We start from the raw sequence: 57,671 nt of genomic DNA, 5'->3' as shown, positions 1-57,671 counted from the left end.
TGAGATAAAATTAAATAGATAGCAACAAAAACTGCAACAAATGTTGACCCAATAACAAATAATAAATCTCTGACTCTTTTTGTGCTACCATCTGTTTTAATAGCAGACATATATTGAGTCATACTCCATTGATTTACAACTATTCCAAATTATCGTATTAATCTCATAAAAAATATATTACGCAAATAACGATTGGAATAAAAAAGTAGTAAATTAGATACTAAAACCTATAAAGTATAGTTAAAGTTATATATATTACCGCAAATTTAAAAAAATAAAAATAAATATAAATATAAATATAAATATAAATATAAATTATTTTTCTCTTATATATGAGATCGATAGTGGTTGTTCTATTATGTAAATTAATTATTTTTGTACATACAGAAGTTTCGCTATATTTTATATTAATAACCAAACATTTCTCAAAGTAATTAAAATTATCAAAAAATATCAAAATAGTTTTGTATTTTCTATACTCTAGAAAGAATAATTTTATTACAAGTCATATTTAGGGAATATGTAGAGATATTTACGATACATACAATTTAATTGTTATTGAGTTTTAGTTATTCAAATGTCATAACTAGAAAGCTCTATTAAATTTAGATCTGGATCGCGAATATAAATAGATACTATGACTCCCGTTGCTCCAGTCCTCTTCACTGGACCTTCAATAATTTCTACTTTGTTATTTTGCAGATGATTAATGACATCTGACATAGAATTGCTGACTATTAAACATAAATCTACTGAACCTGGAGTTGGTTTTATTGCGTGTGGTTTAAATTCTTGATTTAATTGGTGTAAATTTAGTTTTTGATTGCCAAATTTTAGTGCGAATCTCCCACTGGCAAATTTTTCAACTTCCATTCCTAATACTTGAGTGTAAAAATCACAAGTTATTTGAATATTTGCCACTGTTAAGACAAGATGGTCTATCCTATCGATTTTCATTTATTGTTTTACTACTGTCAAATAACTATTGCACATACAGTGACTGACTTTTACCAAGAAATATCGCAAATTATCAAAAGCTAGAAACTGTTAGGCTACTTCATTTAGGTTAACAGCAAAAAACAGATCCTCGCTGAGGATATATCACACTTATGAACCCATTTTTAATGTTAAGATTTTGTAAAATTTTTGCAAAAAGTACGAGTGACTTCATCGCTGAATCACTTGAAAACTATGATATTACTTACTTCCAAGTCCCCTAATATTTTCAATTTAATGGTATTAAGTGAAATAAAACTTTATTAATATTTGTAATTGTTTACAGTTAACTAATTTTTCTATGTAAGTTTGTAAATATATTTTGAAGTTAAAAATCTTGGTAATATACACTGATTTTTAATAGAAAACATTGGGATAATCAAAAATGTGTTTGGCAAGTCCTATCATTCATGAATTTTTTGTTGCTATTTCCTTTGTTGCTTGTATCGTAGGTTTATTAATACTTTGGGAAAATAAATCAGAAGCAGAAAGTTCTGAAGACACAGAAGTTATTCTGTTTAGAATGAGTTTTTCTTATTGGCTTGTCTACTGTTTTGCTTTTGGAATTGAAAAATTATTTTTACCCGAATCAGAAATAATTATCACAACTTTAAGAATTACAACCGCTTTGTCATACTTCTTAACTTTTTCTTGTATTGTCAGTTTACCCCTACATAGATTCGCAGTACATCATCAAGTAGAAGAATAGACGAACAAAAAACTCCCCATCAGAAAATGTAGTATTACACATAAGTCATAAGCTTACAACTCATAGCTTTTGACTTTTGATTTATGTCCTACGGACACGCTCCGCTAATGACTTTTTACTTGCGCATAGCGCCATACCAATTACCAATTATCAATGTCGCATAGCGATCGCAATAGCATTTTCTAGTTCACCTTTATCTAAAGTTGTAACTATAAACACCTCTTGCACAGTTCTTCCTTGCCGCGCGATCGCTTTAAAGCCACCCCGGATGGGAACAGATACTCGTAAGAGCATTTTAGGAGCATGACCCTTAACACGCCTAATTTCTCCAGGAGTCACAGTTTGAATTCCATCATGTTTACATAATCTTTCGAGGATGGGAATAAGACCGTGGAGATGGGTGGAATGATTCCAGACAAGTCTACCATCCGTGGGTTTGCTCATAGGATTCTAAGCGGCTTCTAAAGGTGCCATAGTTAAACCAGCTCTGCGTAGTTGTTGATGATAAAGTTCCGCCGGTTCTTGCGGTCCTATCCATACAATTGCTTGTCCTTCATAATGCACCTGATTAGTCAGTTCCCAAGCCCGATCGCTAGTCATAGCTGGAATATACTTCATTAAACATTGAGCCACATGGTCGAATGTATTGAAGTCATCATTCAAAACAATAACCTTATAATTGGGGTAAGGCTTCTGGGTGACTTGACCAGATCTTTCAGGAGCAATCGTTGGAGCCGTCCCCATTCCATAAACCATTGCAGAAAGTCTTTTCACCATAAAACAGTTAGCCAACAAATCTAATACAACACAAGTAAATAGTTTAGTCTAAAGTCCACTATATATTTGATGGCTGATGTCATCTTTTTGTGGACTTAAATTGTCGGTTGAGTTTAACAAGTTTTCCAAAGTATAACAACTTTCGTTTCAATGTCATAAGTCTATTTTTTTATGGAGAAAATACAAACTATTGAATTCTGCTGATTTTGAGTTAATTAAATCAGTTAGTTCAAGAATTTGTACCACACCAAAGAAAAAAATAATTTTGGAAAAAACCATCGACTAACAGTCAACAGTCACCTATTAAATTCAACTTCAACCGACAATCGACAACCATTACTACCGCCAATCATCCCATTTTTCGTTAAAAATTGAAGTATCCGGGAACGCAGTCGGATTATTATTTTGATTTAAAAGACGTTGTAGTTCAATCAGTTTCGGTTCAATTTTTGGTAATTCATCTACTAATTGATAAGGCGCAATATTGTTTTTGAGTGCGAAAGCAGCAGTAGTACCTGCAGCAGCACCAGCAGACCATTCAAAGGAATGAACCCTATAAGCTGCGGCTGCGATATGACTAGTAGCGATACTTTTACCAGCTACTAACAGATTGTCAACTTTTTGGGGAATCATTGCTCGCAAAGCAATTTGGAATGGGTAAGCTTGTCCTGCACCCCGACGTTCACCCTTACGTTCGGTATTTCCTGGTGCTTCAGGGGGACTTTTGGTCATGCAAGGATGAAAGTCAATTGCATAGTGACCAATACCAATAGCATCAGGAAAAATAGTAGAACGGGTTCTTCTCGCGACACTACTTGGATCTTTTCTTCCAAGAATCACAGAAGTAGTTTCCAATCCTGCTAATGCAGTTCTAAGGCTGCGATAGGTAGTAGGTGAAAGGGTTTTACGGTAATATTCATCGTTGTAATCACGGCGAGAAATATCAATTTCCCAAATCATAAAACCTTTGGAATGTCCCCAAGTCGGGCGTCCAATAATTCGTCTTCCTTCCCGCATATAAGGATATTTAGACAAACCATGAGCAGTTCCCATGGGAGAATTTAAACCAGAAAGAAAACGATGGTTGGGATAAGGTTTCTTCACACCTTCACCAAGTTGGGAGTCTGTAGTTCCCGCTACTAACCAATAGAAATAACCTAAAGAAATTTCCTCAGCTTTACGTAGTGCTTCAGTTCTTAATCCTCCTTTCCAACCACCAGGAACCAATTGTCCGGAGCTTTGAAGTTGTTGGCGAGTATAAATTAAGTTATCTTGGGAAGTCCCTGGACGATAATCGTTACCCCAAGTCCAGTTTTGCATTGAGATATCGCCGGGTGTGGGAGTACTAAAATTAATTCCTCCAAATGTCATTGGCGCTCCTTGTTGGGGGCTCCAAATGCGACGATAGGTAAATACTAGGGGAAAACTGGCGAGTCGGTTTAATTCATAACTGTAATAAGGGGAATACTGCATGTAAAATGGGGGCATCTCATGCTTCTGAGCATTTTGAGTCGCCTCCATTGCAAAAGTATAAGTAAAACCTTGGGTGCAGTAAGGATCGTTCTTGATGCTAGAAGAAGAAGGTTCTAAATAAGAACGTTCATCAATTCCCAAACGATAAGGAACATCCGCTAAACCAACTATCTCCCCAGTTTCACTTGCATCAACAATGTACCAGTTGGGGGAATTGCTTTGTTTTCGTTTTGGAGTGAAGCGAATTATTGTTTTGGCAAACTTAGAAGAATCATCGTAGTTATAAGCATCTTCAATAGTTTGGGACAACGGTAAAGTATTCAGAGGTGCTGCACCTTTTGCTGCTTTATGTTGAATTGCGATCGCAGCATTAATAATTTTTCCATCTGAAGTGGTTTCTAAGTCTTTAATAACCGTATTTGGGAACCACCTTAATTTACCCCGACCTTCCCTAGCGGCGTCTTTGAGCATCCGATTTAAAACTTTATGACCGTCGCGGGGTAAAAAACAAGAATCGCTTACCCAGCAATCACCAGGGTTGAGCTCGCCATATTTATCTTTGATTCGTTTGCGTAACTCTAAGTAACCCCGCGAGTAAAATAATCTTCGTCGCTGAGTAGGACGTTCGTCCAACGCAGAAGTACCTTGAGCCGAAATTTGTCCTCCTACCCAGTCAGTAATTTCAGTGAGACAAACCCTTTTCCCTGCTAGTAATCCTTCGTAAGCTGTTGCAACCCCAGAAAGTCCGCCACCAACAACAAGAACATCACAGTCAACAGTTTTATCTGGCGTCCTTGGTGCTGCCGCGATTGTTTGGTAAGGTGCAATAAAAGAAGGTGCAATCAAAGATAGTAAAGTTGAGCTAACAGTCAATAAAGACAGCGACCGTTTCATCTTCATTCAATTCCGTTCATCTCCAACAATAGTCTTTGAAGCTACCATTGTATGAACGCCGAAAGCAAGTTATTTGAGATAGAGAAATAGTAGGTTAAATAACATTCCCAATGTCAACCCTACATGGAAAATCTGGCGGATTAGACGTATATCCTTCAAAACCAATGGGACAGACCACTGTGCATCTAAATCAATTAGGGAAACTTTGAATAAGTTGGGGAAAAAATTAAAAACCGAGTGTATTTATAACCAGCAACTCACATTATTATTTAAATAATAATTATTTAAATTTTAAAAATTTTGCTTTTATGTCTTTAGATTACTCTGGTCGAAACCTACGGGGAAAATCATTTAAAGGACAAAACCTGACGAACGCTGATTTTAGCCATGCAGATATTCGCGGCGCAAACTTTACCAATGCCGTTTTAAAAGGTGCAAACTTTAGCCACGCTAAGGCTGGGTTACAAAAACGTCAAGCGATTTTCTTGGTGTTTGTTTCGTTATTGCTCGCAGGTCTGTCGGGATTTTTATTTGCCTTTAATGGTTTCTTGGCATCGTTCATGTTTAATAATAAAAGTTTAGAGAATCAAGTAATTAGCTGGCTTACGATAATAATAACAATAATCTTCTTTGTAGCTGCAGTTCGCCGAGGAATACAATTTGCTTTCGGAGCGGGAGCCCTCACCGGAGCCGGAGCCGGAGCGGGAACCGTCGTCGGAGCCCTCGCTCTCGCCGGAGCCCTCGCTCTCGCCGGAGCCCTCGCCGTCGCCCTCACCGGAGCGGGAGCGGGAACTCTCACCGGAGCCGGAGCCGGAGTGGGAACCGGAGTTGTCGCCCTCGCCGTCGCCCTCGCTCTCGCCGTCGCCGGAGCCCTCACCGGAGCCCTCGCTCTCACCGGAGCCCTTGCCGTCGCCGGAGTCATCGCCGGAGCCCTCGCCCTCACCGGATCCCTCGCCGGAGCCCTCACCCTCGCCCTCACCGGAGCCGGAGCCCTCGCCGTCGCCCTCACACTCGCTCTCGCCGTCGCCGTCGCCGGAGCCCTCGTTAGTGCTTACATTGGTTGGCGAGCAATGAAAGGGGATGAAAAGTATGCTTTTATCCGTAATATTGCTATTGCTTTTGCGGCATTTGGGGGTACAAGTTTTCGCAATGCCGATTTAACTAATGCTAATTTTACTTCCGCTACACTAAAAAATACTGATTTTAGAAATGCTACTTTGACTCGTACTTGTTTAAGAAATGTTAAAAAACTTGACTATGCGCGTCCAGGTAACACTTATTTGAAATATCCTCAACTCCGTCAGGTACTAATTACGGGAAATGGACGTCAGAAAAATTTCGAGCGTCAAAACTTGCGAGGAATTAATCTGCAAGGAGCAGATTTAATAGATGTTAGTTTGATCGGTGCTGATTTAAGTAAAGCTAATTTGCAGGATAGCGATTTATCGAGAGCAAAGCTAGTCCAAACCCAATTAAACGCAACGGATTTTACAGGCGCTACACTTACCGGGGCGTATATTGAAGATTGGAATATTACTACTGACACAAATTTCCGTGGTGTCAGGTGTGAGTACGTTTATATGCGTCTCCCCACCGATGATAACCCGGAACCTTGGCGCAAACCTGATAACAGGGAAGAAGTATTTGGGGATGGAGAATTTGGGGATTTTATTAAACCAATAGTTGACACCCTCGACCTTTATCATAATCAAGGTGTTGACCCCAGAGCGATCGCAATTTCCTTTAAAGAGTTAGCAGAAAATAACCCCGATGCAGATTTAGAACTCGTAGCAATGGAAAAACGGGGAGCAGACAAATTTTTAATCCGCACCAAAGTCGCACCGGAAGCAGATAAATCTGAATTAAACCAGCAATATTTTGAAACTTATAATTATCTTAAAACTTTGTCTCCAGCAGAGCAGAAACAACATTATTTAAATCAGCTATCAGAAAAAGATAAAGAAATTGAACTACAACAAAAACAGCTTGCTAGTTTTGAAAATATGGTAGGAACTGCATTAGGTCATCCTCATTCTATTGCTACTGATATCAAAACAATTTTAGTATTAGCCGCCAATCCCAAAACTACCTCACATTTACGATTAGATGAAGAAGTACGAGAAATTGATGCTGGCTTGCAAAGAGCAAAAAAGCGAGAAAAATTTGATTTACAACAACGTTGGGCGGTGGGAGTTCGAGATATTTCCCAAGCTTTATTAGACTTTAAACCACATATTGTTCATTTTTGCGGTCATGGTGGTGGCGATGATGGTTTAGCCTTTGAAGACCAAACTGGAAAATTACAGTACGTATCTACAGCAGCACTAGCAGGATTATTTGAGTTATTTAGCCCAAAATTTAACCAGAAAGTTGAATGCGTGATTCTTAATGCTTGTTATTCCGAAGTACAAGCAACAGCAATTTCCCAACATATTCCCTACGTAATTGGGATGACTCAAGCTATTGGAGATCGAGCCGCGATTGAATTTGCAGTGGGTTTCTATAGCGCCTTAGGCGCTGGAGAATCAATTGATTTTGCTTACAAACTCGGATGTAATGCGATCGCCATAGCTGGAATCTCGGAAAATTTAACTCCCGTAATTCATCCAAAATAATATAGCGCTAGGCGCTAGTGACTTATGTCCTACGGACACGCATTAACGCAGTGTGAAGCGAAACGACAGCGTCATAAACTATGATACGCTACGCTAGCCGCTAAACGGTAATGACTTTTAACTTTTGACTTATGTCCTACGGACACGCTCCGCTAATGAATTTTGAATTATGTCCTAGGGACACACTGCGCTAATGATTTTTGACTTTTGACTTATGTCCTACGGACACGCTCCGCTAATGAATTTTGACTTATGTCCTACGGACACCGGGGATGAAGACCACCCTGGGTGCAAATATAAGCCAATTGCCTGGAACTCAAACTATTTTTAACTTGACTAAAGTCAACTCCCTTAACAACTGCTGACTCAGAACCCGTAACCGGTGTTTGAACAAAGTCATCAGATGGATTTTGCCTCTGGGGGTACAAAATTGCTCCTTGAAAATCTGCTCCCGCCACATTTGCTCCTCGCAAATCCACATTTTGCAAATTCGCATTGCGCAAATTCGCATTTTGTAGATTAACATTTCGCAACCTTGCTCCAGTTAAACGAGTTGCGCTTAGATTAGCATTACTGAGATTTGCTCCCTGGAAATCTGTGGATGATAAATCCGCCCCTTGCCAATCAGTTTTGGTTAAATTGGCGAAGGAAAAGTTTGCTCCTGTGGCAATTACTCTACCTAAACGTGCTGAAAATAAATCCGCATCGTTGAGTTTTGCATCTCCTAAATCCGCCCCAGTAAGACTGGCATTTTCTAGCACTGCGCGTCTTAAATCTGCACCTGGTAATCTTGCACTGCTTAGATTTGCTTCTACCAAACGAGCGCTAGATAAATTAGCCCCTTGGAGATTAGCACGACTAAGATCCGTACGATTCATTAATACGCGACTGAGGTTGGCGTTACTGAGATCTGCTTTTGTCAATTCAGCTTCGCTAAAATTAGCGATCCAATCATCAAAAGTATTCCAACGACGATCTTCCCCAGGACCGCGAAAACGACTACCTCGGAAACTAGCTTGACTTAAATTTGCGTATTTAAAGTTAATTCCCCATAGATCTGCTCGATCTAAAACGAGATTAAAGAAAGAAGTTTGTCCCGAACCACTTTGACCTAAATTAACTCGATTGAGATCAATTCCATTTGTTTGACCGTTATAAACGGCTAAGATTCTGTTAATAGCTTGTTGATTGTCGTGCAAGCTAACTTTTGGCGATTCTTGATTGCTTAAATTATTCCCATTTCCTGAATCTAATTCTTTAACAAGAGATCTATTTTGACGCAATAAATGGGGTATGGCTTTCGGCCCAATTAATTCCAGAGAACGTTTAATATTGTTTAATAATATGGGTTCGTTTTCTTCAACCAGTAAGTTAACTAAATATTTAGTTGCTTGTTCGTCATTAAGACTTCCCAGTGCTAAAATTGCCTGCTGGCGTTCTCTTAAAGAAGTATTTGATTCTGGATTTAATTTCTCTCTTAATATATCTAACTGGCGTGCATTTACATTGAGATGTGCGCGACGATTTTTTTGAGCTTGGATATAAACTTGAGTTAATATAAGTGTTGTTAATACGGCAGATATACTTATAAGTGACACTAAAAATAAGGTCAAGCTTGGATTTTGCCGCATCCGTCGCCAGAGGCTAATTTTTTTTCTCGGTTCTGGTGTAATCACAATTGACTCGATTGCTGCTTCTTCATCTTCTTCCAACAACTGAGACTTAGTAGTAGTGTCATCATCTAACAGCCCAGGTGTGAATGATTGATGCGCGTCTATAGTATATGTACCTGCAATGTTGTCATGTAGCGCCCGTTGTCGTTGTTTGCGCCAAGGAAAGCCACTACTTTCCCCCAGTATCATTACACTTACCAAAATTGTAAAAACACCTAGGTTTGGGAAAAGCAAGCTGTTTCGCCACAATAAGTAAGCAACAGATACCGGTAAACACCATTTACCAATACATTCTCGCACGAATACAGCTTGAAAACCTGGGATGTCACCATCTTGTTTGACGACCTTGACAGCAAACCAACGCTTCGGAGTAGTGCTACCAGTTTTGGCTAATAAATATAATTGCCAACCAGAAACAACCAGAGGCGCGATTAAACTTAAGGTCCATAAAACATTTGTCCCCCAAGCGACATTAGTAACCCCCAGACTCACAGGAAGAGCCAATGGACGTGCTACTTCTCTGCGCGCGATCGTCACCAGGGGATTGAGCGGTACTCGGTTCATATCACTTTTAGTATTGATGTACGTACCAATACCAAAAGGTATTAAACCACTGACAACTACTATGGTAATTTCTGCTGTCCAAGCCAAAAAGCGTCTTGTTTTTAGGGGGAAAATACCTATACTGTTCTGCTCAATTCTGTGACTTGAACGATTACCAGTTCTCCTTGTAGCTGGAGTTGCCATCAAACGATTCCCTTTCAATAATATCTTAGTGTGTTATTGCCTACGTTCAATATTGTTCGGCACAACAAATTTGTATCCTAGGTATGCTAGCACCGCCAATAGTGTAAAGGCGATTGCGGAAGCCACTAACTTTAAAGCTGCTTCTAAGATTGCAAAGCCAAATACTACTAAAACACTTACAACTCCTATTTTCTTAATTCTGGATAGAGAACCAAACCAAACAAAGAATTTTTTCACGGGCGATCTATGATCTGAAGAATCAGTTGAAACTATTTTTGGCAATGGGGAAGGGTTAATTGATGAAGAATTAACTTCTGCTTCTAGCTTTTCCAAGCGATATTGTAAATCGTTTTCATGTTTGGAATTCATTAATACCAGTCACCTCACATAAAACATTTGTGACATCAAATACCAGGATTCTGACCACAATTAATAGTAATAGTTTGTGCGATTTTATTTAAACTATTTGTTTTATATACAACTTTGTCTTGAAAAGTTGGTTATTTTTACAATTATTTTCCGATCTATACGATCAAAATATCAAAACACTGCTATTATTTAGTTTTCAAATTTACTATAGCTATTTTCCCAGTTATTCCCCGCAAAATATAAAACTTTATACATTCTTTTTTGGAACGACAAAATATTCATCTCGTCTGCAAATTATGATTACTCATCCAGACATAGTTCAATATAAATTTAAAAGTATGAAAACATGAATAAATCTATCAATTCAGCAGTTATAATCGCAATCATATCTACTATTTTAAATCTTATCAGCGGAAATTCATCAAGTGCACAAGTTATCCGAGTTGATTCTCAACTGCAACCAGATCCGCTAATATTCAATGGTAAATCAGGCGGAAATCATCACAGCAACTGTGGTTTCATCGCTGAAAAACCCAATAAAATTATTCAAATCGCAGAATCACTACCTTACTTAAGATTTACTGTTGAAGGTACAGGAAAACCAACTCTACTAATTGAAGGTCCTGGAGGGCGCTTCTGCGTGTTAGCAGATAATTATTCCGGGGATAAGCCAGAAATATCTGGTTACTGGAATCCCGGTCGATACTCACTTCACGTCGGCGATATATCTCAAGGAGAGTATAACTATACACTATCAATTTCGCAACAAAAAACACCCAAACGATAAAATATGAATGATGAATAGATCTTACTAAGCTTTCTCATCATTCATAACTGTTCATTCTTCGGATGGGGTGGAAACTTCTACTGCTTTGACATCAATGGTACCTTCCGGCGTTAAACGTTGAAAATGTCCTTGTTCTACAATAAGTTGTTCGCCACAGTTGGGACATTGTAGCTCTGTTTGCTTCAAGCTAGTCAGTTCGTAGGAACAAACAGGACAATTATCCGTTACTAAACTGCGTTGTAACCACCAACGCAGACCAAAAAAAGCCAGGACGGGTGCTAGCAATAAAAATCCAAATAAAATTAACAAAGAATTTACTAACCAACCTAAGCCCAAAGCACTCAATAACCAAATAATGACTAGAAGAGTTATCCAGGGTCGGATGCTCTGAAAATTCAACTGTGAGGTTTTAAAGCTCATTTTTTAAGTATCTTTCTGTTCTCCTTCTAGGATAACGATTTTATGAGTTAGTCATAACCATTTGCTCGCCGTTAGTACATTTTTTGATGATTTTTAATCATTTCAAATTATAAAAAAAATCAGAATATCTAAGTAATTTACACTAGGACCAGATAACAAATGTTTACTTAACTTCGAGTGAAGATTGAGGGAAAAGCTGCAATTGCAGAGACTTTTGAAAAGCAGCAATACCAAAATTTGTGATCACTTCTTCCCGTAACCATTGACCTTGAGAGCGTCGATCTTTTCCTTGTAAAAGTTCTATACAAGCTGCAGCAACTGCATTGGGGTCACGATGGGGAACTTGCCATCCCAGTCTACCATTTTGCAATGGATCGGCAGAACCATCAGCATCGCCAGAAATTACCGGTATTCCACAAGCCATTGCTTCTAGATAAACAATACCAAAACCTTCTTGGGAAGGCATAACATAAGCATCTGCGAGTCGATAATGCTCTATTAATTCTTCCGTGGCAACAAAACCTGCAAATACTACTTTATCTGCAACACCCAAGTCTTGAGCGAGCTTAGCTAGTCTTTCTTGATCGTCACCACGACCAATGACTAAATATTTTACTTCTGGAAATACCTTTAATATTCGGGGTAAAGCTCTAATGGTGATATCCACACCTTTGTAAATATCTCCAGACCATAGCCGCGCAACAGTAGTTAATACTTTGTTATTGTGCAAACCATATTTATCAAGTAGTTTTGGATCCTTGACACCGGGGGTAAATTTTTCTGGGTCAATTGCGCAAGGAACCATTTGTATTTTTGACGGTTCGATATTATTTGCACTACAGATGTTGTCACGACTATAGCGACTAATCGTCCAAATTTTTGCAGCGTTTGCTAAAGCAGATTGCGATCGCTTAGGGAGTGGTTCCCATACTTCTTTACCATAGGTCAAAACTGTATAGGGAATACCCAATGGCTGACAAAGGCTTTGAATTAATACTGCTAAATTAATATGGCCGCAAAAAACATGTTGGGGTCGCTGTTTTAATAGATATTGGAGCAAAGCAGTAGTAATTCTTAATCTGCCAATCTGAGGATATCGACTTTTGAAATAATAAAATTTTAAATTTTCAGATTCATAAGGATTGGCACATGTGGAATTATCTCTTAGTAAAAATACATCTGCATGATGCTCAATATTTATACTAGTATAAACTCTGAATATATCTTTAATATAAGATTGAATACCACCTTCGCGCTGGAAAATTTCTAAAAATATAAATAAATGTTTGGGGTCGGAGTTAGTAAATTTAGCGGTTTGCTTTTGATGATTTCTTAAAATTTTTTCTACTTTACTAGCTGACATATTTTTTAATACTCTCTACGCTGGTGTCATTACGGTTTTTGTTTTAATTTCCCACTTCGTTTCATGATTTATTTATGAACTTAATTTGTATTAAATATAATTCAGGCTCCTCCTTGTAGTAGTTATGACCGGAATGCACCATATTCCATTAGAGTAATAGAGCTAGATATTTGTTATCATAATCGGCTTAATAAATATATAGCGTAGCGGTTTCTACTTGAATAAACACATCTTGTGTTTCCAAACTTAGAGACGCATTCATCGTTATAAAAGCATTTCCGTCGGACATAAATGCTTCTCAATCTTGGCGGTTACGCGTTTCTATAAAGCATATTGCACTCAACCGATAACCGCTATAATTTTGGGCATATTGAAATTTATTATCTTTCAAATAACTGCAAACAAATAACTTTAAATCATGGAAGCATTTAATAGCTAATGCCAAATTTTAACAAGAAAAAATATTGAACTCGAATGATGACTTCACTGGATGAAGTATTTTTTTTAATACACTTAAGTGATAGTATTATTGCGGTTTCACACTAATTGTCTTTAAGGTCGCCACACTTCATTTATCAAATGGGACTATTTACGGGAAACTTACTACTCTCACAGGAATTGCACGTCACAAAATAACCCGGTATTCCTTAGAATACCGGGAAAAGCCTAGAAAGTAATGAACTAGTTATGAAGAAGTATGGCTAGTAAAAAGCTTTCCATCTCTATCATATTTCATTAAGCTTGGGTAGTATGCCTTAGCGATTTCCACTATCCTACGTTGTTAAATGGTAGTGAACCAGACTAACAATGGCGCTAAAATGCTCACAGAGGAGTTGGAGAAAGTTAAAAATATTCCGATTTACTCTGATTTATTGGCTACTCAGTTTTGAGTTTATAGGTTTAATAATTTAGTAAGTTTAATCTTCGTTTCTCGTCATTTACTTTGGGTAAGTTTTGGGCAATATCATCATTCATGTTAGGCGATGATAAATTAACTTATTGACTCCGACTAATTCTAATTGCACGGTTATTTGGCATCGTAATTTAGACAAAATATCATTCTGCTAAACCGTACTTGACGATTAGCAAGCAATTTCTGCCATCTGTACCACGCTCGTATGCAACGCGATCTACTAAGCGTCTAAGAAGAAACCAACCATACCCACCGACCTGTAAAGTACCAGGTTCTGGTTCGGCAATAGCATCTGGATTAAAAGGTTTTCCATAATCCCATATTTTTATCTCCAACCGATCTGCCCATAAACAAAGATCGATATCAATTTTTGTTTCCGGTGGTAAGGCATGATGAGCATGACGAACCGCATTAGTAAAGCCTTCTGCTAAAGCAAGATTAAGGCGATACAATTGGCTTTCTGACCAACCAAGCTTTAATAGATTTTGCAAACAAAAATCTTCAAACCATTTTTGTACTTGGTTGAGATACTTGAGTTCACTTCTTACAGTTAAATGGTCTTGCTGCACTATGCTAAGCATTGACCGCAATTAAAATATAAATGGTAAAAAAAGGTTTGATTCTGTTTTAACCTATCGATCTCATATTTTGGAAAGTTATTTAAATCCAAAATCTAAATTTAGAATAAATGCATCCTAGATTATTAAAATTGACGCCTGTTAAGAAGTTTCAAAAGCATACGTATATTTTGTATATGCTTTTGAAACTTACAGACGTCAAACTTTTATACCATAAAGACTGGATTTAGAACAGCCCAAAGGTAAAAGATTTATCAATTGGGAATGTTGCACCAATACCTAACCACAAAGTAACTAGGGTTCCAAATAAGAACACTGTGGTTGCTACTGGGCGACGGAATGGATTTTGGAACTTATTCACGCCCTCAATAAATGGAACGAGAATTAAACCTAGGGGTACTGCAGCCATCAACAGTACTCCTAAAAGTTTGTTGGGAACGGAGCGCAAAATTTGGAATACCGGGTATAAATACCATTCCGGTAAAATTTCCAGAGGTGTAGCGAAAGGATTTGCTGGCTCTCCTGTCATTGCTGGGTCTAGTACAGCCAAAGCTACTACACAAGCAAAAGAACCCATAATTACTATGGGAAACACATATAGTAAATCGTTAGGCCATGCAGGTTCGCCATAATAATTATGGCCCATGCCTTTCGCCAGTTTGGCTCTTAAACTAGGATCGCTCAGATCGGGTTTTTTTACAGTTGCCATCTTTAGTAACGTGCTCTCCTACTAAGGTTTAGTCACAGAAGTCTCGGTTCGTTAGCTTTCACCTCAGCCTTGGCGTAAAGAAGCATCCGGATAAAGTTATTTTCCTCATCAATGACGTGGGGGAGAAACTTCATTCGCAAACTTAGTTAATATTTCAAGGTACTTGGTAGTACATTGCATGATTTTCGCCAAATTTTAGGTGACATCTACAGTTTGACTGCGGACAAAGGTAATTACTGTTGTGAGAGTTTGTTGTCACAAGTGTAAAACAATTGTCTTTTGATTGAAACTGAAAATTATTGCTAAATGTTACCGAAGCGCTGAAAGTGAAAATTACAAAGGACCAGAAATACCTTGTTTGCGGATCATTAAGAAGTGGATCAGCATAAATACTGCAATCAGCCAGGGCAGTACAAAGGTATGGGCGCTATAGTAACGGGTTAGAGTTGCTTGACCAACACTAGAACCACCACGTAACAGGTCAGCAATTAGAGTTCCTACTACGGGAATAGCTTCTGGTACGCCACTTACAATTTTCACAGCCCAGTAGCCAACTTGGTCCCAAGGGAGAGAATAACCGGTAACACCAAAAGAAACGGTGATTACGGCTAGGACTACACCACTTACCCAAGTTAATTCACGGGGCTTTTTGAAACCGCCAGTGAGGTAAACACGAAATACGTGCAAAATCATCATCAACACCATCATGCTGGCGGACCAGCGGTGGATGGAGCGGATTAGCCAACCAAAATTAACGTCCGTCATGATGTACTGCACGGAAGTATAGGCTTCTGTCACAGTTGGCTTGTAATAGAACGTCATTGCAAATCCAGTGGCAAACTGGATCAGAAAACACGTTAAGGTAATTCCACCCAGACAATAAAAAATATTGACATGGGGAGGTACATATTTGCTGGTTACATCATCAGCAAGCGCTTGAATTTCTAAGCGCTCTTCAAACCAGTCGTAAACGTTGGCCATACAATCTTGGTTTCCCGAAATAAAAATGCGGTTGATAGATCTCCCAATATTTAAGTTTATTGGGATTTTAGTTATCAGTTTTTTGACTGATTGGATGAGAAAATGTGAAAGTATTAAGAATTCTTTCACACTCTCATACTTACATAAAAAGAGAATTTATTGCTGACTTCGCATTAGCAGCCAGAACTGGCAACATTATAGGCAAAGTCTGAAATATTTAGAAAACAATGCAAATTGTCAACTAGTTGAAGAAACAACTTAATTAAAAATTATGCGCCATTTCTATAAAAAAAGTAACATAATCGAGAGATAGATTGCATCACAAAAAGGTGTTTACCCTTTTAATGGGTCAAAATTGGGTTAAGAGTTGTAAGAAAAATGGGGTTCATGCACAAACAAGTTTTTCGGGCTGGATTATCGCTGATGTTGGCGTTTTTGCTCGCTTTTTGTAGCTTTTGTCAACCAGCGACAGCTTTAAGCGAGGAACAAAGATTAGTATCAGAAGCTTGGCGGATAGTAAATAGATCTTACTTGGACCATACATTCAATCATCAAAATTGGGCATCGGTAAGAAGAAAAGCTCTTCACAAATCTTTTCCAGATCGAGAAGAAGTTTATCAGACAATCGGGCAAATGTTAGCGAGCCTTAACGATCCTTTTACCCGTTTTTTAAACCCAGCGCAATATCGCAGTATGATATATAACACTTCTGGGGAGTTGACTGGTGTGGGATTGCAAATTGCCCTACATCCTGATACTGGGGAGCTAGAGGTTGTTGCTCCCATCGCTGATTCGCCCGCAGATAAAGCCGGTATTAGATCTCGCGATCGCATCCTCAAAATTGAAGGAATGTCAACTAAAGAGTTGACTTTAGATGAAGCTGCTGCCAGAATGCGCGGTCCCATTGGTTCGGTAGTAACTTTATTGGTGGAGAGAGATGGGGAAGAAGCCCAAGAAATTAGTTTGGTACGCGATCGCATCGAACTTAATCCAGTAATCGCAAAATTAAAATCATCACCTGATGGATTGCCAATCGGTTATATTCGTCTAACTCAATTTAATGCTAATGCTTCTGCTGAACTCGCAACAGCTATTTCCAGTTTGGAAAATAAAGGAGCTAATGCCTATATCCTCGACTTACGGAATAATCCTGGAGGATTGTTACAAGCCGGTATTGATGTAGCTCGTGAGTGGTTAGATTCTGGCACAATTGTTTACACAGTCAATCGACAAGGAATTTTGGGTAGCTTTGATGCTTTTGGACCAGCACTAACTGATGACCCCTTAGTAGTTCTAGTAAATAAAGGAACTGCAAGTGCAAGCGAAATTTTAGCAGGTGCGCTTCAAGATAATGGTCGTGCTCAATTAGTCGGCGAAACCACTTTTGGTAAAGGTTTAATTCAATCTTTATTTGAATTATCTGATGGTTCGGGTATGGCAGTAACCATCGCCAAATATGAAACCCCCAATCATCGTGATATTAACAAGCTTGGAATCGAGCCGGATGAAAAAATTGAGTCAAAGCAAATCTCTCGCGAACAAGTAGGAACCCCAGCAGACGTTCAATATCAAGCAGCAGTAAAATTATTGAGTAGAGAATTAACGATCGCAGGAGCAGCTTAGGTTTAATTAAAATTTTTAGCGAGTAAAAGTATAAAGTGAGAAATGGGGGTATTCTGCTTATCCACCAATTCATATTTTGGCTTTGATACCACGCAACAAGTATCCTAACTCGTTGAGAGTTGTCTTAATTCAATAAAAAAATCGATTCAGAATACCACAATTCTTCCCTTTCAGACTTAGGAAGCCACTAAGTTTTACTGGGGGAAGAATTATTTTTTGGGGAAAATCATTTGTCTTCCTGTAAAAATAAGTTTTTATACAACCGCCTGCTTCAAAAGCAAGTTAGGAATGTCCAAATTCGCCAATTCGGGGTAAGAATTATCTATAATTCGCTTACCTCGAAGATAACCAGTATTCGCTCCCGGCAAGATATATTGAAGAGTAGAAGATGTAAAACTTGTTTGTAGGATTTGAACGCTTTTTAACTGTCTGGGCCAATGAAAAGTTTTGCTATTACGCAAGGGGACTGGTTTTCCTTGCTGGTTGGGGAGTAAATGACGCCCGGAAAACAGTACACCACCAAAGTCTTTATAATACAGGCAAGAAGAACCTGGAGAATGACCTGGAGTCCAAATTAGCCTAACCTGGGAATTAATAGTTAATTCTTGAGAAAATGTAGTTAAATTCACAGATGGTAATAAATAAGCTTCTTGTTCTTGAATAATCACCTCGCACTCAAAATTTGATTGAATTTGAGCAGCTTTACCAATTGCGCCGCGATGAGTGATAAAAAACCAGCGGATACCTCCATGAGAACGTAAAAAATCTTCATTCCCCTTATCTGCTGCGGGACAATCCACAAGAATATTGCCACCTTTTTCTAAAATGAGATAAGAAGTACCACCCAAAGTGTCCCTGTTAGGTGAAAAAGCAAAAATGTTGTCGAAAACAGCTTGCGGTGATTTTGAGATTTGACTGGACTCTTGAGATAAGGGAGGCATAAGTAAAATTAACTTGTGAAAAAGATTAAATTGTGAAAAAAATTAACTCGTAAAGTTCAACTTGTGGAATTAAATTACAAACAAATTTGGTAGTAGCACTACATCATAACTTTTAAAATATCAATCTAAATATCAATTGATGCTGCTATTAGCGATAAAACAAAAGAAAATAGAGGTTTGTGTTGCTGTCAATAGTAAACCTTTTACTACAGATAGATTTTATTAGTCAAAATCTTTTTCTTTATCACCTTTTCAAAACAACCCAATTTCAAATGACATTTTCGTTTATCTTATTTCTGTTTTTATTCGGATTATTTACTTATCTGGTGATGCGACAAAGTGTTGCGAGGGTAACCAGAACGCCGGTCTGGCTATTATGGGTGGCATTAATGTTACCCGCAGTAATTTTAAGCGCAATATCAACAACAACAAACACATCGCTGCCAGAAATATTAGTTTGTTATTTCGTTGTCAGTACTTTGTTATACTGGCTTTTATTTCGGTGGGGGCGTATACCTCCAAGCAATGACCAAAATCAATCTCAGGAATCAGCAGAAAAACGAGCAGCAAAAAACCCTAGCGCCCAAATAACACAAGTGCGTCCTATTGAAAGATTAGAAGAGACCCAGTTGCGGAAATGTTTTCCCTGGTCCATATACTACGTCCAAAATATTGAATATCGACCCCAAGCGGTGATTTGTCGAGGTCAGTTAAGAACCGATCCAACTAAAGCTTATCAACAGATCAAAGCTAACATCGAAGCTGAATTTGGTGATCGCTTCTTGCTAATTTTCCAAGAAGGTCTTAATGGTAAACCAATTTTTGTTTTAGTCCCCAACACTCAAGCTGCTAAAACTGTTTCTGGCAAACCTGAAAAATTGACTAGACCAGGGATGGCTCTGTCATTGCTGTTGGCGACTCTAGTGACTACTAATTTGGTGGGAGGAAGAATCGCTGGCGAACCCACTTTATTTGGAGGATTACCTTATGCTTTGGGATTAATGACTATTTTGGGTACTCACGAACTAGGTCACTACTTCGCTGCTCGTTGGTACAAAATTCGGACTACTTTACCTTACTTTATCCCGATGCCTTTTTTCTTAGGAACTTTTGGGGCATTCATTCAAATGCGGGGTCCTGTTCCTAACCGCAAAGCTTTATTTGATGTAAGTATTGCTGGACCAATTGCTGGATTTATTGTAACTATTCCTATACTTTTGTGGGGATTGCTGAATTCTTCGGTAGTTCCTTCTGGGGAAAATGCCGGACTTTTTAATTTTGGTGCTCTTAACCCCCGCGATTCAATCTTGTTGGGATTATTTGCCAAGTTAGCTTTAGGAAGCAGCTTAACAGCAACATCAGCTATCGATCTACATCCCATAGCCGTTGCAGGGTTCCTAGGGTTGATTGTTACAGCACTAAATTTAATTCCAGTAGGACAGTTGGATGGAGGTCACATCGCCCATGCAATCTTTGGACAACGAACGTCAATAGTGATAGGTCAATTTGCCCGTTTATTACTTATTCTTCGCTCCTTGGCTTGGAGACAACCAGAATTTTTCTTGTGGGCATTAATTTTGCTATTTATGCCTTTAATTGAAGAGCCTGCTTTAGATGATGTAACTGATTTGGATAATATGCGTGATTTTTGGGGATTACTAACATTAGTATTACTCATTTTAATTGTTTTACCATTCCCCCAATTTTTAGCAAATTATTTGCAAATTTAGACTAAATATATGGCTTGAGAAAATAACAGCAAATATCAAGCCTTTTAATGAAGCAAACAAAAGAATAATAAATAATAATAAAAGTAAATTGTATTTTTCCAAGCATTCGATAAGAACCAAAAGTAATTGGAGAACATAATCAGCACTTACGCACGGATAGCTTAATTACATTCATTTTGACAGGAGTTTAGTAAAACGTTTACAACTCTGAAATAGCAATTCCAAGTAATTGGAAATAAGTTCCTAAGGGACGTGTAATACCTCTAACTATAGCTACAACTGCGTTACATACGGAACTGCTACCTACGTATCAGGTACATTGCACTGAGCGCTAAGATAACGAGTCCCTAAGTCCTAGTAATATTTATTTAGGGCTTTCTGAATAAGAAAAAATTGAATTTTATGATACTGAATACCAAAACATCAGGTTTTCAAAATATTTTGCTAAGATTATAAGTTCTATTGAAATAGTAAAGTTTTACCTCTACAGATTACTTTGCACGCGCTACTATGATACTTGTTTTAAGTATTAATATTGGTGATTATGCAAGAATACTTAAGTATTTTTTCTGGTGCTGAAGTAAGAGAAATTTTACCACTAATTTCTACTGGATTTTTAGGATTAATAACCGTAATAATTTTGGCTTTGTTAACAAGAATTCAAAAAAATCTAAACAAAGACAAAATTGAAAATAATAAATTGCTTGAAAAATTCATAGTTCTAAATGAATCAAGTCAAAAATTAGAACGAGAAATTACCCAAGCAAATACAAGCTTAAATTCATCCTATGAGAGTTTGAAAACTCAAATTGAGGGTTTGATTCAAAGTAATATAAACTTGAAATCAGAATTCGACAGCTTACAAGTAGCTCATCAAGCTTCCGTTCGTGCTGACTCTGAGCAAGAAGAAGTTATCAGTAATATCCTGAAAAGTAACATTGAAGGACAATCAGAAAAACTACAAGTATTACAAGAAAGGCTAGAAACTCTTGAGGGAAAAAATTCCGAACTGGGAAATATGTTGGCAAAACTACAAGAAACTAGTCATAATTCCCAGAAGATGATCGCAAACTTGGGTAGTCAAAATACTCATAATATTTCGGATGAAATGCTACGAAATTTGCAGACATTGAGTGAGAAATTAGCAGAGCTTGAAAATTATCAATCTCAGACTGAAGCTTTAGTACAAACTACAGCAAATGAGATAGAAAATAGAATCAAAAATTTGCTAGATGCAAAGAAAACAAGGACAAAGAGTAATAAAAAGGGAATGGCTCCAACCAAGTAGATTAATCTTATCGATACCTGTTTTAAGTGTTTATAAAATAGCAGATTAGCCTTCAGCCTTTGCTAATGGACGGTTTTAACCGTCCAAATTAAACCCTTTCCGATGATTTCATAGGGATATAAATACTTATGATGCAGGATAGGATATTTCTTTCAGGCTATGAAAATGCTAACTTTGCCTTTTGCGAGATTTCCGCATCTGGGGGAGTACCACCCATACGAATTTCTGAAGTGAAGGTAGCAATATTTAAACCTAGGGAATTTTGTACTCTACTTACGCGCATTCGGACATTTTTGTGAACAAACCAAATTCGCTCTTCAGTTGAAATGTTTCCATTATCGATAGTTAAACTTAAAGCTTCATCACTACCCATAAGGTAACGTCCAAGCACTGGTTTATCACCAGCTTTAGAGTGACTCAATAATTTTCCTTCACTGTTATTCTTCTCATCAGGTACAAATACCAAAATTGTAGAGCCAGTTTCTTTTTGATTTAATTTGGTGGTATCGTTCCAGTTAATTTTGACGCCAAAATTAGTAGGGCTAGATAAAATTTGATGTTGTTCGTATAATCTTATAACTTCTGGATCTGATGTCGCTAGCTTTTCAATAAAAACATCAGATTTACCTTCTTGGGATTCCTGAGCATTTAAATTGTGACTGCTGCGATGAGCAAACCATTTACCAACACTTAAATCAAAAAATTCTTCAATATTCATGAACCAATCACCTTATGCGAACTGCTTTGATACAGGATATTTAAACTCGATAATTAACTGAATAATTACCTAAAGAAAGGAGATTAATTAATTTTCTCCCAAAAATACCACTCTATCAATCCAATAATTTAGTAGGAGTATTTTTTTATTGCACAATCTTCAACATTCACAATCGTGAAAATTCCTAGCTAGCAAATAAAAATCAAGAAAATATAGCTCTGTGCGTAAATGCTAATGTTGTTTGTGAATCACACAAAAAATTGTACTTACGCCATGTCAGACTTGGAAAGAAAAGAAAGAATTTCTTTCAAAATCAAGAGTTTCTTCTAAATTTTGTTCCTTGTTAAGGAATGAGAATTTAATAACCTGTAATTCTGAAATTTGGAATGGTGCATTACGCGATGCTAACAGCACCCTACTTTTGTACTTTATTTAATCCACATTCCTAAGTCTTAATTGTGACTTGTGCTTTCTCCAGATTTATCTGCTTCCTCTAATTGTTTCAGGGAAATAGTCGCAGCTTCTCTGACATGGGGATGACTATCTTTTTCTAAATATTTCAAAGCAGAAACACTTTTGGGAGAAGGTAAATGACCCAAAGCTTCTGCTAAACGCTGTCTTACTAACCAATCTTCTGACTGAGCAAAACGGAGAATATGCTCCAAAGCATCTACCGCTTTAATTTCTCCCAAAGCCGCGATCGCTGCTTGTTGCATGACAACTCGCTCGCTATCTAATGCTTGAATGAGTAGTTCGCGAGCGCGAATATCTTTTAAATTTCCTAAGGAAACTGCTGCACTGAAGCGTACTAACCAATTGGTGTCTTCATAAAACACGCGGGATAGATGTTCAAATGCTCTAATATCACCTAGATACCCCAATGCTCCTGCAGCATCTGCACGGACATTATAATCTGCTTCGGATGACAAAACTTCGATCAGCATATCATAGGATTCGTCAGTGGGTTTCAAACCCAAGGCAAATACAGCCATTGCTCTTACTTGAATCGATTCATCGTCCAAAACCTTTTTAATTAAAGGTACAGCATCTTCTGCTGGTACGTCGCGCAAGTTTGCCAGTGCTACCATGCGATCGCGTAAATTGGGGCTCTCCAATTGAGCAGAAATTTCTTCTAAACTTAAAGATGTCATTTTATTTTTAATTTTTGATACTTATCTTTACTTTATATGAACATCGGGTTGTAGGTGCTGAAAATTGTGTATAGCGGTCGAGAAGAAAAAAGAAAACCCCATTATTCAATTACGTTTTTTTGCTCATACCCAACCTTTGACTTCTGAATCCGTGAGGGTCATTTCTAATTTTGCGTATTCACTTTGAGTTGCAATCTTAATATGCTTCATCATCACTGGCTCACCAGAATCGGCTGCAATAAAAGCTGCATTCAAAGCAATGTTGCGAATGTTACCACCTGCCACATTTAACCTTGCTAGTTTGGTAAAATTCAGATCTTGAGTGGGTGTATTTTTGGGAAAAACGCGCCGCCAAATTTCCTGTCTTTGCTTAGCATCGGGGAAAGGATATTTAACAATAAAACGGATCCGACGCAGAAAAGCATTATCAATAGAATCTTTTAAATTAGTAGTAAGAATTGCTAAACCCTGGTATTCTTCCATGCGCTGTAACAAGTAACTTACTTCCATATTGGCGTAGCGATAAGCGCAAGCTCTGCGCATGCAATCGCGTGCGTCTTTAACATCAGAACGTTTACCAAATAATGCATCTGCTTCATCAAATAATAAGATTGCTCCCGCACCTTCAGCTGCATCAAAAATTCGTCGCAGGTTCTTTTCTGTTTCGCCAATATATTTACTGACAGTGGTGCTTAAATCTATACGGTAAAGATCTAAATTTAATTCATTAGCTAAAACTTCAGCAGACATGGTTTTACCGGTTCCGCTAACTCCAGAAAATAAAGCGCTAATACCTAAACCCCGTCCTCCTTTATCAGCAAATCCCCATTTTTGATAAACTTGGATGCGCTGTTGGATATGAGCAGCAATACTTTGTAAGGTCTGGATTTGAGTTTCACTTAAAACTAGATCGTCCCAAGTCGCTTTGAGGTGCATTCGTTGTCCTAGCTCGTCTAGTTTCGGTTGAGCTTGAGCGCGACAACTATTCCAAAGAGAGGAAGCTGAAGGTATTGATGGAATATGTGGTTTATCTATTTTGAATTCATCTGTTTCTAATTTATCTATTTCTAATTTATCTATTTCTGATTCATCTATTTTCGACTTATCCATTTTTAATTTACCTGTTGGAAGCTCATCCTTCGCCAATGCTTTGATATATGCAGAATTGATTTCCGGTGCAGTTAAATTAAAGTGGGATATAAGATTATTTATAACAACATTAGTTTCGGTATTTTGAGCACCAAGAACAGTTTGCCAAATTGTACGTTGTTCTTCGCTGCTGGGTTTGTAAACATCAAACGTAATAATGCTGCGCTGTTTGGGAGATATTCGCTCCCTACTACTGATAATTAAAGGACTTTTAATTAATCCAATAAACGATTTAATAATATTTAGTTGCTTGGAATCCCCAAGATCAATATCGTCGCAATCTAGCAATAGAGCAGATTTAGCTAAAAGCGCTTCTCGATCTAAAGTTTGAAGTAATAGATCTAATTCATCGGGTTGGCTTGGCAAAGTATGGGCAGATAAAACATACAATTTGAGTTGTAGCTGAGCACAAACAGCTTGGGCGATCGCCTGTTTGCTGGTAATTTCATCTCCACATAATTGAATTATCGATAAGTTACTTTGATTTTGGATTTCGTATGGAGAAAACCCCAGCCTTCGGATTCCATTTTCAGTGATTTCCAGTCCCCGGTTAGGGAAAAAAAGTTTAGGAGAGGATTTTTTTTGATTAATTGATAGATAAAGTAATCGGTCGGAGAATTGCTTCCAAGTTATTACTATTTGCTTTACAAGTTGTTGATGGGAATTTACTAATACGGGAATATCGTTTGTTTCTAGAGGTGTAACTACACCCATCAATAATTCGTTGAGATAATAGTTACCCAATAAATAATGAAATATTTGTTCATCAATTTGTAATGGCGCGTTCATTATAGTACTACTAACACCAACTTTGATTAAACAACAACGTCGCAGGGATGCATTGGGAGTAATTGCATCCCAATTCAATCCATCTAATGCGGTAACAGCCAAAGCGAAAGTAGGATAATTAAGATTCTCGTTACGTTGGGCTCTAGCACATAAATTAGACCAACTGCGATCGAGTTCCATTCCTGCACATAACAGCAACACATCCCGCTCAAAATCTGATAACCCAAAAATACGACATAAATTTCCTAAAGTAGATGAGTTAGAACTAAGTTCAGCGTCCGACGTGAGATTACTCGCTGTGGATGGAGAAATTTCTTGCGGGGATTTATTTTCCTGACGACTAATATAATTTACTACGGCTTGACGCACTGAACCTAAAGCTGCCGTCAAATAGTGTAAATTAAGTTCCTGGGGATAGTTATTCTCTGCTTCCATCAGTACCAATACATCTCCAATGATAAGGATAATTGTTCGATTTGAGGAATAAGATGCGCCCCACTGTGTAGCTCAGAAATCAAAATTTTTGATTGCAATTGGCGATAAATATTATACTTGTGCAGTTTATTTGATTTTTATTTGCTTTATGATAATTCAAAACATGATTTTAGAATAAAGTAAGATATTACACAAAAATCTATTGACTATATCGGTCGAAATCTACCGAGATATTCTTCATCAATGCGCTTGGGAACAGAATTAATCACCGGGTGTAAAGAAATGGTTTCAAAACTGCTATCCATGTATTGCTTGATTTGAGCAGGAGCAATTCCATAGGGTGGTCCTCCAGGACGATTGTGGGTAAAAAACACCGCTATCATTTCCCCTTCTGGCTTCAAAATAGAATTGACAACATTTACGTAATCGAAACGCCTTTGGGGGTCGATCGCACAAAAGCAGGTATGTTCGATGACATAGTCAAAATAGTTTTCAAATTCTGCAGACAGTTCGAATATGTCTCTCTGGATAAACTTTGCCGAAATACCTACTTTATCAGCAATGATTTGGGCATCCTCAATCGCTGAAGCAGAAAAATCAAATCCAATTACATCAAAGCCGTGGTCGGCAAATATTAAAGCATCGTACCCCCGTCCACAGCCTAAAACTGTAGCACGTCCTGGTTCTGGTGGATTGTCAGAGTGGAACAGACTTATAAAAGCTGGGGCTGCTTGTCCTAAATCCCAAGGCGTATTGTTTTCTTGATAACGATTTTCCCAATAGTCCGGATTATCAGTCAATGTCATGAATTTATGAAATAGGCACTAAAATTGTTTCCGATTAACAAAAACTAGAACTCAAAAATTCCTTCCCATGACCTAGACGTTAGCATTTGTTTTTCTAATTCTCCGTTCTCGTAATTCCAGTAACATTTGGGCGTGTTTCTCACGAGTAATAGGATAAAAATAAGCTAATATCAAGCCAGCGATTAACACTATTGCTGGTAGAGGTCCTATGGATACACGAATTACCTCTAATACGGAATCGGGTTGAATTGGTAAAGGAACATCTAAAGTGGGTTTAATATAACCTGCCGTCCCCAATCTTTGTAAAACAACACTAATGGCAATACCCAAACAAATTTTTTGGACAAAAACAACAAAACTATAAAAAACTCCTTCTCGCCGTTGTCCCGTTCTCAGTTCGTCCAGTTCAATTACATCTGGTAGCATTGACCATGGGATTAAATAAGCCACAGAAATTCCCAATCCAGCAATTACGGCTAAAGCGTACATCAATCCAACTTGACCGGGTTGAAGAAAAAATAATCCAACTTGGGCAATTATCCAGAAAATCGTTCCCAGAAAATAAACTGCTTTTTTGCCAATACGTTGACTAATGGAACTCCAGAAAAACAGCATGACCATAGCTGTTCCTTGTACTGCTAGGAGCACCAAGGTAATATGAATTTTTTCCAAACGCATCCAGCTGCTGACAAAGTAGGGGATAATACTAGCAGTCAACTGTACTGCCATCCAAGAACATAAATAAATACCCAGTACAAATAAGAAGGGACGATTATGTAAAACTATTTTTATTTGTTCCCCAAAAGACAGGGAAACTGGTTTTTCTAAATTGGCATTTTGTCTAGCAATACGTTGAGCCTGTTTTTTTGTTCCCCAAACACACAAATACAGTGGTATTATAGATAACAATGCGCAAATACCGCCCAAAAACATGTATTGTTGATTACTACTATTGGGAAAAACCCCTGACAGAATTAAAGCGATTACTAAAGCTAAGATACTGCCACTAATAGAGAAAGCAAATCGAAAGCTATTGAGGCTAGTGCGTTCGTTATAGTCTTCAGTTAATTCTGCTGTTAAAGCAGTATAAGGTAAATTGACAATCGTGTAGAAGGCATTAAACAAAATTGAAATTATAGTGTAGTACCAAAATAAACCCCACTGATTCAAATCCGGCACTATCCACTGGAGAAAAAAGAATAATCCAAAAGGAATTGCTCCCCAAATCATCCAGGGATAGCGTCTTCCTTCCTTACTTTGAGTGCGATCACTGGCAAAACCCACCATGGGGTCATTAACTGCATCCCAAATTTTACCTACTAGTTGGGTTCGACCTGCAAGTACGGGACTTAAACCAGCAACATCTGTCAAAAATGGAGACAAATAGGAAATCAAAATCATGCTTGTAATAGCTGTTCCTAAATCTCCGGTGCCAAAGGCTAGTTTTGTCCCAAAATTTATCTTACTTTCTGGTTCAGAATCATTTTCAATAAAACTATCAGAAGCATAATAGCTCATAATGTCGTACGCTCATATTAAGATGTATAGTTTTGTTCGGCTTTTTTAATTTTTAATTGTTGAACTTTTAGTTTTTAACTTGTAGTTTCTGAACTTGTAATTTTTGATTTTCTCCCCATGTCAGACCTTTACGTATCTTGGTCAGATTACCATCAAAAAATTGAACAACTAGCGGTTCAAATTTACCATTCCGGTTGGAAATTCAATCAAATTGTCTGCCTCGCTAGGGGGGGACTAAGAGTTGGAGACATTCTCTCCCGTATATACCAGCAACCATTAGCAATATTGGCAACATCTTCTTACAGTGGTTCTGGCAAACAACAAAGGGGTGAACTGATGTTTTCTAACCATTTAACTATGGCTAGCAAACAGTTGGGCTCACAAATTTTATTGGTCGACGACCTAGTAGATTCTGGAGTTACGCTCCAAGAAACTATACCCTGGCTGCATAGTAAGAGTGAATCTCCAATTGTGGAAATTCGAACAGCCGTAATTTGGTATAAAGCTTGCTCGGTGTTCACACCTGACTACTACGTTGATTATCTCTCAGATAATCCTTGGATTCATCAACCTTTTGAGGGTTATGAATTTATGAATCCGGCAGAATTAGTTGAAAAAACTAACTCGAAACAAGGAGAAATCCTTGCTCCCAAATCCTAAATAGGGCATATTGCCAAGCAATACTTATTTACTCAAAATAGCCACAACCACACCGGTAAGGTTACCAACAATAATATAGACCCTAATATTAACGTACTTACGCAGAGATTGGGATCGAGATTAAAAGTTTCAGCAATTACCAATGTTGCAAAAGCTGGTGGCATTGCCATTTGCAAAACTATCACTTTTGCTGCTTGACCGCTAATACCAAATATTGGTAAGGCGCTACCTAAAATTAAAGGTATTAACAGCATTTTGATAGTTAAGCTTGTGGTGACTAAAGGTAAATTATCCCAGGAATTTAACTGACTTAGTCGCATTCCAATTAATACTAGAGATAAACTTATGGCAATCATAGCTGATATATCTAGAAGGGCAGCACAAAAGTCAGGAATTGCTAACTCTCGAAATGCTAAACCAAAACCAAAACTCCACAAAGCAGGATTAATCAATACTGCCTTTGCGATCTGCCAATGTTCTTGAACGCGATTGCTAAAACGCGCTCCAATTAATACTCCCAAACCGTAAGCGGCAAAAAAGTTTCCCAGCAAATCATAAAATAATGCCCAGGCAAAGTAAGAATCACCAACTAAACTTAAAGTTACTGGAAACCCTATGTAACCGGTGTTGCCAATTATACTAGTTAATACAAAGCTACCAACAGTTGATTTCTGTAGAGGAGTTTGAGTGAAGTATTTTTTTGTTTTTAAAACAATAAAAACTAAGATTATCCCCAAAAAAACAGCTAAATAGGCAATTATTGGGGCAACCCATACTTCTCCAGATAATTCTGCTTTCCTCAAAAAAGCTACAATACTTATAGGTACGCCTACCCAGAAGAGTACTTGACCCAAATACCTCGTAACTTTAACTGGAAGTTTACGTCCTAAGGTAAATCCTACGAGGACTAATATTATTAGCCTAAAGTATAGTACTAGGAGATTATTCAAAATCAGTATTTCTTGGGGTCAAGATGTAAAATGGCACCTATTGTGTCTCTTACTCTCAAGTTTACAATCTTTTATGAAGATACTTAAAAACAGGAGTAGACCCTTGAATAATGCTGGGTTTCCAGAAGAGCCAGAAAATTCATCGCTTGAAATGGATGGGGATATTCCGGCAGCATTGCGCGATAATCCAGAGCAGACTTCAAAAATACGTCTCACGCCGTTTTTGATAATCAGTTCGTTTGTGGGTTTTTTGCTGCTGGCTACGGTTAGTGGTGTCTGGTTTTTTCTCACAGAAAATAACAGAAATACTCAAATAGCAGTGGAATCCAAGGTTGATCCACCTGTTGAGGATGAAAATCTTGAAGACCAAATAAATAATGATACGATTTTAGGTCATTTTTCTTACCCAGAAGCACCACTGTCAGAATTGATGCCAATTTCTGCCGACGGTCGGATAAAGATGCGTATATCTGCGGCTAAAAGATTTAAAGAAATGGCGGCTGCAGCCCGGGCTCAGGGGGTAATTTTAGCACCGCTTTCTGGTTTTCGCTCCGAAAAAGATCAAGATCCCCTATTCTTTGGTACTGCGGCGCGTCGCAATCAAACTCCTTCTGAACGAGCTGCTGTAAGCGCTCCTCCCGGACATAGCGAACATCACACTGGTTACGCGATTGATATTGGGGATGGAAAAGTTCCAGCAACAAATCTCAGTACTAAATTTGAGAATACTGAAGCTTACGAATGGTTAGAAGCAAATGCAGCAAAATATAATTTTGAGTTATCTTTCCCTCCTAATAATTCACAAGGTGTAAGTTATGAACCTTGGCACTGGCGTTTTGTCGGTGATCGCCATAGTTTAGAGACATTTTACAGAGCGAGAAACCTCAAACCAACTCCGGTATCTCCCTAATTAGGGATGACAAATGCTGCTAATTTATTATGATTGCAAAAGATAAAATAGCTATTCAGTGGGCAAATAGCCAATAATACTGTTATTCGAATTTGCTGTTATTTTCTAAATATTAGTTAGTTTGTATTACAGTTTAGGGATGAATCAAAAAATTTTGCCTCTTCTCTTTTCCAAATGTTCGAAATTTTGTTTTAATATTTGTCAAAAATATTTGATTTTTGTCAAAAATATTTGATTTCTCAGATTTTTCTATTTCAAAATTTGTTTTTTCAAGATATTTTTTCAGACCTTTTTTCAAATAACTCAAAATTAGCAATGGTAATGGAATGGGATTCTCGAACAAATTTTCTAATATTTTTATATTGAATTATCTAAAAAGTACCCATTACCCATTATCCATTACCGGTCATCATCTAATATTCAATCCCTGGTTGGGCTTTTACACCCTGGTCTCGGAATGGGTGTTTAATTAAATTCATTTCCGTTACTAAATCGGCGTGTTCTATCAAAGCTTGTGGAGCCCCTCTACCGGTTAAAATCACATGATTACTATGGGGCTTGTCTTCTAATCCCATTAAAATTTCATCAACTCTTAAATAACCAAGTTTAATCGCGATATTAATTTCATCCAATAACACTAATTTGAACTCCGGATTGCGGATGTATTCCCTTGCTTTTTGCCAAGCAGCAAGAGCTTTTTCGATGTCGCGATCGCGATCTTGAGTTTCCCAGGTAAAACCTTCTCCCATTGCGTGGAATTGAATTTGTTCTTCCCAAGGACCAAATACTTTTTTTTCTGCTGGTTCCCAGCCCCCTTTGATAAATTGAATGATAGCTACTTTATAACCATGACCTAGGGAACGTAGTATCATCCCCAAAGCCGCTGTAGTTTTACCTTTTCCGTTACCAGTATTAACAATAATTAATCCTTTTTCAGGTACGGCTTGCGCCATACGCTGGTCTTGAACTTCTTTGCGACGTTGCATCTTTTTACGATACTGTTCTTTTGTTAAAGATAAATCTTCTCTAATTGATGCATCGTTAGTTGTTTCTAAAGTTTCATTCGTTTTCATAAAATCCAAGCAACAATAACTATTTGTTAGTACGACAAAGCGGCAAAAACTACAATTTAATTCAAGTAAATTGCATCATAGTTTACCATTTTTATGCTAGGCAAACTCGCATTACATGCATCGGCTAAAACTCTACACAAGCGATCGCATTCAGAAACAATCTTTGAAGTAACTAAATAAATTGCCTAATATTCATAACTTAGGTAACCCCCAAGTGCAAAAGAGCATTGGCAAATTTATCTAAGTAAAATCACCGTCAAGATATAAAAGTTACATTACATCTTGATTTACAGAAAACGATCAGAAACTATGGTGGATGGATTTCCCAATATACTTGTTGATATTATTTAACATTTGCTTGATATCATTGATATTGTTAAATAACCATCTAATTAATTTATTACTACTGACCTAACCTTAAATATTTAATCTTAATTTTATATTTATCAAAAAACCTCTAATACCCCATCCCTTGGGGAAAATTTTTATTATCTTTTTTTGTTGCAATTTAATAATTTATTAATTATGGACATAATCTAAAGGAGAAAATGCAGAGTGAAGAGTCGGCAAACAAGCTTCATAATTTTGATCGCTGATGATGATGACGATGATTGTATGTTGACGCAAGAAGCATTAGCAGAAAGCCGACTAGCAAATGCAGCACGTATAGTAAAAGATGGTGAAGAGCTAATGGACTATTTGTATAATCGGGGTCAATATACTGACAAAAAACTTGCGCCTCGTCCAGATTTAATTTTTCTGGATTTAAATATGCCGAAAAAAGATGGTCGAGAAGCATTACGAGAAATCAAAGCAGATTCCCAGTTACGCTCAATTCCCATTATTGTTTTAACCACGTCAAAAGCTGAAGAAGATATCCATCAGAGTTATGATTTGGGTGCTAATTCGTTTATTATCAAGCCGATGACTTTTTCTTCTTTAGTCGAAGTAATGAAAACCATAGGGAAGTATTGGTTTGAAACTGTAAAACTGCCACTATAAGCAGTGGGAGACAAACAATATGAATAAGACCCCAATCAAAGTTCTATTATTAGATGATGATGAGGACGATTACATTTTAATTCGTGACTGGTTTGGCGAATTCCAGTCAGATTATTGTTCTGTGGAATGGGTTGATAATTATCAAGCTGCTAAAACTGCTATAAAAAATAATGAATTCGATGTTTACCTTATAGATTATCGCTTAGGCACTAGCAACGGGCTAGATCTATTACGCGAAGCCCAAGAGATGGGTTGTAGTGCTCCTATTATTTTACTTACAGGTAAAGGCGATCGAGAAATAGATATTGAAGCTATGAAAGCCGGTGCAGCAGATTACTTGGAAAAAAGGCAGATAAATGCACCTTTATTAGAACGTTCTATACGTTATGCGATCGAACGCAAGCAAACTCAGCAAAAAATTCGCGCCCAAGCAGCATTACTCGATATTGCAACCGATGCAATTTTTGTTTGCGATCTGGAACGTAAAATTTTATTTTGGAACAAAGCAGCAGAGTATCTTTATGGATATTCGAAAGAAAAAGCAATTGGGAAAAAGATATCGCAGTTGTGGCATGAAAAAAATTTACAGCAAATCGAAGCAGCCCAAAATACCTTAATTGAAAAAGGTGCTTGGGAAGGGGAATTACACCAAACAGCAAAATCTGGTAAAAATCTTATTGTTGAAAGTCGTTGGACTTTAGTCAGAGAATTCGACCACAAATCACAAACTATCCTAGTTGTAAATACTGATGTAACCCAGAAAAAGCTACTAGAATCACAATTTTTACGTGCTCAAAGACTGGAAAGTATTGGCACTTTGGCTAGCGGTATTGCTCATGATTTAAATAACGTTCTGGCTCCAATTTTAATGACTGCTCAGTTACTAGAATTACAACTTAAAGACGAACGTAGTAAAAAGTTATTACCAATATTAATTAATAATTCCAAACGCGGTGCAAATTTAGTTAAGCAAGTGCTTTCATTTACTCGGGGAATTGAAGGCGATCGCAGAATCTTACAAATCAGACATTTAATTTGGGAAATTAAACAAGTGGTCAGAGAAACTTTTCCCAAATCAATAGAAGTTTCCACTTACATTCCACAAAATTTGTGGACCGTTTCTGGCGATACAACCCAACTACATCAAGTACTAATGAACTTGTGTGTTAATGCCCGCGACGCCATGCCAAATGGCGGTAAGTTAAGTATCGCAGCCGAAAATATGGTTGTTGATGAAAATTACGCTCAAATGGATCTTGATGCCCGGGAAGGCAGTTATATAGTAATTAATATTACTGATACTGGGGTAGGTATTCGTCCAGACATTCTCGATCGCATATTTGAACCATTTTTCACAACAAAAGAACTTGGTAAAGGTACTGGGCTTGGACTATCTACTGTGCTTGGTATAGTTAAAAGCCATGGAGGTTTTATCCAAGTATTTAGTGAGATTGGTCATGGGAGTCAATTTAAAATTTATTTACCAGCCCAGCAAACTAAGGAGTATCAGGAAGAAGCAGACTTAGAATTTCCCCATGGTAATGGCGAGCTAATTTTAGTTGTTGATGACGAGGATTCAATTCGTAATGTGACCAAAACATCTTTGGAAACTCACAACTATAAAGCCATTACTGCTAAAGATGGAATTGAAGCTATTGCTTTGTACGCAGAACATCGCGATGAAATTTCCATTGTTCTTACAGATATGATTATGCCGTCAATGGATGGAATTACAACTATTCGTACTTTGCAAAAAATCAATCCTACGGTCAAAATAATTGCTGTTAGCGGACTTGCTACAACTGAAAAACTCAATGCGGTAACTAATATCGGTGTCCAAGCTTTTCTTGCCAAACCTTATACTGCTAAACAATTGTTGCAAACTATTGATAACGTGAGAATGGGTTAGTTGTCAGTTAACAGTTGTCAGTTAACAGTTACCAGTTACCGGTTTTGGATAACTATTACCCAATCCCCAATCCCCAATCCCCAATCCCCATCAAAAATTATGACCGACCATTCTGAATTGTTCGCTATAAATACAGCTTTTTATCGAGCATTTGAGAAAAAAGATATTAAGACCATGAGTTCGGTTTGGTCCCAGGGTACTGGGAGTATTTGTGTCCATCCAGGTTGGGATGTGTTGCGAGGATGGAAGGATATTAGCAAATCTTGGGAGAAAATATTTCAAAATACTGCATATATTGAGATAAATACGGATATTCATTCAACAGAAATTCGAGAAAACATTGCTTATATTGTTCTCACCGAGAATGTTATGCAGGTAGTAAATGGAAAAAAAATGGAAGCTAAATCATTAGCAACCAATGTATTTGAACTACTTGGTGGTAAGTGGTATTTGGTGCATCACCACGCTAGCCCGGTTGTACGTTGAAATTTGGTGATCGACCAGAAAATTTGGAAGTGGGAGGTCTTTGTTGTACTTGACAACGATGCAGGACAAATTCACGTTCGCAGTTTAAGTTGTTGTACTAACGAAGGATAAAATTTATCCCGTGCTGACGGGTAATATTTGTTTATATCCACTTGTTCAAAATTCTTTGCGAGTGGTAAATACCATAAGGTTAAAGACGCGATATTATGACCTTACGGGTTGCGCGCCCTTACGGACGTTCGCCCTTTGGGCGCGGGCTAGCACACTGCGTTAACGCGTCTCTACAAGCTCACTGTTAACTGAATATAACTTCAATCTTCCATTAACTCTACAGCATCACGTCCATCGTAATCTTGCAAGTAAACTTTGACGATTTCTTCTTTTGCTGTAGGTAATTGTTTACCAATAAAGTCCGGATGAATTGGAACTTCTCGATGACCACGATCTACCAAAACTGCTAATCGAATGGTTTCCGGTCTACCATATTCATTGACTGCATTTAACGCTGCTCGGGCTGTTCTACCTTTAAAAATTACGTCGTCTACCAGCAGAACCGTTTTCCCTGTTAAATCGATGGGAATATTAGTTTTTGCTGGCGTTCGCAAACTAATTTTGTCAAGGTCATCCCGATAAAAAGTAATATCTATCGCTCCAACATAAGGCGCAACCCCTTCAAGCACCTCTATATTTCTTGCTAAAGCTCGCGCCAAGGGAACGCCTCTAGAGTGAATACCAAGCAATACCAGTTGCGATAGATCGCGCGTTCTTTCTACAACCTCAGACGCTAAACGTGTTAGAGTACGACGAAGCTCTTCGGCGGAAAGAATTTCTACAACTTTAACTGATGCATTCATAGGCCGATACCACTGAGTCATTAATTATACAGATTTTCAAAATGGGAATCAAAGCAAAGTGGGTTGGAATGTAAAAATGAGTTTAAATTTATATCAATTATGCTCAATTACCCTTAATTCTCCTATTACAGCTTTGGGTTCGTCTTCCCTTTATTGGAAGAGATTAGGAACAGCGTAATATAATCCTATTTGTCATATGTAATTTGCCGGAGATACCATATTATATTCCTAATGGCTGTAAGAAGCCGATATCTTCCTTTATTGCTGGTATAAGCTATTTTTTCTGAATTTTTCTTTCTTAGTAAAACCAATAATGTCTGGTTCTTACTCTAATCATTACTTACTCAGGGCAAGAAAGAGTAGAGATGTCCCCCCCCCCAACCAAAGCAAAAAGCAAAAACGAGTAATTTGTAGAGCTTGAGCCAAAGAATCAGCCGTTATTGGATAAATTGATTTTCCTAAAAGTGGTTTATGCTTGGCTACACCACGGTACCAATTTGTCCCACCCATTTGTACCCCTAAAATCGCAGCATAAGCACATTCACTCCAACCCGAGTTAGGGCTGGGGTCTTTAACTGCATCTTGACAACAAATTTGCCAGACTCTTTGAGGCTTGCGTGAAATTAAAGCCAAGGTGATTACCGTTAACCGACAAGGAATCCAGGTGAGATAATCTTCCAAACGGGCGCTGAACCATCCGATATGAGTATATGGGGCTTCCCGATAACCCACCATTGAATCCAGGGTACTGCTGGCTTTATATGCTACGGCAAAAGGAACTGGTCCAATAAATGGTACAAAAGAACCAATGATTGCATAAAATAACGGAGCCATTACTCCATCGGTAGCATTTTCTGTTACTGTTTCTAAGACAGCACGTAAAATTTCTGATTCACTAAGATTGTCTGTGTCCCTACCAACATACTTGCTCAAGTTTGAGCGAGCTTGAGAAATGTTTCCAATTATTAAAGGTTGAACAACATTATCACAAGCAGCTCTTAAACTTTTAAGAGCAAAACAACTAGCAAGGAGAATAATTTGTAAAGTTATTCCTAAAAGTAGATGTATTGAGGTTGCAGTTTCAATTAATGACCAGGAAATAATACCACTACCAAAAATAATAATAACGCCAAGGATACTTCCTAATAAACGCTGGATTGCAGGGCGATCGCCAGATATTTTTAGGAAAAATTTCGTCAAGTAGGAAATTAGCCATCCGATAACTTGTACTGGGTGCAGCCAAGTTTCAGGATCGCCAATTAAATAATCTAAGCTAGCAGCAAAAATTAAAACAAGAATAGAAGTCATTTGTATTTTGCCCTTGGTTTTATCCACCTTTCTAGCGAAAGCTACGAAGATAGTTTTTTATTGTCATCTCATAACCAATAATGATGAATGACTAATGACAAATCACAAATAACTAAACCACAAAACTAGCTTCTTCACCTAACGAAGCTTGCCAACTACGAGCATCGTAATAAAGGTCAGCAAGGGTAATACTATATAGGGCTTCTTTGAGTTTTTCATGTAATCTTTGCCAAAGACTAAATGTTACCCAATCTTCCGGTTGTCCGGGAGAAGCTTGATGATGAGGTAGAGGTTCTACGGTTTCACCCACTGCTTCTAAAATTTCTCCTAATGATATTTTTGCCGGTTGTCGTGCTAATTGATATCCACCATGGGCACCACGAATAGATTTCACTAAACCTGCACGACGCATTTCTATTAATAATTTTTCCAGATATGGAGCAGGAATATCTTGTCGTTTCGCGATTTTTCTAGTCGATACTAGACGATTATCTGGCTGCAAGCTTAAATCTAACAATGCTTTGACACTGTAGTGTCCTTTAGTGGTAAGTTTCATTAGGGCAAGTTTTGTTTTTCTTTATGTCAATTACTAATATTATTTTGGAATAAGCATATAAAAACCATTCATAATCTCTTAACTATTAAATATATGCGAGTTAGCTATAATCAGTTACTTTAGGAATCTTAAACAATAACAATCCGCTAGTAATTTACAAACTATATATATTTATCGTGATTGAGAGCATATAAAATAGATTTCTAAGGTGAATATTAATAATCATGCAACATTTACATCGATGAATGTAATATACTTGGCTAAGCTGATATAAAAAGTTAAAGGATATTGTTCCCGCAAAGCAAAATGTCAGCTAAAATAAAATCGATTCCACCGGTTAAACAATTCATTTTCGACCTAAGTTGATGGCTAAACAGAAAAAGATTGAACCTCTAGTTGGTGAAGAACTTCTCAAGAAAGTCAAAGAACTAGAAAACCTAAGTAAAGAAGAAAAAGCTAAAGAGTGTGGCTACTATACCGTTACTAAGAATGGTATAGAACGCGTCAATATGATGAAATTCTTAAATGCTCTAATTGATGCTGAAGGTATTCAGTTAGATACTTCTGCTGGCGCTAATGGACGTGGGGGACGTAGTGCTAGCTATAGAATTAGCGTACAGTCTAACGGCAATTTATTAATAGGTTCGGCTTATACAAAACAAATGAACCTCAAACCTGGAGATGAATTTATAATCACCCTAGGTAAAAAGCATATTCGTTTGAGACAAGTAGATTCAGACGATAGTGAAGTTGGCGAAGCAATGGAAGCTACAGCATAAAATATTTATTATTTAATGGCTAACGCCAAGCAATACCTACGGTACATTACGCTGAATGCGATTCTGTTATTAGTCATTAGTTATAAATCGATGGTCAATAGACTTTTTGTCTGTTGGCTATTGCCTAATATCTAATATCTGATATCAGCCTTTATGTAGAGCTTGCTGTTTCTTATTTTCTGTAGATAGCCAGTAAATTAACTATAAATGATTTGTTTCGGTTCAAGAAAAAATACCCTTGCATCTGTGTTTTACTTTTGACCAAATTAGTCATTTCTAACTCAAATCAGACGATATTACATGATTTTCCTAGCATTTCAGTAGTAAAATTGATATCTGAGAAAAAAGTGACATTTTTAAGTAAAGATGCCCTATGCTATGGAGTAATGTATCTCTGCTTTTGATGTCATACATATTTATAAGAGTTGCCCAACAAATTACGAACGTTGAGGCAGCTCTTTTAAATTTTACTTAATTGCCAGCCTACTACATTGCTATTGAATAATATTTATTTAATTATTTGGTTTTTTTGGGGATAAAATAGTATTTTTTATTTTCTTTCATAACTTAAATTTATCAGTAAAAATACGCGTAAATTTGAATTGAGTTAAGATTTGTTCAAAACTGAATACCTTGCTTGGACTCCTTGTAGGAAAATATTTGTGTATCAGCTATTAATAAAAACCAGCTAAGTTGTATATTTTAAGATTAATTTTCTTGTATGTAAGATGTGACACATTTAAATCGAAAAGAAAAAGCAGTAGTGTAATTTAAACTAATAAACTCGATGGCATTCTTTAACAGGTTTTGAGTAAAATAATTAAACTCGAACAAAAACTTAGTTCGGGAATTTATTGTCTCTAGAGCCAGCCATGACTTTACTAACAGATCGAGTCAAACAAAATAAAAATAATAAAAAATTTAAAAATTCTCTCTTATTTGCGATCGTGAGAGATGATTGAATGAACCTCTAGATAATGAACCCCTAGATACAAGTAAGGAATAACTCTGATATGCAAAACTTTGATAAAACTAATAGATTGTCCTAATAGATTATCCAAAATTTTATCTGCATAATGCTTAAATAGTAGTAAATTAAATCTTTGGGGTGAGTTCTAAGTGAGGCTTATGCCTCCAAGAAGTCAATCTGTTTGGAGTTTGAAATGAGATTGGATGCAGCAAAAATTAATTGTGTCGTATTAATCACATTAATCTGCTGTAATATTCCAAGCGCAAAATTAAAGGTCACACTGTCAAATCGATATTTTCAAGTTCATAAAGTTCGCGCTTTCAAGTTATTGCTTTAAAGTTTACGGTTCCAAGTTCATAATTTTGACTTGGATATTTCGGATTCAAGATTTCAAATTCAAGATTTCAAATTTAAAACTTTTGGATATGCCGAGTCATCTTCAAGTAAATCTAGCTATACTCGTGTTGCAGCTGTTAAACGATAGTAAGTTGAAACGCAAGCGTAAGACTAGTGGTCTATCAGATTTGAGCAAAGCAGATGGAGGTACAGCACTGCTATGCTAAGCCTCTACGCTATGAAAGATAATTTTAATATCCAATGGTTTACATCATGCAAATATGATGAACTTCTATGCATCTGTATGCAAATTATTGACGTCTTTCTTGACGTAATGTTTAAAGGTTCTGTGGTATTTGCAATATTGTAAAACTTTAATGCTAAGTGGGTTCGATTTGACGGACTATATCAGTTGATATGAAATGAGGCATTCAATAAATAAGACCAATATCGATCAAGATCTGCATTTTTGGAACATCAATATAGATATTGTTATACAGCGATTAAGTGGACGAGGCTGACTAATTAAATGAATACGCACACATTTGATAATCATTATCTTACTTGCCCGATTTGTCAGAAAGATGCGGCTCCTAAGCCGATTAAAAGCTGTACAGGATTATACACTTGTCCGTATTGTCAAGAACGAATAGTAGTTTGCAAGAGCGGTAATTATGTTCGAGACCCGTTTGTGCTCAAGCGAATAATGATTTCATCAACTCTGCGCCGCCAAAGTCAACCAATAGCGAGAATTTTACGGGATTTTGTTCTTCTTAAACGTCCTTTGCTTTCCTTTATGGTGGGAATTTTTATTGTTTTGGGAGTACTAGCTACTAGCCAACAACATACAGATACAAATAATACTACCCATCAAGAACTAAACACTGAAAAGCAAGAGTAGAAAAACAAAAAAAAATCCCAGCGAGTTTTTCCCTCTGGGATTCATAGCCTCTTCCACAGTTTTCAGTAAGAGTATATCAAATAATACTTTAATGTTGCGGTATACATCATTTCTAAATAGGAGTTTTTTACTAGATATTTACTCTTGTAATCTTTTTCGCTCAAGGGTTAGGAGATTATAGGAGATACAATTCATAAGCTATATATAAACTAGATTTTATTTTGTTCAGTGTTTTTTGTAACTAAAACCCAATTATCAGTTTCCCCAACTACATTGATCGATTTTTGAGATAGACTTGCCAAAGTTGGCTTGTCCACAAGTAAGTAAGGATGTTTTTCTGTTTGCAAAATATTCAAAAGTTTTTGCAGTTTTCCTATTTCTGGTGTGGGAATAATGATGCGATCGCTATAAAAGTTTAAAGAAGGGCGATTTTCTGCAAAGGAAGTGTAAATTTTTCTCGTCGGTGGGTTAACTTGTTGAATCATTGCAGCGACGGGCTTCACTGGATATCTTTCATTAAGTTCCCAAAGCCAATGATTTGATGTCATTAATAATATTAAAGAGATATAAGTTCCCCATAAAAGAATTATAATAAACTGTTTGTCACCTTTTTGCATCAAAGTCGCAGTTAAAATCATTGTGATGGAAAGTGTGACAAAAATCACTGCCAAATCTACTTCAGGTGTGAGGCTAAAAGCAAAATAAATACTACCACCTGTGGCTATTACAGCAATCAAAATTAAAGTAACAAACCAACTTCGGGGATAAGGTGTAAGTAGGGGTAGATTTTCTGAGTTGACTAATAAGGCTCCGCAGGATAAAGCAATGCTCGGATAAATCGGAAAGACGTACCATGGAAGTTTGGTACTCATGAAAGAAATGGTAACTAAATAAACTCCAAACCATACAATGATTAATTTTGCCCAACTTAAGTTGCGATTAGCCCAAGTAAAACGTAGACTGGATGGGAAAAAAATCAGCCACGGGAAGCTATATTTTAAAATTTCTAATAAGTAGTACCAAGGTTGTCCTTTATTTCCCTCAACAGGTTGCCAAATACGACTGAGGGATTGTTGTACTAAACCTTCATTGGTGAAAATATCACTGTAGCGCCATATCTGAGCTCCGTACCATGATATGACAGGTATGCTACCGATGAAAATAGCCAGCCACATATAAGGGCTAAAAAGTAGGCGAGGGGTATCCCAAAAAATAAAAATAATCGCAATGCTTCCCAATAAGATACCCAACATTCCTTTTGTCAAGCAAATTAAACCAAATCCAATCCCCACACCCAAGCTGTAACGCATATCACGACGCGCTTTTAATAAGCACAGCATCATCACCATAAAAAAGCATAATGCAGCTCCATCCAGCATCGCTAAACGACCGTGACGGACTACCGGTAACATCGTCAGATAAATTAATGCACTGTAGACACAAACCAAACGCTGACGGAATATTTCTCGCCCGATGCAATAAAGCAAAGGTACAGAAAAAGCTGTTAAAATTGCCCCTGGTAGACGAGTTGTCCATTCATTTACACCACCCAAAGAATAAGTCCACGCAATTAACAAGTGCACTAAAGGTGGTTTGTTATGGTATGGTTCTCCTGCGATGGTTGGATACAGCCAAACCATAGAATCTGTTGGAGCACGCCAAATATCTCGAGCGACCTGTGCTACAGTACCTTCATCCCAATCCCTTAGTGGTAAACTCCCTAAATCAATCGTAAAAATTAATACTGCCGCAGATAGTAAAACTAGGAACCATACAAAATCAATTCGTTTTGCAATTGCAGGATATGTTATTTTTGCATCACTCCAACTAAAGCTTTTTCTTGGCATAATCTCAGAAGTTATTTTGCTTGGCGATCAACATGTTCCATAGCCCCATAAGGGTAATAATAGTTTTTTGGTTTAATCAAATTAGGTTGATAGCGGTCAGTAAAAATTTTATATGTTCCCGAAAGCGAACATTATAACTTTGTAATATTTGCAAAAAAACTCACAACTTGAATTGGTTTGACGTTTATTTGATGCTTCATAAATTTTAAATTTAAATTTAACTTAAAATTAAATCTAAAATTAAATCTCAATGTGAAATGAAAACTTAAATACGTTAAAACTCTTAATTTATCTTTAGATAAATTTCAAGTGTTTGAACTGGTTATCCTTGAAATCAGTTATTTCCCATGAGTAGTTATCTTTTTTGACATTACTACCTCATTTTTATTAAATTTGTTACCAAAGATTCTTATTACTAAATATTTTGCCTGGAAAGTTTGCATAATCGATAGCAACAAAAAATATTTATACCCCACAGGAGCTACTAAGGTGAATTTACCCCTAATTTTTGATGTTACATTAGGATTAATCTTTATTTACTTGAGTTTGAGCTTACTTGCTGCAGAAATTCAAGAAATGATTGCAACAGTATTTCAATGGCGAGCCCAACATTTAAGAAAATCTATAGAAATTTTATTAGGTGGTGATGCGCGTACGTCGGAAGAAGCAAAAGTAATTTATCTTGCAAACAAGATTTACAGCAATCCACTAATTAAAAGTTTAAATCAAGAAGCCAAAGGATTTATGGCTACATTACCACGACGTTTTACCTGGTTGTTTGCGAGATTATATCGCCTATTCAAAAAACCGAGAGCGGGAATGGGTCAAAACGAAACTTTTTTTGGTGAAAAGCAGCGTAGCGCACCTTCTTACATTCCTGGTGGAAGTTTTGCTTCTAGTTTACTCGATACTTTACATCTTCCTGAATTAGTGCAAAACTTGGTTGAATCAAGATTAGAATTATTTACAAAAGAACGTTTAACAGAAATTCAACAAGTTTTAGATAAGTTAAGTCAGGAAAATAGTTTAGACGAAGACTTTCAAGTTTTTCTCAATAATGCAAATCGAGAATTTATTCAGTTAGAAGCAGATTTTGAACGAGCTGTTTTAAACTTTGAGGAAAAAAAAGCAACTTTAAATGGAACAATTAGTTACTTAGCTACTAGTGTAGAACGATATATAGATAATTTAAAATTAAATGTTGGTGATAATGAACTATCAAAACGAGCTATTTTCCGTTTAAAATCACTACATAAAGAGATGTTCTCCGATTTTGACAGAACAATTTTATTGGCAGGACTAAGACCTAATATTAATGAAGTAATAAAATTAGTAGATACTAGTACAGATGTTTATCAACAAGCCGCAAAAGTTTTAAAGAGAAAGGATAACGCTACTCATCAAAAGATTGAAACATTTATTCAAAATTTACCTCCATCTCTATCTGATAACCTGACAGCAATGGCTCGAGGTGTTCGAACAAAAGTAATTGATACAGAAGAGGGAATTATTTCGCTACGCAGACATCTGGAGAACTCATTTGATAAATCTATGGATAGAGCATCCGGTGTCTACAAGCGTAATGCTAAAGGAGTTGCAGTACTGATTGGTTTATTACTTGCTTTAGGTGCTAATGCGGATACTTTCCATATGGTTAGCAGGTTATCAAAAGATTCTGTTTTACGTCAGACCGTCACTCAAAATGCAAGTAATGTTTTGAGTCAAAAGAGTCAAGAAACTGGTGTAATAACAGCACAAGAAATGCAAGTTCATTTAAGGGATATCAAAGAATCAACGGACTCAGCATTAACAGATATTTCTTTACCTGTGGGATGGACAGAGACAAATTTACGAAAACAACTAGATTGGGATTCTGAAGCAGAAACGGGAGCAAGATCACAAGCAGGTGTGAAGACATTAACGAGTTATCAAGGATTAGAGGGAGGACAAACTAATAATTCTGATGGTATTCCTTTGTTTCAAAAAATTATTAGCTGGACTTTTAGTGGATCAAATTTATTCCCACAGAAAATTTTACGTTGGGGTTTTATATTTGTTGGTTGGATTGTTAGTGGTATTGCGATTTCTATGGGTGCACCATTTTGGTTTGATATGATTAATCGACTTGTTAATGTTCGTAATACTGGTAAGGTTCCAACGCAACCACCTTCTAGAAATATCGATAGTGAGTATTATTAAAGGGGAAGAGGGAACGGGGAACAGGTGAGTATTTTAGAGATATTTCAATCCCGTTTCCGGGATTAAGTAATTAGAAACTTGCTTATGAAAAGATAAGCGAGTATGGGGACGCAAGCAGTTTCAATCCCGCAAGCGGGATTAAGTAATTAGAAACTTGAAACCTCTTTTATATCTGATTAAGAATTGAACGTTTCAATCCCGTTTCCGGGATTAAGTAATTAGAAACCTATCAAAAGTAATAGAAAAACTGATCCTGCAGCTAAGTTTCAATCCCGCAAGCGGGATTAAGTAATTAGAAACCCCCGCCTACAAACGGCTCAACGTAACGATTGAAGTGTTTCAATCCCGCAAGCGGGATTAAGTAATTAGAAACAGGGGTATAGAGTATGTGTGTTTAGAAGCACAGTTGTTTCAATCCCGCAAGCGGGATTAAGTAATTAGAAACCATATAGCCAATAATATCTGCTACTCCCGTACTATGTTTCAATCCCGCAAGCGGGATTAAGTAATTAGAAACTTTAAATAGTAAGCGTCGTGACTGGAAAGTAACAGGTAGTTTCAATCCCGCAAGCGGGATTAAGTAATTAGAAACCTCCAAATTTGCAACTTGATTCTCAAGATCCACCACGTTTCAATCCCGCAAGCGGGATTAAGTAATTAGAAACATCCGAGTATGGATGCAACAAGTTACAGGCTGGAAGTTTCAATCCCGCAAGCGGGATTAAGTAATTAGAAACAATCGTATTTATGATTTCCTTCAAATGAAACATTTCGTTTCAATCCCGCAAGCGGGATTAAGTAATTAGAAACTCACAGATTAGAGCTAGAAACAGACACCGCGCATTTGTTTCAATCCCGCAAGCGGGATTAAGTAATTAGAAACAGCAACGCCTACAAACCCAGCAACAAAAGCATTAAGTTTCAATCCCGCAAGCGGGATTAAGTAATTAGAAACAAATACGCAAATGAGGTGTCATTCCTAAACCAGGTAGTTTCAATCCCGCAAGCGGGATTAAGTAATTAGAAACCAGGAACAATAATGTGTACACTGTCTACCCGGCAATATGTTTCAATCCCGCAAGCGGGATTAAGTAATTAGAAACCTTTGACTTGACTCAAACCAAAGAAGGCAAAAAAGTTTCAATCCCGCAAGCGGGATTAAGTAATTAGAAACAATACAAAGTTTGTATATCCTTATCTCCGACTGAAGTTTCAATCCCGCAAGCGGGATTAAGTAATTAGAAACTTGATTATTGTGCTGTAATAATCCCTCCAGATGAAGTTTCAATCCCGCAAGCGGGATTAAGTAATTAGAAACGGCAAAAGCACAACCTTAAAAATGATTGCTAAGATTTGTTTCAATCCCGCAAGCGGGATTAAGTAATTAGAAACTAAACTTGCTCTTAGATTGGGCATTCAAAAATAATGTTTCAATCCCGCAAGCGGGATTAAGTAATTAGAAACATTGTTTCTTCAGCCCGTTCATAGAAACACCCGCCCGTTTCAATCCCGCAAGCGGGATTAAGTAATTAGAAACCTTTAGAAGCACGTAAGTACTCATCAAAATTGACACGCTCGTTTCAATCCCGCAAGCGGGATTAAGTAATTAGAAACTCACGACGGCTCAGTTTTGAATACGGTTGTTTTATATTGTTTCAATCCCGCAAGCGGGATTAAGTAATTAGAAACTAGAATTTTTGTATTGTTTCTTTATAATAATTAAAGTTTCAATCCCGCAAGCGGGATTAAGTAATTAGAAACTTCATGCTTTATCCCAAGTAGATACTTCAATCAACGTTTCAATCCCGCAAGCGGGATTAAGTAATTAGAAACTTTGCATTTTCTACTCGTTTCTTTAAAGATAAACTGTTTCAATCCCGCAAGCGGGATTAAGTAATTAGAAACCTGGGTTTAGTGCAAAGAGTAAATGTGAATATAGAAGTTTCAATCCCGCAAGCGGGATTAAGTAATTAGAAACTCCTGGCGCTAGCTTGCATTTAAAGAATGGTGAATGTTTCAATCCCGCAAGCGGGATTAAGTAATTAGAAACAAACAGGCATGGATTTTAGCAGTGAACCTGAGACTTGTTTCAATCCCGCAAGCGGGATTAAGTAATTAGAAACATTCAATTAAAGTGTCTGTTGGTTGGGGAGTTTCGAGTTTCAATCCCGCAAGCGGGATTAAGTAATTAGAAACAGCGTTATTGGATTATTTCTTGGTCATTGGGATGAATGTTTCAATCCCGCAAGCGGGATTAAGTAATTAGAAACAGTTGAATAATGAACTGGAAGCGCTAAAGCTTGAAGAGTTTCAATCCCGCAAGCGGGATTAAGTAATTAGAAACTTCTGAAAATCTAAGTAGAACTCTTTAAGGTCAAAAGGTTTCAATCCCGCAAGCGGGATTAAGTAATTAGAAACATTTAGAAGCCTTGCCCAGAGCATTTTAGAGCGGTTAGTTTCAATCCCGCAAGCGGGATTAAGTAATTAGAAACTTCATAGCGTTGCTCATAAACCTGTTTATCTATCTGTTTCAATCCCGCAAGCGGGATTAAGTAATTAGAAACACGTCAGCAAGTGTTGAGTGACACGAAAGGGATTGGTTTCAATCCCGCAAGCGGGATTAAGTAATTAGAAACAGGCATACTTTTGATATCATAATGGTTTGAATATTTGTTTCAATCCCGCAAGCGGGATTAAGTAATTAGAAACCCATCGTGACCTACAGGGTGAATTTCTATAATAGAGGTTTCAATCCCGCAAGCGGGATTAAGTAATTAGAAACACTTGAAGGAAGAACAGACGTTAATGCAGATGCTAAACGTTTCAATCCCGCAAGCGGGATTAAGTAATTAGAAACACCTAGATACCGCCAGTCACCAACATTAAATTCTTTGTTTCAATCCCGCAAGCGGGATTAAGTAATTAGAAACTAGAAGGAACCATTGCCCAGTTAAACCAACGAATCGTTTCAATCCCGCAAGCGGGATTAAGTAATTAGAAACTCAAAGAGTAGATGCTAAAAAACCTTTTTGGAAAGTTTCAATCCCGCAAGCGGGATTAAGTAATTAGAAACGTAGTAGTAACTAACGAAACGGCCCGTAAAGGGATGTTTCAATCCCGCAAGCGGGATTAAGTAATTAGAAACGAGCGCCTATTCTGTAATTCCCAGTCGATAGCATGAAGTTTCAATCCCGCAAGCGGGATTAAGTAATTAGAAACTTCAAGGTTAGTAAATGCAGGCTTAATTTTGTGAACGTTTCAATCCCGCAAGCGGGATTAAGTAATTAGAAACAATTAGTCCTATTGACATTCCTCTTGACAAGATTCCGTTTCAATCCCGCAAGCGGGATTAAGTAATTAGAAACCATTTTACTCCTTTAGCAAAGATGTTGTATGATAGAAGTTTCAATCCCGCAAGCGGGATTAAGTAATTAGAAACTCATAAATAGTCTCACGACGTGAGATATTCTGGTCAGTTTCAATCCCGCAAGCGGGATTAAGTAATTAGAAACGTAGCCCCAGCGATTATTTGCAGTTTATTCGATGATGTTTCAATCCCGCAAGCGGGATTAAGTAATTAGAAACTGTGATATCCGTACGAAAGCGTGGATCATGCCACTGTTTCAATCCCGCAAGCGGGATTAAGTAATTAGAAACAATGAAAACGAACTAGAAGAAGATGAATTGGGCTAGTTTCAATCCCGCAAGCGGGATTAAGTAATTAGAAACTTTAATTTATCCTATGTATAGCGCAAAACTTGACTTGTTTCAATCCCGCAAGCGGGATTAAGTAATTAGAAACATGATCTGTCCATCTAATCCAGCACATAATTGAGCGTTTCAATCCCGCAAGCGGGATTAAGTAATTAGAAACAACTAATATTGGATTTAACCGGGCGGGAACTGCTATGTTTCAATCCCGCAAGCGGGATTAAGTAATTAGAAACTTGCATGTCATAAAAAATACAAAACCAAGCATCTTTGTTTCAATCCCGCAAGCGGGATTAAGTAATTAGAAACGTTATGAACAAGGTGATCGGGATTGGACCCTTGAAGAGTTTCAATCCCGCAAGCGGGATTAAGTAATTAGAAACTTTCTGGAAGTAAACAACTTTCTAATATTGTTATTTGTTTCAATCCCGCAAGCGGGATTAAGTAATTAGAAACTTTTAATATAATATTTCGGTCTTAATGTTTTATTTAGTTTCAATCCCGCAAGCGGGATTAAGTAATTAGAAACTGCTGCTGAACAGAATGTTCAGATTTCGGTTTCCTGTTTCAATCCCGCAAGCGGGATTAAGTAATTAGAAACTTTGAAAACTGGGCTAGGTTGTCAACCCAGGTTGACGTTTCAATCCCGCAAGCGGGATTAAGTAATTAGAAACGCTACCGCAGCGGCGGTCAAAAGGTAATCAACTATTGTTTCAATCCCGCAAGCGGGATTAAGTAATTAGAAACTATTGATAGTTGCATTTGTCAAATTCTATAAATTAAGTTTCAATCCCGCAAGCGGGATTAAGTAATTAGAAACCTATCAGGAGTGTCTTGATATCTCTAATGGTCAAAGTTTCAATCCCGCAAGCGGGATTAAGTAATTAGAAACTACGTTATTGACTTTTGAAAATCAAGTTGAAGTTTTGTTTCAATCCCGCAAGCGGGATTAAGTAATTAGAAACCCAAGTTAACCTTTTCCTTTCCTCTGTTGCTCAAGGGTTTCAATCCCGCAAGCGGGATTAAGTAATTAGAAACTCGAATAGATTTTTCTGGTAGCATTTCTCCAGTTTTTGGTTTCAATCCCGCAAGCGGGATTAAGTAATTAGAAACTTTTCTTCCATGAGTAGCCAGTTTTGGGATGATGGTGGTTTCAATCCCGCAAGCGGGATTAAGTAATTAGAAACGACCTTGATTATGACCAGCTATGGGAAATATGGGAAGTTTCAATCCCGCAAGCGGGATTAAGTAATTAGAAACCGTAAGATAAACCGTATTGATTTCTAAACTCAGTTGTTTCAATCCCGCAAGCGGGATTAAGTAATTAGAAACTTTGTCCGATGGATAATAATAGCTATTTAGCATATTGTTTCAATCCCGCAAGCGGGATTAAGTAATTAGAAACTACTGTCTGTTGCGTCCTGGTGAAATGGGCCGGAAGTTTCAATCCCGCAAGCGGGATTAAGTAATTAGAAACAACAATATGATGAATTTGCGATTAGGAATAATGGAGGTTTCAATCCCGCAAGCGGGATTAAGTAATTAGAAACTTATTAAATCCATCAAAGTAATTAGACCAATTACAAGTTTCAATCCCGCAAGCGGGATTAAGTAATTAGAAACGTCGTTGCATTAGATCCGGGTATCCGTACCTTTGTGTTTCAATCCCGCAAGCGGGATTAAGTAATTAGAAACTCGTAGTTCTAGCGGAACTGTAAAAACATCTAAAGTGTTTCAATCCCGCAAGCGGGATTAAGTAATTAGAAACTTTATTGGCATTAATTTTATTGTTGATAAATGATAAGTTTCAATCCCGCAAGCGGGATTAAGTAATTAGAAACTTACAGTGCTTACGGCAGAAGTTAACCGATATATTCCGTTTCAATCCCGCAAGCGGGATTAAGTAATTAGAAACATCTTGAACCAATGCCCAGTTATGGATTATTTCCAGTTTCAATCCCGCAAGCGGGATTAAGTAATTAGAAACTTTCAGCGATTTTATCAAGGGTTCCGGTTGCCAATTGTTTCAATCCCGCAAGCGGGATTAAGTAATTAGAAACTCGCATGGTTCGAGAAAGAATCCCAGCGCATGGGTATGTTTCAATCCCGCAAGCGGGATTAAGTAATTAGAAACCCGTCTAGAAACCTATGCTCTGTCAAGATCCTTTCGTTTCAATCCCGCAAGCGGGATTAAGTAATTAGAAACTCCCAAAAAGTAAACCATAACCAAGAGTAATAAGATTCGTTTCAATCCCGCAAGCGGGATTAAGTAATTAGAAACGTAAGACGTTCCCGGTTCATGCCAATGATTTTAAAGTGTTTCAATCCCGCAAGCGGGATTAAGTAATTAGAAACTCGGTAAATTCGATGAAACTGTATTTGGTAATTTTGAGTTTCAATCCCGCAAGCGGGATTAAGTAATTAGAAACACTGAAATAGCAACCGCCGTTGCTGTCACTTGGATAGGTTTCAATCCCGCAAGCGGGATTAAGTAATTAGAAACAGCAATAAAATCTAATTCATACAATTGATTAGTAAGTTTCAATCCCGCAAGCGGGATTAAGTAATTAGAAACTCAATTGTTTTTTTAAATTAATTAAGTCTGCGTTATGTTTCAATCCCGCAAGCGGGATTAAGTAATTAGAAACTGCATCTGAAGTTGATTTTAATGAGGTTAGCGATCGGTTTCAATCCCGCAAGCGGGATTAAGTAATTAGAAACATCCCCACGGCTCCATTAAAATCTCTATCGATTTCAGTTTCAATCCCGCAAGCGGGATTAAGTAATTAGAAACATATCGTCGGTGCTGGGGCAAAAACCATCAAGAATGTTTCAATCCCGCAAGCGGGATTAAGTAATTAGAAACGTGTTTTAATCGCTTTGATCTTCCCCGCTTCGAGCGTTTCAATCCCGCAAGCGGGATTAAGTAATTAGAAACGTCTTTGCGACTGGATATAATGCAGAAAAATTTTATGTTTCAATCCCGCAAGCGGGATTAAGTAATTAGAAACGTCATTGGGGCTTAAAATTAAAGACTTTTTAGGATGTTTCAATCCCGCAAGCGGGATTAAGTAATTAGAAACCCGGTCATCCAGAACCTAATAATAAAGGTATTTTCACAACCGATTTTGCTGGGGGAATTTAAAAACCCCATTACAGCGGTCGCAAAACTATGAAACACCTCGCAACAAAACTCTGAAACTATTGAATTGTCAAGGTTCTGACGTTTTGACGGGGCACCGGGGTTTTCGACCTCGCTTTCCCCCGTCAAAAATAAGTGTAGCAGAAGATTACAAAATGATTGTTTCATTATGTTTCGGCTGCTCCGATCCATAAGCGATCGTATTACGTACAGCAAAAGCGTCTAATACGTATATTCGTACCGAATCTTCCTGCTGCTTAATCAACTTCTCTATTTTCACCTGAAGTTTGGTAAACTGCAACTTGGTTAAAAAACACTCAAAAACACTATATTGAGTCCATTTCCCATAACCAGAAAGCAATTTGTGTAATCTTGTACGGCGTTTGTTAGCTGCTTTGGTGTCGGGTAAATCGTAAATAATCAAATAAAATAACTTTGTCATCGGCGCGTAAATGGTTTGTAAGGGATACCTTCCTGTAAGTGACGACCGAATAAACGTGCTTGTAATTCAATCGCACGCCTGTAATTGCAGCGATAACCAAAATTTGGATGTTTAAATTCATCATTCATTTTGCGTTCCCATGCTTGAAGAAAGTTTTTACGTCCTTTATCACAAAGACGATATGCACCCAAACTTTCAGTAAAATCATCTGGCTTGATTTCTTTATGTTTGATAACTGCAAAAATTAAACTATCAGCAACAAGGGGGCGGAATTCTTCCATCAAATCTAATACCATTGCAGGTTGACCGCGAGTCGTTTCATGTAAATAACCGATATAAGGATCCAAACCTGCTACATGTACTGCAGCTGTGACTTGAACTCGTAAAAGTCCATAAGCAAAACCCAGTAAAGCATTAATCGGATCTGTCGGTGGGCGGCGATTTCTACCGTTAAATGACCATTTGTCTGGTAATATTGCTGACCAACAAGCAAAATATTCCCTTGCGGCTAAACCTTCAATACCTCTAACTTCATCAAGAGTGGTTTGTTCTAGAACTAATTTTTTTCTATTTTTGAGGGGATTATCTTTTTGGTCATAGCGGTAAAGAACACTATGTTGATTATGAATTTTCCCGGTAACAATAGTTTGAGCTATTTCTAGTTTGTGCGAGCGATCGCAATGTGCAGCATATTGAGCCAGTCTTAATTGACCGTTGCGGGAATAAGCAGGAAGTGTAGAACCTAAGTGTTTACCAAAATAAGACAGGTAATGAACCGGCATTCCCAATTCTAAAGCATAAACTAAAGCATCTCCGGTTACTTGTGGGTTACCCATCAAAACAACTTCTTCAACAGTTTGAGCAGGTACAGAATGTTTTTTCCAACTACCATCAGATTGCTTGAGTGCGACTTTAAATGCTTCGTGAGTTTTACTTAAAACAGCTTCTGGTTGAGTTACATAAAGTACAGACATAATTTAGACCTGAGAACTTATTAGACTTGATAACTTAATTGTTTAACTTCTTTTGGTAAACAAATACCTTTGAGGCTACAGTCCCGACATTTTTTTGGATGGTCTATTGGTCTTGGAATCGGTTTTTCCAAAGCTTCCTTAGCTGCTTGAATAGCCTCTTCAGTAGCCTGACGTAGAGTTGTGGTAAATTGAACTCGTTCGCGACGACGGTTAGTATGATAGAAAATTTCGCCATTGGTAATAGTTTTACCGGTGCGTTCTTCCAAACATAAAGCCGCACCACAAAGTTGAAAATGGTCATTGAGATGATTGTTCATTCTTCCCTTTTTGTATTCAAGGGGTATTAGTTCGTTATCTCGTTGTTCCACCGCATCGATAATACCGTTAATTAAAAGGCGATTACTCCATACCCACTGTTGACGATAGATAATCGTATCTCCTTCCAGATATGTACCTTCATGATTAATATTGCGGTGTAAGTGGCGACCAAGGATAATATGTTCGTTATCTGCATTTTCTCCTAACTGATATTCCAGATAAAATCGACGCGGACAATATTCCCAAGCATTCAAATATGCAAGGGGAAGATAATTTTGTTCGTTCATTTTTTGGTTTTATTAGAAGGGAACGGGGAATAGATTTAAAGAGTTGCTCAAAAAGTTGATGTATAGCAGTGTTTTTTGAAATTGGTATAAGTTTTATTAGGTTTAAGTCTTATAGGATCGCTGGGCTGTGGAAGTGCTACTATAAACCCAATTTAAGTAGGTTAGTAAGAAAAATCATTGCAACAGATTATCCCGTAGAGACGCGTTAGCGAAGCGTGACCGTTAGGTCATCATGTCGCGTCTCTACAAAATTTATTTGTCTCACTATTCTTCCAAATTGGTATAAGTTTCATTAAACCTCACACCATTCCATATACTAGTTTTTATTTTGCTATTTGTATTGAATCCCAATCGCCAATCCCTAACCCCCAATCCTCGTCTGTCCCATTCCCATTGAGGTTTTCCGTCCTACTCCTGAGAAGAAAGCGAAATGAGCGAGAACTGAGGCTATTTTGGCTTGTTCTTCATCCCGAAAGCGATAAAGAACCCAACCTTGAGCGCCAATTTCTGCACCACCTTCCATTCTGAGTGCATGGGTTTTGAGTTCGTAAGCAGATACTAATCCCCTCCATTCCACAGGAGGAAATTTATATTCGTTTGGTGCAAAATGATTCCAGCGTCTATGCAAGGAATTAAATACTAGCTCGGGTAAAGGAAATGTTTGGATATTTTGAAGCTGTTTGAAACTTGTAGGTGAAAAAAAGGTTAGTTGAATATCTGTAGAATTGGAGTTTTTAGATATCGCACCATAATTAGTTGCTTCTACTAAAGGATGAGTTCCCGGTAAGGTGTAGATATTCCGAATTATAAAGGGAAATTTTGCCAGAATTACCGGTTGTCTTTCCTGTTGTTCTAAACCTTTTAATAAAGGTGCGATTAAATTGCCATCTAAAAGACTAATTCGGAAATAAAATATATCTCCCGGTTGAGTTCCTTTAGGGCGACGATTACCTAGTAATCTTGATATACCAATGGGGGAGGTTTGGGTATTGTGAACAAATTCTGCAACTTCCGGAGAACCAAGATGCAACCATCGTAATACCAAAGCATGGAGTGCTCTGGAAAGAGTTGGTGAAAATTTTCCTCTTTCTGCAGCTGCTAATTCTACTACTAATGAATGCAAGTTTGAAGATGTATCAGGCTGCGATGAGATTTTTTGCTCCATATAAGGTTCCCCTCGGTAAACGGAATTGATTTGGTAATTCAGGATTTGCTCTTTTTAAATTTTGCCATTCCTGATTATCAATAGATTGAAAATATTCTCCTGAAAGTCTTGCTTGACTTATTAAACTTACAGGTGGCATTACAATTCGATTGTATAGAATTAAATCAGTATCATGAGATAAATCTAAAGGATTTAAAGGATGGGAACAAGTATAATCACCTGAAGATTTTTTGATAACTGAATCAGGTATTTTTATGCTTTCGACCTTAACTTTCGCTGACCATTTACCTAAACGAATCCATTGAGGAATTGTAATTCGATCGGGTGCAATAATATAGGTACGATATTTACTACCAACTGCTAATTCCTTTGCTCTCCCATAATTAATCGGATAATTTTTATCGGCTCCTTTATCGCCAAATTGTTTTGATTTTCCATAATATGCAACCTGAGCAGCTTTAAAAGTATTAACTTGGTAAGACCAGATTATAGGTTGTGCTGGAAATACGTAAATTTTGGCTTGATTTAAATGCAGTAAATTTTGCTCTGACTTATCGTCTAAATAAGTTGGTTTTTGTGCTTTTTCTCCATGAAGGCGATAGGAATGGGGAATATAATCAACATTAAATAATGCAAAACTTAACGCCCAATTATGTAAATATTTTTCTGTTTCATAGAGAATCCCCATTTCTCTAGTTGCGAAAAATACGTTATCATGCAAGGTCAAAAGACAGTGATATAGAAGCATAAATCAGTTAACTGTTATCAGTTTATGACTAATATAGGAATCCGGTTTGATTTCTGAACGAGTTTTTAGCTTTTAAGCTTGCTATATAAGCTTTTGAGTCTCAGTATATTTTCAAAAATCAAATATGAGTCCTATAGATTTAACCAACAAGTAACTCATTACTCATTACTCATTACTCATTACTCATTACTCATTTCTTTTTCCCTTTCTTCTTCAATGCTCCAAATGAAGATGCATAAGTTTTAGTTTGTTCGGAAAGTTTTGTGATTGTTTCTACAAGTTTGGTTTCATCTTGATAAATTGTATTAACTTCACTAACTAACTCTTGTAATTCGGAACCAAATATCAGATTCGTTTTACGCACGGGTTCATCATTAAGTAAATTATTTGCTATGGAGTTAGCTTGAATTAAAATATCGCTAATGGGAGCATTTATATCACCTTTCAATGCATCATAAAGGGCTTGGGTAAAATGTAAATTACTAAAAATTTCCCCGTCACAAAATGCAATTCCCACTAGATAATTCTTCATTGTTCCGGTACGAGATTCTTGTGCTCCGTAACGTCTGGTTCGCAGCAAGTTACCCAAAACATAGAGAAAACCTTCGTAAGTGCAATCTCGCAATGTTTCTACCGTTGGAAAAGTTATTTCTGGTAAAATATGATCCAACTCGTTGATGGAACTACGCATTTCTCCACCTTCACTCATTGTTCCACCTTCAAAGGGTGCATTAAAGGTAAAACTACGGTGCGATCGCTCGTAGGAAGTTAAAGAAAATGCTGAGTCGGAGTAAACTTTGGAGCGTTCCGAACCACTGTCACCAATTGCAAAACCGTAGATAATACAATCGGGACATTTCTTACAAGCATCTTTGCTGTTATATTCGCAATATTTATCTTTATTCCCAGGATCGGGGGTGGTGATATCCAAAGAACGCAGTAATTCTCTTCCTGCGAGACGTTCTGGTGTTGTTTGCTTGCGTTTGAACATTACCAAACGACTTATTTGTTCGTTATTTTCTAATCCAGCTTGGGTACGTGCGGTGTTGAGAATCCCGTCGGTTTGAAATACGGGGAAAGATTGACTATGACGGAGCATTATGAAGTGAATATAATTCCCTGATGCTAAACGGGGAAAAGCATTTGCAAATTTGGGTTTGAGGTTTTCTAATACGGTCATGATTTTTCTCCTTTTATTGTCAACTTTTGAATGTAAAATGTAGGGTGTGTTAGGCGAATGCCGTAACGCACCGTTAATTAAGATGTGGCAGAATTTTCAGTGGATTTTTCTTGTAAAGCTAACCACCGATAAGCGAATTCAGCCCCGGATTTAATACGATTGCGGTTTTCTTGAAGCAATGCGCGATCGCCTTGGTAAAGTTGAAGAAATAATTCTTTGACGCAGGTTGTCATAAAAGTATGAATAGCTGCGATTTCTTGTGCTTGTCTTGTGGTGTAGTCGATAGATTTATCTGCAATTAGGGGACGTTTATATACTTCTTGACGTTCTAAAGCATCTTTGAGTTGTCCAGCTCCTTGTAAAATGATGTCTTCAGTATCAATTTGTTGAGGAACACTTAATATTACTTCTAAGGCTTTTGATAGGGGAAGTAATATTGTATGGCTTGATTCGCTTAATTTTACTTGATAGAAAGTTCTGTATTGTTTGACTAATTTTGTCATTAACTGCATTAAATATTTTCCTCCGTTTTTATATTGGTAAGTATTATTAGTTTGTGAAACATCTTCGGTAGAGACGCGACATGTCGCGTCTGTACATGATTCATAATTATTGTCGTTTTCTACCCAGGAATTATTAGTTTGTGAAATATCTTCGGTAGAGACGCGACATGTCGCGTCTGTACATGATTCATGATTATTGTCGTTTTCTACCCAGGAATTATTATTTTGTGAAATATCTTCGGTAGAGACGCGACATGTCGCGTCTGTACATGATTCATAATTATTTTCATCTTCTACCCAGGAATTATT

The 57,671-nt window shown here is 37.3% G+C and carries 45 protein-coding genes and 1 CRISPR repeat array (1 of these 46 running past the window's edge); of the genes, 14 read left to right on the top strand and 31 right to left on the bottom strand.

The annotated features are described in order from the left end of the window. Positions 1-110 carry the beginning of a pentapeptide repeat-containing protein gene (locus QNJ50_RS02935; RefSeq protein WP_300631804.1) on the bottom strand. Its footprint begins 1,228 nt before the window's first position, so the window shows 110 of its 1,338 coding nt (coding positions 1-110); its start codon is at positions 108-110; its stop codon lies beyond the left edge, outside the window. 463 nt (positions 111-573) lie between these two features. Then, positions 574-957, bottom strand: a complete 384-nt coding sequence (locus tag QNJ50_RS02930; RefSeq protein ID WP_300631802.1) for a VOC family protein — start codon at positions 955-957, stop codon at positions 574-576. 424 nt (positions 958-1,381) lie between these two features. On the opposite strand from QNJ50_RS02930, the gene QNJ50_RS02925 reads away from it, so the two are divergent. Next, entirely contained in the window at positions 1,382-1,705 is a 324-nt protein-coding gene (locus QNJ50_RS02925; RefSeq protein ID WP_300631800.1) for a hypothetical protein, read from the top strand. A 150-nt stretch (positions 1,706-1,855) separates the two neighbouring features. Here QNJ50_RS02925 and QNJ50_RS02920 read toward each other — a convergent pair whose 3' ends face one another. The 3 genes from QNJ50_RS02920 to QNJ50_RS02910 all read right to left on the bottom strand — a co-directional run bounded on the left by QNJ50_RS02920 (position 1,856) and on the right by QNJ50_RS02910 (position 4,849). Continuing rightward, positions 1,856-2,149 (bottom strand): DUF2103 domain-containing protein, encoded by a 294-nt coding sequence (locus tag QNJ50_RS02920; protein ID WP_300631798.1) that lies wholly within the window; start codon positions 2,147-2,149, stop codon positions 1,856-1,858. A gap of 6 nt (positions 2,150-2,155) precedes the next feature. Next, a complete protein-coding gene (clpS, locus tag QNJ50_RS02915) occupies positions 2,156-2,482 on the bottom strand; it encodes an ATP-dependent Clp protease adapter ClpS (RefSeq protein WP_300631796.1) in 327 nt (108 codons plus the stop codon). 339 nt (positions 2,483-2,821) lie between these two features. Beyond that, the gene (locus tag QNJ50_RS02910) at positions 2,822-4,849 is read right to left on the bottom strand and encodes an FAD-dependent oxidoreductase (protein ID WP_300631794.1); all 2,028 of its coding nucleotides are present in this window, start codon (positions 4,847-4,849) and stop codon (positions 2,822-2,824) included. Positions 4,850-5,157: 308 nt separating this feature from the next. On the opposite strand from QNJ50_RS02910, the gene QNJ50_RS02905 reads away from it, so the two are divergent. Next, positions 5,158-7,464: a pentapeptide repeat-containing protein gene (locus tag QNJ50_RS02905; protein WP_300631792.1), complete on the top strand. Its 2,307-nt coding sequence runs from the start codon at positions 5,158-5,160 to the stop codon at positions 7,462-7,464. A 257-nt stretch (positions 7,465-7,721) separates the two neighbouring features. On the opposite strand, the gene QNJ50_RS02900 is transcribed toward QNJ50_RS02905, so the two are convergent. Next, positions 7,722-9,884 carry a pentapeptide repeat-containing protein gene (locus QNJ50_RS02900; protein ID WP_300631790.1) on the bottom strand — a complete coding sequence of 721 codons (2,163 nt, stop codon included), beginning with the start codon at positions 9,882-9,884 and terminating at the stop codon, positions 7,722-7,724. Positions 9,885-9,917: 33 nt separating this feature from the next. Continuing rightward, positions 9,918-10,253 carry a hypothetical protein gene (locus tag QNJ50_RS02895; protein ID WP_300631788.1) on the bottom strand — a complete coding sequence of 112 codons (336 nt, stop codon included), beginning with the start codon at positions 10,251-10,253 and terminating at the stop codon, positions 9,918-9,920. Between the two features lie 346 nt (positions 10,254-10,599). Here QNJ50_RS02895 and QNJ50_RS02890 point away from each other — a divergent pair, with 346 nt between their 5' ends. Further along, positions 10,600-11,040 (top strand): hypothetical protein, encoded by a 441-nt coding sequence (locus QNJ50_RS02890; protein ID WP_300631786.1) that lies wholly within the window; start codon positions 10,600-10,602, stop codon positions 11,038-11,040. 51 nt (positions 11,041-11,091) lie between these two features. Here the strand turns inward: QNJ50_RS02890 and QNJ50_RS02885 are convergent, their stop codons facing one another. The 5 genes from QNJ50_RS02885 to petB all read right to left on the bottom strand — a co-directional run bounded on the left by QNJ50_RS02885 (position 11,092) and on the right by petB (position 16,004). Then, positions 11,092-11,460 carry a hypothetical protein gene (locus QNJ50_RS02885; RefSeq protein WP_300631784.1) on the bottom strand — a complete coding sequence of 123 codons (369 nt, stop codon included), beginning with the start codon at positions 11,458-11,460 and terminating at the stop codon, positions 11,092-11,094. Between the two features lie 163 nt (positions 11,461-11,623). Further along, positions 11,624-12,823, bottom strand: a complete 1,200-nt coding sequence (locus QNJ50_RS02880; RefSeq protein ID WP_300631782.1) for a glycosyltransferase family 4 protein — start codon at positions 12,821-12,823, stop codon at positions 11,624-11,626. 1,056 nt (positions 12,824-13,879) lie between these two features. Then, positions 13,880-14,317: an anti-sigma regulatory factor gene (locus tag QNJ50_RS02875; protein WP_300631780.1), complete on the bottom strand. Its 438-nt coding sequence runs from the start codon at positions 14,315-14,317 to the stop codon at positions 13,880-13,882. 223 nt (positions 14,318-14,540) lie between these two features. After that, a complete protein-coding gene (petD, locus tag QNJ50_RS02870) occupies positions 14,541-15,023 on the bottom strand; it encodes a cytochrome b6-f complex subunit IV (RefSeq protein ID WP_027842880.1) in 483 nt (160 codons plus the stop codon). A 333-nt stretch (positions 15,024-15,356) separates the two neighbouring features. Beyond that, positions 15,357-16,004, bottom strand: a complete 648-nt coding sequence (gene petB / locus QNJ50_RS02865) for a cytochrome b6 (RefSeq protein WP_027842881.1) — start codon at positions 16,002-16,004, stop codon at positions 15,357-15,359. Between the two features lie 378 nt (positions 16,005-16,382). Between petB and ctpA the strand changes: the two genes are divergently transcribed. Then, on the top strand, positions 16,383-17,627 hold the full coding sequence (gene ctpA, locus QNJ50_RS02860; RefSeq protein ID WP_300631774.1) for a carboxyl-terminal processing protease CtpA: 1,245 nt from the start codon (positions 16,383-16,385) through the stop codon (positions 17,625-17,627). A gap of 254 nt (positions 17,628-17,881) precedes the next feature. On the opposite strand, the gene QNJ50_RS02855 is transcribed toward ctpA, so the two are convergent. Next, on the bottom strand, positions 17,882-18,568 hold the full coding sequence (locus tag QNJ50_RS02855; protein ID WP_300631772.1) for an MBL fold metallo-hydrolase: 687 nt from the start codon (positions 18,566-18,568) through the stop codon (positions 17,882-17,884). 272 nt (positions 18,569-18,840) lie between these two features. Between QNJ50_RS02855 and QNJ50_RS02850 the strand changes: the two genes are divergently transcribed. Next, positions 18,841-20,298 carry a site-2 protease family protein gene (locus QNJ50_RS02850; RefSeq protein WP_300631770.1) on the top strand — a complete coding sequence of 486 codons (1,458 nt, stop codon included), beginning with the start codon at positions 18,841-18,843 and terminating at the stop codon, positions 20,296-20,298. A gap of 544 nt (positions 20,299-20,842) precedes the next feature. Beyond that, positions 20,843-21,586: a hypothetical protein gene (locus tag QNJ50_RS02845; RefSeq protein WP_300631768.1), complete on the top strand. Its 744-nt coding sequence runs from the start codon at positions 20,843-20,845 to the stop codon at positions 21,584-21,586. Between the two features lie 157 nt (positions 21,587-21,743). Here QNJ50_RS02845 and QNJ50_RS02840 read toward each other — a convergent pair whose 3' ends face one another. The 5 genes from QNJ50_RS02840 to QNJ50_RS02820 all read right to left on the bottom strand — a co-directional run bounded on the left by QNJ50_RS02840 (position 21,744) and on the right by QNJ50_RS02820 (position 28,152). Further along, positions 21,744-22,304 (bottom strand): phycobiliprotein lyase, encoded by a 561-nt coding sequence (locus QNJ50_RS02840; protein WP_300631766.1) that lies wholly within the window; start codon positions 22,302-22,304, stop codon positions 21,744-21,746. A gap of 452 nt (positions 22,305-22,756) precedes the next feature. Further along, a complete protein-coding gene (locus QNJ50_RS02835; RefSeq protein ID WP_300631764.1) occupies positions 22,757-23,455 on the bottom strand; it encodes a HEAT repeat domain-containing protein in 699 nt (232 codons plus the stop codon). A 123-nt stretch (positions 23,456-23,578) separates the two neighbouring features. Further along, complete coding sequence (locus QNJ50_RS02830; RefSeq protein ID WP_300631762.1) at positions 23,579-25,828, bottom strand: ATP-binding protein; 2,250 nt, start codon at positions 25,826-25,828, stop codon at positions 23,579-23,581. A 206-nt stretch (positions 25,829-26,034) separates the two neighbouring features. Beyond that, a complete protein-coding gene (locus tag QNJ50_RS02825; RefSeq protein ID WP_300631760.1) occupies positions 26,035-26,634 on the bottom strand; it encodes a methyltransferase domain-containing protein in 600 nt (199 codons plus the stop codon). A gap of 72 nt (positions 26,635-26,706) precedes the next feature. Then, positions 26,707-28,152, bottom strand: coding sequence for an MFS transporter (locus QNJ50_RS02820; protein WP_300631758.1), 1,446 nt, complete (start codon positions 28,150-28,152; stop codon positions 26,707-26,709). 117 nt (positions 28,153-28,269) lie between these two features. On the opposite strand from QNJ50_RS02820, the gene QNJ50_RS02815 reads away from it, so the two are divergent. After that, complete coding sequence (locus QNJ50_RS02815) at positions 28,270-28,812, top strand: phosphoribosyltransferase (RefSeq protein ID WP_300631756.1); 543 nt, start codon at positions 28,270-28,272, stop codon at positions 28,810-28,812. Positions 28,813-28,844: 32 nt separating this feature from the next. Here the strand turns inward: QNJ50_RS02815 and QNJ50_RS02810 are convergent, their stop codons facing one another. Then, complete coding sequence (locus tag QNJ50_RS02810) at positions 28,845-29,762, bottom strand: AEC family transporter (RefSeq protein ID WP_300631755.1); 918 nt, start codon at positions 29,760-29,762, stop codon at positions 28,845-28,847. Between the two features lie 103 nt (positions 29,763-29,865). Here QNJ50_RS02810 and QNJ50_RS02805 point away from each other — a divergent pair, with 103 nt between their 5' ends. Further along, on the top strand, positions 29,866-30,672 hold the full coding sequence (locus tag QNJ50_RS02805; RefSeq protein ID WP_300631753.1) for a M15 family metallopeptidase: 807 nt from the start codon (positions 29,866-29,868) through the stop codon (positions 30,670-30,672). Between the two features lie 413 nt (positions 30,673-31,085). On the opposite strand, the gene cobO is transcribed toward QNJ50_RS02805, so the two are convergent. After that, positions 31,086-31,745: a cob(I)yrinic acid a,c-diamide adenosyltransferase gene (gene cobO / locus QNJ50_RS02800; protein ID WP_300631751.1), complete on the bottom strand. Its 660-nt coding sequence runs from the start codon at positions 31,743-31,745 to the stop codon at positions 31,086-31,088. Positions 31,746-32,300: 555 nt separating this feature from the next. Here cobO and QNJ50_RS02795 point away from each other — a divergent pair. From QNJ50_RS02795 to QNJ50_RS02785, 3 genes are all read left to right on the top strand, one after another. After that, positions 32,301-32,747: a response regulator gene (locus tag QNJ50_RS02795; protein WP_300631750.1), complete on the top strand. Its 447-nt coding sequence runs from the start codon at positions 32,301-32,303 to the stop codon at positions 32,745-32,747. 19 nt (positions 32,748-32,766) lie between these two features. Then, on the top strand, positions 32,767-34,656 hold the full coding sequence (locus QNJ50_RS02790; RefSeq protein ID WP_300631749.1) for a response regulator: 1,890 nt from the start codon (positions 32,767-32,769) through the stop codon (positions 34,654-34,656). Positions 34,657-34,755: 99 nt separating this feature from the next. After that, on the top strand, positions 34,756-35,142 hold the full coding sequence (locus QNJ50_RS02785) for a nuclear transport factor 2 family protein (protein ID WP_300631747.1): 387 nt from the start codon (positions 34,756-34,758) through the stop codon (positions 35,140-35,142). A gap of 311 nt (positions 35,143-35,453) precedes the next feature. Here the strand turns inward: QNJ50_RS02785 and pyrR are convergent, their stop codons facing one another. The 3 genes from pyrR to QNJ50_RS02770 form a co-directional block, all read right to left on the bottom strand. Further along, entirely contained in the window at positions 35,454-35,996 is a 543-nt protein-coding gene (gene pyrR / locus QNJ50_RS02780) for a bifunctional pyr operon transcriptional regulator/uracil phosphoribosyltransferase PyrR (protein WP_300631745.1), read from the bottom strand. A 336-nt stretch (positions 35,997-36,332) separates the two neighbouring features. Next, positions 36,333-37,304, bottom strand: a complete 972-nt coding sequence (cbiB, locus tag QNJ50_RS02775) for an adenosylcobinamide-phosphate synthase CbiB (RefSeq protein ID WP_300631743.1) — start codon at positions 37,302-37,304, stop codon at positions 36,333-36,335. 112 nt (positions 37,305-37,416) lie between these two features. Further along, positions 37,417-37,860, bottom strand: a complete 444-nt coding sequence (locus tag QNJ50_RS02770; RefSeq protein WP_300631741.1) for an RrF2 family transcriptional regulator — start codon at positions 37,858-37,860, stop codon at positions 37,417-37,419. A 365-nt stretch (positions 37,861-38,225) separates the two neighbouring features. Between QNJ50_RS02770 and QNJ50_RS02765 the strand changes: the two genes are divergently transcribed. Then, on the top strand, positions 38,226-38,639 hold the full coding sequence (locus QNJ50_RS02765; protein ID WP_027843923.1) for an AbrB family transcriptional regulator: 414 nt from the start codon (positions 38,226-38,228) through the stop codon (positions 38,637-38,639). Positions 38,640-40,474: 1,835 nt separating this feature from the next. Beyond that, positions 40,475-40,846, top strand: a complete 372-nt coding sequence (locus tag QNJ50_RS02760; RefSeq protein ID WP_300631737.1) for a hypothetical protein — start codon at positions 40,475-40,477, stop codon at positions 40,844-40,846. 209 nt (positions 40,847-41,055) lie between these two features. Here QNJ50_RS02760 and QNJ50_RS02755 read toward each other — a convergent pair whose 3' ends face one another. After that, entirely contained in the window at positions 41,056-42,693 is a 1,638-nt protein-coding gene (locus QNJ50_RS02755; protein ID WP_300631735.1) for a glycosyltransferase family 39 protein, read from the bottom strand. A 489-nt stretch (positions 42,694-43,182) separates the two neighbouring features. Here QNJ50_RS02755 and QNJ50_RS02750 point away from each other — a divergent pair, with 489 nt between their 5' ends. Continuing rightward, positions 43,183-44,892: a hypothetical protein gene (locus QNJ50_RS02750; protein ID WP_300631733.1), complete on the top strand. Its 1,710-nt coding sequence runs from the start codon at positions 43,183-43,185 to the stop codon at positions 44,890-44,892. 41 nt (positions 44,893-44,933) lie between these two features. Then, a CRISPR array of direct repeats spans positions 44,934-51,686; the repeat unit is 37 nt; unit sequence GTTTCAATCCCGCAAGCGGGATTAAGTAATTAGAAAC. A gap of 207 nt (positions 51,687-51,893) precedes the next feature. On the opposite strand, the gene cas2 is transcribed toward QNJ50_RS02750, so the two are convergent. The 7 genes from cas2 to cas10d form a co-directional block, all read right to left on the bottom strand. Beyond that, positions 51,894-52,187, bottom strand: coding sequence for a CRISPR-associated endonuclease Cas2 (gene cas2, locus QNJ50_RS02745; protein ID WP_300631731.1), 294 nt, complete (start codon positions 52,185-52,187; stop codon positions 51,894-51,896). Then, a complete protein-coding gene (cas1d, locus tag QNJ50_RS02740; protein WP_300631729.1) occupies positions 52,184-53,161 on the bottom strand; it encodes a type I-D CRISPR-associated endonuclease Cas1d in 978 nt (325 codons plus the stop codon). Before cas1d ends, cas2 begins: the two co-directional genes overlap by 4 nt. A 20-nt stretch (positions 53,162-53,181) precedes the next feature. Further along, the gene (gene cas4 / locus QNJ50_RS02735; protein ID WP_300631727.1) at positions 53,182-53,766 is read right to left on the bottom strand and encodes a CRISPR-associated protein Cas4; all 585 of its coding nucleotides are present in this window, start codon (positions 53,764-53,766) and stop codon (positions 53,182-53,184) included. A gap of 361 nt (positions 53,767-54,127) precedes the next feature. After that, positions 54,128-54,931 (bottom strand): CRISPR-associated endoribonuclease Cas6, encoded by an 804-nt coding sequence (gene cas6 / locus QNJ50_RS02730; RefSeq protein WP_300631725.1) that lies wholly within the window; start codon positions 54,929-54,931, stop codon positions 54,128-54,130. Continuing rightward, a complete protein-coding gene (gene cas5d / locus QNJ50_RS02725) occupies positions 54,903-55,679 on the bottom strand; it encodes a type I-D CRISPR-associated protein Cas5/Csc1 (RefSeq protein ID WP_300631723.1) in 777 nt (258 codons plus the stop codon). The genes cas6 and cas5d overlap by 29 nt, the downstream gene beginning before the upstream one ends. A gap of 190 nt (positions 55,680-55,869) precedes the next feature. Further along, positions 55,870-56,859, bottom strand: a complete 990-nt coding sequence (gene cas7d, locus QNJ50_RS02720) for a type I-D CRISPR-associated protein Cas7/Csc2 (RefSeq protein ID WP_300631721.1) — start codon at positions 56,857-56,859, stop codon at positions 55,870-55,872. Positions 56,860-56,936: 77 nt separating this feature from the next. Beyond that, a partial coding sequence (gene cas10d, locus QNJ50_RS02715) for a type I-D CRISPR-associated protein Cas10d/Csc3 (protein WP_300631719.1) occupies positions 56,937-57,671 on the bottom strand: 735 nt, incomplete at its 5' end.

Source organism: Mastigocoleus sp. MO_188.B34 (genome assembly GCF_030065675.1).
Classification (GTDB): domain Bacteria; phylum Cyanobacteriota; class Cyanobacteriia; order Cyanobacteriales; family Nostocaceae; genus Mastigocoleus.
This window is presented reverse-complemented; position numbering and strand designations above follow the sequence as displayed.

Excerpts from the sequence above, each read along its gene's own strand:
- QNJ50_RS02855 (WP_300631772.1), bottom strand. The coding sequence starts at position 18,568 with ATGCCTCCCTTATCTCAAGAGTCCAGTCAAATCTCAAAATCACCGCAA.
- QNJ50_RS02830 (WP_300631762.1), bottom strand. The coding sequence starts at position 25,828 with ATGGAAGCAGAGAATAACTATCCCCAGGAACTTAATTTACACTATTTG.
- QNJ50_RS02895 (WP_300631788.1), bottom strand. The coding sequence starts at position 10,253 with ATGAATTCCAAACATGAAAACGATTTACAATATCGCTTGGAAAAGCTA.
- QNJ50_RS02820 (WP_300631758.1), bottom strand. The coding sequence starts at position 28,152 with ATGAGCTATTATGCTTCTGATAGTTTTATTGAAAATGATTCTGAACCA.
- QNJ50_RS02930 (WP_300631802.1), bottom strand. The coding sequence starts at position 957 with ATGAAAATCGATAGGATAGACCATCTTGTCTTAACAGTGGCAAATATT.
- QNJ50_RS02825 (WP_300631760.1), bottom strand. The coding sequence starts at position 26,634 with ATGACATTGACTGATAATCCGGACTATTGGGAAAATCGTTATCAAGAA.
- QNJ50_RS02845 (WP_300631768.1), top strand. The coding sequence starts at position 20,843 with ATGCAAGAATACTTAAGTATTTTTTCTGGTGCTGAAGTAAGAGAAATT.
- QNJ50_RS02890 (WP_300631786.1), top strand. The coding sequence starts at position 10,600 with ATGAATAAATCTATCAATTCAGCAGTTATAATCGCAATCATATCTACT.
- QNJ50_RS02835 (WP_300631764.1), bottom strand. The coding sequence starts at position 23,455 with ATGACATCTTTAAGTTTAGAAGAAATTTCTGCTCAATTGGAGAGCCCC.
- QNJ50_RS02910 (WP_300631794.1), bottom strand. The coding sequence starts at position 4,849 with ATGAAACGGTCGCTGTCTTTATTGACTGTTAGCTCAACTTTACTATCT.
- cas7d (WP_300631721.1), bottom strand. The coding sequence starts at position 56,859 with ATGACCGTATTAGAAAACCTCAAACCCAAATTTGCAAATGCTTTTCCC.
- cas1d (WP_300631729.1), bottom strand. The coding sequence starts at position 53,161 with ATGTCTGTACTTTATGTAACTCAACCAGAAGCTGTTTTAAGTAAAACT.
- QNJ50_RS02925 (WP_300631800.1), top strand. The coding sequence starts at position 1,382 with ATGTGTTTGGCAAGTCCTATCATTCATGAATTTTTTGTTGCTATTTCC.
- cas4 (WP_300631727.1), bottom strand. The coding sequence starts at position 53,766 with ATGAACGAACAAAATTATCTTCCCCTTGCATATTTGAATGCTTGGGAA.
- QNJ50_RS02885 (WP_300631784.1), bottom strand. The coding sequence starts at position 11,460 with ATGAGCTTTAAAACCTCACAGTTGAATTTTCAGAGCATCCGACCCTGG.
- QNJ50_RS02875 (WP_300631780.1), bottom strand. The coding sequence starts at position 14,317 with ATGCTTAGCATAGTGCAGCAAGACCATTTAACTGTAAGAAGTGAACTC.
- QNJ50_RS02785 (WP_300631747.1), top strand. The coding sequence starts at position 34,756 with ATGACCGACCATTCTGAATTGTTCGCTATAAATACAGCTTTTTATCGA.
- QNJ50_RS02770 (WP_300631741.1), bottom strand. The coding sequence starts at position 37,860 with ATGAAACTTACCACTAAAGGACACTACAGTGTCAAAGCATTGTTAGAT.
- QNJ50_RS02880 (WP_300631782.1), bottom strand. The coding sequence starts at position 12,823 with ATGTCAGCTAGTAAAGTAGAAAAAATTTTAAGAAATCATCAAAAGCAA.
- clpS (WP_300631796.1), bottom strand. The coding sequence starts at position 2,482 with ATGGTGAAAAGACTTTCTGCAATGGTTTATGGAATGGGGACGGCTCCA.
- QNJ50_RS02755 (WP_300631735.1), bottom strand. The coding sequence starts at position 42,693 with ATGCCAAGAAAAAGCTTTAGTTGGAGTGATGCAAAAATAACATATCCT.
- QNJ50_RS02850 (WP_300631770.1), top strand. The coding sequence starts at position 18,841 with ATGACATTTTCGTTTATCTTATTTCTGTTTTTATTCGGATTATTTACT.
- cas6 (WP_300631725.1), bottom strand. The coding sequence starts at position 54,931 with ATGGAGCAAAAAATCTCATCGCAGCCTGATACATCTTCAAACTTGCAT.
- petB (WP_027842881.1), bottom strand. The coding sequence starts at position 16,004 with ATGGCCAACGTTTACGACTGGTTTGAAGAGCGCTTAGAAATTCAAGCG.
- pyrR (WP_300631745.1), bottom strand. The coding sequence starts at position 35,996 with ATGAATGCATCAGTTAAAGTTGTAGAAATTCTTTCCGCCGAAGAGCTT.
- QNJ50_RS02900 (WP_300631790.1), bottom strand. The coding sequence starts at position 9,884 with ATGGCAACTCCAGCTACAAGGAGAACTGGTAATCGTTCAAGTCACAGA.
- QNJ50_RS02760 (WP_300631737.1), top strand. The coding sequence starts at position 40,475 with ATGAATACGCACACATTTGATAATCATTATCTTACTTGCCCGATTTGT.
- QNJ50_RS02790 (WP_300631749.1), top strand. The coding sequence starts at position 32,767 with ATGAATAAGACCCCAATCAAAGTTCTATTATTAGATGATGATGAGGAC.
- QNJ50_RS02815 (WP_300631756.1), top strand. The coding sequence starts at position 28,270 with ATGTCAGACCTTTACGTATCTTGGTCAGATTACCATCAAAAAATTGAA.
- cas2 (WP_300631731.1), bottom strand. The coding sequence starts at position 52,187 with ATGACAAAGTTATTTTATTTGATTATTTACGATTTACCCGACACCAAA.
- QNJ50_RS02840 (WP_300631766.1), bottom strand. The coding sequence starts at position 22,304 with ATGAATATTGAAGAATTTTTTGATTTAAGTGTTGGTAAATGGTTTGCT.
- QNJ50_RS02920 (WP_300631798.1), bottom strand. The coding sequence starts at position 2,149 with ATGAGCAAACCCACGGATGGTAGACTTGTCTGGAATCATTCCACCCAT.
- cbiB (WP_300631743.1), bottom strand. The coding sequence starts at position 37,304 with ATGACTTCTATTCTTGTTTTAATTTTTGCTGCTAGCTTAGATTATTTA.
- ctpA (WP_300631774.1), top strand. The coding sequence starts at position 16,383 with ATGGGGTTCATGCACAAACAAGTTTTTCGGGCTGGATTATCGCTGATG.
- QNJ50_RS02765 (WP_027843923.1), top strand. The coding sequence starts at position 38,226 with ATGGCTAAACAGAAAAAGATTGAACCTCTAGTTGGTGAAGAACTTCTC.
- cas5d (WP_300631723.1), bottom strand. The coding sequence starts at position 55,679 with ATGCTTCTATATCACTGTCTTTTGACCTTGCATGATAACGTATTTTTC.
- cobO (WP_300631751.1), bottom strand. The coding sequence starts at position 31,745 with ATGAAAACGAATGAAACTTTAGAAACAACTAACGATGCATCAATTAGA.
- petD (WP_027842880.1), bottom strand. The coding sequence starts at position 15,023 with ATGGCAACTGTAAAAAAACCCGATCTGAGCGATCCTAGTTTAAGAGCC.
- QNJ50_RS02905 (WP_300631792.1), top strand. The coding sequence starts at position 5,158 with ATGTCTTTAGATTACTCTGGTCGAAACCTACGGGGAAAATCATTTAAA.